This window comes from Peribacillus sp. AS_2, from assembly GCF_026891895.1.
Taxonomy (GTDB): domain Bacteria; phylum Bacillota; class Bacilli; order Bacillales; family DSM-1321; genus Peribacillus; species Peribacillus frigoritolerans.
Window position 1 is genome coordinate 57672 of the sequence record NZ_JAPTGA010000013.1, and the last position, 57671, is coordinate 115342.

49 protein-coding genes (2 of these 49 cut by a window edge) are annotated in these 57671 nt (G+C 37.3%); 9 read left to right on the forward strand and 40 right to left on the reverse strand.

Annotated elements, in window-relative coordinates; all coding sequences use genetic code 11:
- The 3 genes in view from OTG27_RS20595 to OTG27_RS20605 are tightly spaced (at most 18 nt apart) and all read right to left on the reverse strand, a layout consistent with a single transcriptional unit that may run on beyond the window.
- Positions 1-938: the 5' portion of a GntP family permease gene (locus tag OTG27_RS20595; protein ID WP_191930589.1), read on the reverse strand. Its footprint begins 409 nt before the window's first position; only the first 938 of its 1347 coding nucleotides appear in the window; it begins with the start codon at positions 936-938; its stop codon lies off the left edge, out of view.
- 18 nt (positions 939-956) lie between these two features.
- Positions 957-2501 (reverse strand): gluconokinase, encoded by a 1545-nt coding sequence (gene gntK, locus OTG27_RS20600; RefSeq protein ID WP_268937946.1) that lies wholly within the window; start codon positions 2499-2501, stop codon positions 957-959.
- Positions 2494-3225, reverse strand: coding sequence for a GntR family transcriptional regulator (locus OTG27_RS20605; RefSeq protein ID WP_048687535.1), 732 nt, complete (start codon positions 3223-3225; stop codon positions 2494-2496). Before OTG27_RS20605 ends, gntK begins: the two co-directional genes overlap by 8 nt.
- A 1328-nt stretch (positions 3226-4553) precedes the next feature.
- Between OTG27_RS20605 and OTG27_RS20610 the strand changes: the two genes are divergently transcribed.
- On the forward strand, positions 4554-5480 hold the full coding sequence (locus tag OTG27_RS20610) for a cation diffusion facilitator family transporter (protein ID WP_268937947.1): 927 nt from the start codon (positions 4554-4556) through the stop codon (positions 5478-5480).
- 635 nt (positions 5481-6115) lie between these two features.
- On the opposite strand, the gene OTG27_RS20615 is transcribed toward OTG27_RS20610, so the two are convergent.
- The 7 genes from OTG27_RS20615 to OTG27_RS20645 all read right to left on the reverse strand — a co-directional run bounded on the left by OTG27_RS20615 (position 6116) and on the right by OTG27_RS20645 (position 14765).
- Positions 6116-7348, reverse strand: coding sequence for an MFS transporter (locus tag OTG27_RS20615; RefSeq protein WP_268937948.1), 1233 nt, complete (start codon positions 7346-7348; stop codon positions 6116-6118).
- A gap of 394 nt (positions 7349-7742) precedes the next feature.
- Positions 7743-8762 (reverse strand): carbohydrate kinase family protein, encoded by a 1020-nt coding sequence (locus OTG27_RS20620; protein WP_268937949.1) that lies wholly within the window; start codon positions 8760-8762, stop codon positions 7743-7745.
- Between the two features lie 53 nt (positions 8763-8815).
- Positions 8816-10279, reverse strand: a complete 1464-nt coding sequence (locus OTG27_RS20625) for a glycoside hydrolase family 32 protein (protein WP_268937991.1) — start codon at positions 10277-10279, stop codon at positions 8816-8818.
- A gap of 21 nt (positions 10280-10300) precedes the next feature.
- Complete coding sequence (locus tag OTG27_RS20630) at positions 10301-11542, reverse strand: MFS transporter (RefSeq protein WP_268937950.1); 1242 nt, start codon at positions 11540-11542, stop codon at positions 10301-10303.
- 120 nt (positions 11543-11662) lie between these two features.
- On the reverse strand, positions 11663-12511 hold the full coding sequence (locus OTG27_RS20635) for a carbohydrate ABC transporter permease (RefSeq protein ID WP_034306216.1): 849 nt from the start codon (positions 12509-12511) through the stop codon (positions 11663-11665).
- Entirely contained in the window at positions 12511-13455 is a 945-nt protein-coding gene (locus tag OTG27_RS20640) for a carbohydrate ABC transporter permease (RefSeq protein ID WP_268937951.1), read from the reverse strand. The genes OTG27_RS20635 and OTG27_RS20640 overlap by 1 nt, the downstream gene beginning before the upstream one ends.
- 11 nt (positions 13456-13466) lie before the next feature.
- On the reverse strand, positions 13467-14765 hold the full coding sequence (locus OTG27_RS20645; RefSeq protein WP_268937952.1) for an ABC transporter substrate-binding protein: 1299 nt from the start codon (positions 14763-14765) through the stop codon (positions 13467-13469).
- A gap of 429 nt (positions 14766-15194) precedes the next feature.
- Between OTG27_RS20645 and OTG27_RS20650 the strand changes: the two genes are divergently transcribed.
- Positions 15195-16169 (forward strand): LacI family DNA-binding transcriptional regulator, encoded by a 975-nt coding sequence (locus OTG27_RS20650; RefSeq protein WP_268937953.1) that lies wholly within the window; start codon positions 15195-15197, stop codon positions 16167-16169.
- A gap of 335 nt (positions 16170-16504) precedes the next feature.
- Here OTG27_RS20650 and OTG27_RS20655 read toward each other — a convergent pair whose 3' ends face one another.
- From OTG27_RS20655 to OTG27_RS20675, 5 genes are all read right to left on the reverse strand, one after another.
- Positions 16505-18058, reverse strand: coding sequence for a YndJ family protein (locus OTG27_RS20655; protein ID WP_268937954.1), 1554 nt, complete (start codon positions 18056-18058; stop codon positions 16505-16507).
- Positions 18027-18638 (reverse strand): DUF4166 domain-containing protein, encoded by a 612-nt coding sequence (locus tag OTG27_RS20660; protein ID WP_268937955.1) that lies wholly within the window; start codon positions 18636-18638, stop codon positions 18027-18029. Before OTG27_RS20660 ends, OTG27_RS20655 begins: the two co-directional genes overlap by 32 nt.
- Positions 18638-19552, reverse strand: coding sequence for a DoxX-like family protein (locus OTG27_RS20665; RefSeq protein ID WP_268937992.1), 915 nt, complete (start codon positions 19550-19552; stop codon positions 18638-18640). The genes OTG27_RS20660 and OTG27_RS20665 overlap by 1 nt, the downstream gene beginning before the upstream one ends.
- Before the next feature lie 396 nt (positions 19553-19948).
- A complete protein-coding gene (locus OTG27_RS20670) occupies positions 19949-20074 on the reverse strand; it encodes a hypothetical protein (RefSeq protein ID WP_262983613.1) in 126 nt (41 codons plus the stop codon).
- On the reverse strand, positions 20074-20925 hold the full coding sequence (locus OTG27_RS20675) for an SDR family NAD(P)-dependent oxidoreductase (protein ID WP_268937956.1): 852 nt from the start codon (positions 20923-20925) through the stop codon (positions 20074-20076). The genes OTG27_RS20670 and OTG27_RS20675 overlap by 1 nt, the downstream gene beginning before the upstream one ends.
- A gap of 291 nt (positions 20926-21216) precedes the next feature.
- Between OTG27_RS20675 and OTG27_RS20680 the strand changes: the two genes are divergently transcribed.
- On the forward strand, positions 21217-21867 hold the full coding sequence (locus tag OTG27_RS20680; protein ID WP_268937957.1) for a TetR/AcrR family transcriptional regulator: 651 nt from the start codon (positions 21217-21219) through the stop codon (positions 21865-21867).
- 265 nt (positions 21868-22132) lie between these two features.
- Here OTG27_RS20680 and OTG27_RS20685 read toward each other — a convergent pair whose 3' ends face one another.
- From OTG27_RS20685 to OTG27_RS20705, 5 genes are all read right to left on the reverse strand, one after another.
- Positions 22133-22318, reverse strand: coding sequence for a hypothetical protein (locus OTG27_RS20685; protein ID WP_034306238.1), 186 nt, complete (start codon positions 22316-22318; stop codon positions 22133-22135).
- Positions 22319-22805: 487 nt separating this feature from the next.
- Positions 22806-23546, reverse strand: a complete 741-nt coding sequence (locus tag OTG27_RS20690) for an SDR family oxidoreductase (RefSeq protein WP_268937958.1) — start codon at positions 23544-23546, stop codon at positions 22806-22808.
- A 51-nt stretch (positions 23547-23597) separates the two neighbouring features.
- Positions 23598-24722, reverse strand: a complete 1125-nt coding sequence (locus OTG27_RS20695) for an NADH-dependent flavin oxidoreductase (protein WP_268937959.1) — start codon at positions 24720-24722, stop codon at positions 23598-23600.
- 236 nt (positions 24723-24958) lie between these two features.
- The gene (locus OTG27_RS20700; protein WP_268937960.1) at positions 24959-25333 is read right to left on the reverse strand and encodes a MerR family transcriptional regulator; all 375 of its coding nucleotides are present in this window, start codon (positions 25331-25333) and stop codon (positions 24959-24961) included.
- A 423-nt stretch (positions 25334-25756) separates the two neighbouring features.
- A complete protein-coding gene (locus tag OTG27_RS20705) occupies positions 25757-26206 on the reverse strand; it encodes a CBO0543 family protein (RefSeq protein WP_268937961.1) in 450 nt (149 codons plus the stop codon).
- Positions 26207-26713: 507 nt separating this feature from the next.
- On the opposite strand from OTG27_RS20705, the gene OTG27_RS20710 reads away from it, so the two are divergent.
- On the forward strand, positions 26714-28099 hold the full coding sequence (locus tag OTG27_RS20710; RefSeq protein ID WP_268937962.1) for a cytochrome P450: 1386 nt from the start codon (positions 26714-26716) through the stop codon (positions 28097-28099).
- 604 nt (positions 28100-28703) lie between these two features.
- Here OTG27_RS20710 and OTG27_RS20715 read toward each other — a convergent pair.
- Positions 28704-29138 carry an SRPBCC family protein gene (locus OTG27_RS20715; RefSeq protein ID WP_194719501.1) on the reverse strand — a complete coding sequence of 145 codons (435 nt, stop codon included), beginning with the start codon at positions 29136-29138 and terminating at the stop codon, positions 28704-28706.
- Between the two features lie 313 nt (positions 29139-29451).
- Positions 29452-29601, reverse strand: coding sequence for a hypothetical protein (locus tag OTG27_RS20720; protein ID WP_034306261.1), 150 nt, complete (start codon positions 29599-29601; stop codon positions 29452-29454).
- A gap of 565 nt (positions 29602-30166) precedes the next feature.
- Here OTG27_RS20720 and brnQ point away from each other — a divergent pair.
- Positions 30167-31531, forward strand: a complete 1365-nt coding sequence (gene brnQ, locus OTG27_RS20725) for a branched-chain amino acid transport system II carrier protein (RefSeq protein ID WP_268937963.1) — start codon at positions 30167-30169, stop codon at positions 31529-31531.
- Between the two features lie 761 nt (positions 31532-32292).
- On the opposite strand, the gene OTG27_RS20730 is transcribed toward brnQ, so the two are convergent.
- Together OTG27_RS20730 and OTG27_RS20735 are read right to left on the reverse strand one after the other, a co-directional pair.
- Entirely contained in the window at positions 32293-32904 is a 612-nt protein-coding gene (locus OTG27_RS20730; RefSeq protein ID WP_268937964.1) for a hypothetical protein, read from the reverse strand.
- A gap of 316 nt (positions 32905-33220) precedes the next feature.
- Positions 33221-33505 (reverse strand): hypothetical protein, encoded by a 285-nt coding sequence (locus tag OTG27_RS20735; protein WP_268937965.1) that lies wholly within the window; start codon positions 33503-33505, stop codon positions 33221-33223.
- Positions 33506-34216: 711 nt separating this feature from the next.
- On the opposite strand from OTG27_RS20735, the gene OTG27_RS20740 reads away from it, so the two are divergent.
- Positions 34217-34756 carry a VanZ family protein gene (locus OTG27_RS20740; RefSeq protein WP_063574459.1) on the forward strand — a complete coding sequence of 180 codons (540 nt, stop codon included), beginning with the start codon at positions 34217-34219 and terminating at the stop codon, positions 34754-34756.
- Positions 34757-34966: 210 nt separating this feature from the next.
- Here the strand turns inward: OTG27_RS20740 and OTG27_RS20745 are convergent, their stop codons facing one another.
- The 9 genes from OTG27_RS20745 to OTG27_RS20785 form a co-directional block, all read right to left on the reverse strand.
- On the reverse strand, positions 34967-35191 hold the full coding sequence (locus tag OTG27_RS20745; protein WP_057276524.1) for a helix-turn-helix domain-containing protein: 225 nt from the start codon (positions 35189-35191) through the stop codon (positions 34967-34969).
- Positions 35192-35201: 10 nt separating this feature from the next.
- Positions 35202-35693 (reverse strand): DUF2975 domain-containing protein, encoded by a 492-nt coding sequence (locus tag OTG27_RS20750; RefSeq protein ID WP_034306308.1) that lies wholly within the window; start codon positions 35691-35693, stop codon positions 35202-35204.
- Between the two features lie 343 nt (positions 35694-36036).
- Positions 36037-36858: a nickel import ATP-binding protein NikE gene (gene nikE / locus OTG27_RS20755; RefSeq protein ID WP_268937966.1), complete on the reverse strand. Its 822-nt coding sequence runs from the start codon at positions 36856-36858 to the stop codon at positions 36037-36039.
- 33 nt (positions 36859-36891) lie between these two features.
- Positions 36892-37719: a nickel import ATP-binding protein NikD gene (gene nikD, locus OTG27_RS20760; RefSeq protein ID WP_268937967.1), complete on the reverse strand. Its 828-nt coding sequence runs from the start codon at positions 37717-37719 to the stop codon at positions 36892-36894.
- A gap of 18 nt (positions 37720-37737) precedes the next feature.
- Positions 37738-38568 carry a nickel ABC transporter permease subunit NikC gene (nikC, locus tag OTG27_RS20765; RefSeq protein WP_057276528.1) on the reverse strand — a complete coding sequence of 277 codons (831 nt, stop codon included), beginning with the start codon at positions 38566-38568 and terminating at the stop codon, positions 37738-37740.
- The gene (gene nikB / locus OTG27_RS20770; protein WP_057276529.1) at positions 38565-39509 is read right to left on the reverse strand and encodes a nickel ABC transporter permease subunit NikB; all 945 of its coding nucleotides are present in this window, start codon (positions 39507-39509) and stop codon (positions 38565-38567) included. The genes nikC and nikB overlap by 4 nt, the downstream gene beginning before the upstream one ends.
- A 17-nt stretch (positions 39510-39526) precedes the next feature.
- Positions 39527-41152 (reverse strand): nickel ABC transporter substrate-binding protein, encoded by a 1626-nt coding sequence (gene nikA, locus OTG27_RS20775; RefSeq protein ID WP_268937968.1) that lies wholly within the window; start codon positions 41150-41152, stop codon positions 39527-39529.
- Between the two features lie 1164 nt (positions 41153-42316).
- Positions 42317-42511 (reverse strand): hypothetical protein, encoded by a 195-nt coding sequence (locus tag OTG27_RS20780; RefSeq protein ID WP_098865399.1) that lies wholly within the window; start codon positions 42509-42511, stop codon positions 42317-42319.
- On the reverse strand, positions 42511-42738 hold the full coding sequence (locus OTG27_RS20785; protein WP_162604539.1) for a DUF2642 domain-containing protein: 228 nt from the start codon (positions 42736-42738) through the stop codon (positions 42511-42513). Before OTG27_RS20785 ends, OTG27_RS20780 begins: the two co-directional genes overlap by 1 nt.
- 184 nt (positions 42739-42922) lie before the next feature.
- Between OTG27_RS20785 and OTG27_RS20790 the strand changes: the two genes are divergently transcribed.
- Genes OTG27_RS20790 through OTG27_RS20800 form a run of 3 tightly spaced genes read left to right on the forward strand, consistent with a single transcriptional unit; the run spans position 42923 to position 45815 of the window.
- Positions 42923-43624 (forward strand): glycosyltransferase family 2 protein, encoded by a 702-nt coding sequence (locus OTG27_RS20790; protein ID WP_268937969.1) that lies wholly within the window; start codon positions 42923-42925, stop codon positions 43622-43624.
- A complete protein-coding gene (locus tag OTG27_RS20795; protein ID WP_268937970.1) occupies positions 43621-44751 on the forward strand; it encodes a glycosyltransferase in 1131 nt (376 codons plus the stop codon). Before OTG27_RS20790 ends, OTG27_RS20795 begins: the two co-directional genes overlap by 4 nt.
- A 5-nt stretch (positions 44752-44756) precedes the next feature.
- The gene (locus tag OTG27_RS20800) at positions 44757-45815 is read left to right on the forward strand and encodes a polysaccharide pyruvyl transferase family protein (protein ID WP_268563549.1); all 1059 of its coding nucleotides are present in this window, start codon (positions 44757-44759) and stop codon (positions 45813-45815) included.
- A 3078-nt stretch (positions 45816-48893) separates the two neighbouring features.
- On the opposite strand, the gene OTG27_RS20805 is transcribed toward OTG27_RS20800, so the two are convergent.
- The 7 genes from OTG27_RS20805 to OTG27_RS20835 form a co-directional block, all read right to left on the reverse strand.
- Positions 48894-49583, reverse strand: coding sequence for an SH3 domain-containing protein (locus OTG27_RS20805; protein WP_222620051.1), 690 nt, complete (start codon positions 49581-49583; stop codon positions 48894-48896).
- Between the two features lie 758 nt (positions 49584-50341).
- Entirely contained in the window at positions 50342-51673 is a 1332-nt protein-coding gene (locus OTG27_RS20810; protein ID WP_098186332.1) for a peptide MFS transporter, read from the reverse strand.
- Positions 51674-52073: 400 nt separating this feature from the next.
- Positions 52074-52709 carry a response regulator gene (locus tag OTG27_RS20815; protein WP_268937971.1) on the reverse strand — a complete coding sequence of 212 codons (636 nt, stop codon included), beginning with the start codon at positions 52707-52709 and terminating at the stop codon, positions 52074-52076.
- The gene (locus tag OTG27_RS20820; RefSeq protein WP_268937972.1) at positions 52706-54046 is read right to left on the reverse strand and encodes a sensor histidine kinase; all 1341 of its coding nucleotides are present in this window, start codon (positions 54044-54046) and stop codon (positions 52706-52708) included. Before OTG27_RS20820 ends, OTG27_RS20815 begins: the two co-directional genes overlap by 4 nt.
- Before the next feature lie 498 nt (positions 54047-54544).
- On the reverse strand, positions 54545-55231 hold the full coding sequence (locus OTG27_RS20825; RefSeq protein WP_057276534.1) for a TetR/AcrR family transcriptional regulator: 687 nt from the start codon (positions 55229-55231) through the stop codon (positions 54545-54547).
- A 300-nt stretch (positions 55232-55531) separates the two neighbouring features.
- Positions 55532-56824: an MFS transporter gene (locus tag OTG27_RS20830; RefSeq protein ID WP_268937973.1), complete on the reverse strand. Its 1293-nt coding sequence runs from the start codon at positions 56822-56824 to the stop codon at positions 55532-55534.
- A gap of 26 nt (positions 56825-56850) precedes the next feature.
- Positions 56851-57671: the 3' portion of a CocE/NonD family hydrolase gene (locus OTG27_RS20835; RefSeq protein ID WP_268937974.1), read on the reverse strand. Its footprint extends 1225 nt past the window's final position; only the last 821 of its 2046 coding nucleotides appear in the window; its start codon lies beyond the right edge, outside the window — the gene reads right to left on this strand; it ends in the stop codon at positions 56851-56853.

A 57671-nucleotide genomic window follows, 5' to 3' on the forward strand; every position in this document is an offset into this window, starting at 1 on the left:
AGCATCATTCCGATATTCAGGATCGCTGATGTACAAGATTCCATAATATCCTTCATTGGAATCTTTCTTGCCACTCCCATTGAATAGACCGCAAATAATAAGGAAAGCAACATGGAAGTACCGGCTTCACCAATAAAACGGATAGCGGCCAGTAGACCATTATCTTCAAATCCCATCGTTTTTTGCATCAAAGTGATGATTGTAGCAATTGACATTAATATAACCGGAAGTAATGCAGTAAATACACTGATTCCAAATCCAGGTGTTTCATCAAGTTTAAAAGATTTTTGTTCCCCTAATGAGGCAATGCTGCCTGTTTTCGTAAATGATTCAGGTACTAATCTTTTCGCTATCTTAGTAAATATCGGTCCAGCTAAAATAACGGTTGGAACCGCAATGATGAAGCCGTAAAGTAAAACCTGACCAATGTCTGCGCCATATTCACCAGCGATGACGGTTGGTCCTGGGTGCGGCGGTAAGAAACCGTGTGTTACGGATAATGCCGCCACCATTGGAATGCCAAGATACAATATCGAAACTTTTAATTCTCTTGAAATCGCAAATACGATTGGAATCAATAATACTAATCCCACTTCAAAAAATAATGCGATACCGATAATGAATGATGCTGCCACGACTGCCCATTGAATATTCTTTTCACCGAATTTCTTAACAAGAGTCATGGCAATGCGCTGCGCTCCGCCCGAATCTGCGATCAACTTACCTAACATCGCCCCAAGTCCAAAGATTAACGCTAAGTGGCCGAGTGTTCCGCCTAATCCAGCTTCAATGGTTTTGACAATTCCGTCAAGCGGCATCCCAAGTGCTAAAGCAACTCCAAACGATACAATGATCAAGGAAATAAAGGTGTTTAATTTTAAGCCCATTATTAAAATTAATAAAGCGACAATTCCTAAAGCGACAATGACTAATGGCATTGTAATCCCCCCATGTCTTTACTTTGCAGCATTTATTAAGTTTCTTTGATAATTCGCAATCTGTGTATATTCGTTTTCCAATACCCTTGATAGGTTAATGAAAATCGGCAGCAGCTGCCTGTATTCATTTACAGAATCAGCTTTCGGTGTGTGCTTGTGGGTATTGCCTATCATTTCAGAAACCACTTCGAAGGAATTAATTTCCCCAGTTGCATATAACCCTAATATACAAGCACCAAGGCACGAACTTTCGTAGCTTTCTGGAACCACGACTTCCGATTCGAAGATATCGGACATCATTTGCCGCCAAACAGCCGACCTTGCGAAGCCTCCCGTAGCTTGAATTCGGGTCACGGGACCGTCCATGCATTCGGTTAAGGCCAAAAATACGGTGTATAAATTGTAAATGACTCCCTCTAGAGCCGCTCGAATCATATGTTCTTTCTTATGCGACAGCGTTAATCCGAAAAATGAACCCCTTACGTCCGGATTCCATAATGGTGCACGTTCACCTGCAAGATATGGATGGAATAACAATCCATCAGCGCCCGGTCTTACCCGTTCGGCAATCTTGGTCAAGACTTCATAAGCGTCGATTCCGAGTCTTTTAGCTGTTTCCACCTCGGAAGAAGCAAATTCATCGCGAATCCAGCGAAGGACCATCCCCCCATTGTTTACCGGCCCGCCAATCACCCAATGCTTTTCCGTTAAGGCATAGCAAAAGATTCTTCCTTTTTCGTCTGTTTTCGGTTCGTCAATAATTGTCCGAATCGCACCGCTTGTCCCGATCGTGACAGCGATTTCACCTTTCCGGATAGCGTTTACACCTAGATTTGAAAGGACACCATCACTTGCCCCAATGACAAATGGCGTTTTTGGGTCAATCCCGATCTGTTTGGCTAAATCCGCGTCACAGTTGTTAAAGGTCTTTGTTGTTGGTACGAGTTCAGATAATTGATCACGCGTTACTCCAGCAATTCTTAGGGCTTCCTCATCCCAATCCAAGTTTTTGAGATTCAACATGCCCATGGATGAAGCAAGGGAATAATCGACAACGTATTGATCAAAGAACTTTTTAAAGATATATTCTTTAATCCCGATATACTTTTTAACATTGGTTGCGATCTCCGGGTGATCATTCACGATCCAGGTAATCTTGGATAATGGTGACATCGGGTGAATCGGTGTTCCGGTTCGCTTGTAAACTTCATGCCCATCTAATTCATCCTTTATTTTATGGGCCCAAGCTTCACTTCGATTATCTGCCCAGGTGATGCAAGCGGTTAGCGGCTGGTCGTTTTCATCCATAGCTATAACACTATGCATCGCACTGCTAAATGAAATAAATGATGGTTTTTTATCTGGATGCTGCTTCGTTATATTTGAAAAGGCTTTCAGAACAGCCTGGAAAATCTCCTCAGGGTCTTGTTCCGCCGTTGTCATATCCGGTGTGTAAAGAGGATAGCCAATATTCTCTTGCTGGATGACATCGCCTTTTTTCGTGAATAATACAGCTTTTGTACTTGTTGTACCGATGTCTACTCCTAACATATAGCTAGTCATTTTCTTGTTCGACTCCTTTTGAAAGCATCTGTTGAGCCATCCATAAGTCTTCAACTTTTCCTTGAACATCATCAAAGTTTTCATGTAACGACTTAATCATGATGTCTCGATCTTTTGTTTTGATCGCATCAATATAAAGCTGATGATTATTTATGATCCGTGTAAAGTCTTCATACTTTTCTTTAAAACGGCTGCGCATGGATAGAAGAATCAAACTTTCCATTACAGGTTTTAAATTATCCCAGATCATCAGGATGTAGGAATGATCGATGGAGCGAATGATCGTTTCGTGGAATAGAACATCCTGATAGGAAAACTCATCCGCATCCAGGTATTTTATGGACACTTTCATCATTTCCAATATTTTACTAAGTTCCATTACTAATTCATTCGTGTTCATCCTCACTAGACGTTCAAATACAAACGTTTCAATGAGAATACGTACATCATAAATTTCTGCATACTTTTTTTCTGTTAAACCAATGACAACCGCACCCATTCTTTCTAATCGGATGATATTTTCAGAGGCCAGTATTTTTAACGCTTCACGAACGGGTGAGCGGCTTACACCGAAATCAGCAGCTAATTTATTTTCAGAAAGGATGGCACCGCTTTCAATCATCCCCGAAATAATACGCATTCTAAGCTCGGATGTAACGCGATCGCCAGCTGAAGCTTTTGAAAGCCATTTTACAGGATAAAGAAATTCCTTTGATTCAGCCATAAATTCACCTTCTTATAGAGTTCAAGTACACTTGTATACAAGTATTTTATAATAATAATAATAAATAATGCAAGCTTTTTGAATTCAACCGGATTTTCGCCAATATAATCAAAGTCGAACGTTTTAGAAGTATTTGACTTTAGCGAACGTTGAAAGAACTGAACTAAACAAGACAGAGATTAACCCCCTATTACAAAAAAAAACACCACTTTTCCTTAATAAGGTGGTGTACATTCTATTTTATCCTCTCAAAAACTTACACAAAGTATTTCTATTTTTATTTAAGGGTGACGTCAGGTAAATATCCTACATGATGTACCGCCAGCATTATACAGAACAACACCATTAATTATCTATATGGTCATTCTACTTTCTGATGGCCCCATGCCTGTCACCTCTTATTCCGATTAAAAGGTACGTTGTACATAGGAGAATAGAAAAATTAACATAGCCTTCCAACCGATAACGATAGCAAATAAAAAGAAAAATCTCCCTTGTACCACAGCATTAATCCAATTTAGCATTCATAACAATGCAGAATACACCGATCGCTTCAGCATTATCGTCAATATTGCCCAGGTAAATGTAACCTGATACTCAGAATATACTCTTTGCATCCACTCCCACATAATTATTCACAATGATTCAATCTCTTGTTCGAACCTGCCCCGTTATTGCCATATGAAAAAAAAGGCTGCATATGCAACCTCTGTTATTAATGTAGAGCACCGCTAATTTGAACAGTTATGAAGCTTTTTACTAAAGAATTAAGGACACACGCGCCTACTTAGTTTTAGTTAAATGTATTTTAATTTCATGCCAACTTCAAGATTGCAATCTTGACGATCCTTAAATGGAGTTTGAGTTAAATCAAACTCCATTCATGATACCTTAACTCCTTTTATTAATTCGTCTTTTAGTTTCATAGGCTCAGCTAATCCAATGCTCCAAGGAACTTTTTGCATACCATGTACCTTTTAGTCAACCAACTCTTCCACTCTATGTCCACTTATGTAATAATTTGTGTATGACAAATTGGAAATCACTGTTAAATCAATGATTGCACATCGTTTATCATATTCAAAGTAGTTTTAAGTTATCTCTGTTCGAGGGAAATTAGACTAATCGATTTTTATAAACCAAAAACCAGTCAAGAACACGAAAGTTTTAGGGTGTATAAACTCTGAACCTTAAGACAAAAATGATACTTGAAAGGTTGGGAGATTATATTAAAGAGCAGATAATGGTGATGTTTTCACTTTAAGTAGGCGTCCAGTAGAGGAAACGCTACTACGGCTATTCTGGCTGCAATCCTAGGGGGAAAAAAATTGAATACCGAACAAAGAATACTTCGAGTCTCCATTGGCGTTACCATCTTCGTTGCTTGCTTTGGGATCATTTTCGGCCTGCTATCAGGTTCGTTCTCTATCACCTTTGATGGGTTCTATTCTCTGACCGATGCAATCATGAGCGTCTTGGCGCTCATTGTCTCAAAGTTGATTACCTCGTCCACTGCACCGAATAGGCAGAATGGTAAATTGAGTGAACGCTTCACAATGGGATTTTGGCACTTGGAGCCAATCGTCCTTGGTCTCAACGGTGTCATGCTCATGGGGGCGGCCGTTTATGCATTGATTAATGCAATTGGTAGTCTTATGACGGGCGGCCGCAATCTCGAGTTCGGGTTCGCCATCGTCTATGCCGTTGTGACGATGATCGCATGCTGTTCCATGTCGATTTTCGAAACACGCTTAAACAAGACACTTAGCTCGGATTTTGTTGCCCTTGACGCTAAGGCCTGGATGATGACCGGTGGTATAACCGCTGCGCTCTTGATCGCGTTTTGCATCGGATACGCTTTTGAAGGAACGTATTTGGAATGGCTTACACCCTATATTGATCCGGCAGTACTTGTACTGATCTGTTTGGTAATTATTCCGCTGCCGATTTCAACGGTAAAGCGGGCCTTGGCGGATGTCCTGCTGATCACCCCTCAATCACTCAAGCAGCATGTGGACGAGGTCGCACAGGACTTTGTGAAGCGCTACGGCTTCGTTTCTTACCGAGCTTACGTCGCAAAGGTTGGCCGGGGAAAACAAATTGAACTATATTTTATTGTGCCTGGCGGGTGGCCGGCTAAATGCCTTGAAGAGTGGGACGCAATCCGTGATGAAATCGGTAATGCCATCGGCGAGGAAAGTACTGATCGATGGTTAACAATTGTGTTCACGACCGATGTTGAATGGGCGGACTAAAAATAGGGTAGTGTGCAGGCGACCAGGCCAAATCGCAGCGGCGAGCCTGGCGATTTGCTCGTACGGCGGCAGAATGTTTGTTTAAAGAGCCACCGACCTCATGTGGATTAGGGGTAACCACCAGCAAAATCGCGTCTTTTTTTCAACTTACTGCCCGGATAGTTGCATAAAAAATGCTGCCTTAAAGACTGCTTCAATCATCAGCCAACGCAATACAGAATCGCACCAAATACTTGAATAAACTTTTTACTTATCTTAGCTGTAACATGTTTAGTTTCTAATTCATACTCCATCTTTCTATTAATATAGGAATGTCAAAAAAACAAAAATAAAGGTAGAGCTAAAGATAATCCAACGGTAATATGAGATAAAAGACAAATCCATATTTATAAATACCAAGAAAACAGCACATGAGATTAAAAATCAACTGCAAAAAAGGCTGATATCGTGTTAGTGAATAATAATTCCATTAATAAACCTAAATCAAGTCCATTATCCTCTTTAAAAACCTAGCTATCTTCACATGAGTAGAATAGCTGGGTTTCTTTATTATATACGTCCAAGCAGTAAGCTATTTCGTGCAGCTTCTACTACTTCGGTGGTAATCGATGTAAGGTGATTGATTTCGAGGATGCTTAAAATGCTTTTGAGCTTTTATCTTTCCTCGTTAATAAATCATTCTTTGTCAGTAAGGTATTTAATTTTTCTGAACTTAGGAGCATTGCTGCAACAAAAACAGCAATACAAAATGGAAAGATTCCTATTGTTGAATGAGATGCAATGAAGCCAAGAAGAGGTGGTATGAAAGTACTACCTGTATAAGCAACAGCCATTTGATAACCCATAATTGTCTGGGAATGCTTCTTCCCAAAACGTGTTGGAGTTTCATGCAACATACACGGAAATATCGGTGCTAATCCCAGTCCAACCATAATAAAACCTACAAGCGAAAAAGTGGAAGGCAATGGTAGGAATAGAAGCGTGGCACCAGCTAATGCTATTATTTGTCCCATCCGAATGAGTGTACGGTTACTCATTTTAAAGGTAATGAAGCCTGTAATAAATCTACCCATTGTTATCCCTGCGTAATATAAGGAAACCCATTGTGCAGCAACCGATACGGGTAACTCCTTGACATTTACAAGAAAGCTACTTCCCCAAAGACCCACTGTTGATTCAACCCCACAATAAAACAAGAAGGAGATCAGAGCCAGTTTAACTCCTTTAATTTGTAAAGGTTTTACATGTTTAGCATCTTCTTTATAAAATACACCTTTTGAATCTTCCTGCTCTTCATTTATTGTTATATTGCTTTTCTTTTTCACTCTATTCCATAAGGGCAAAGTGAAGAGAAGGATTACAGTTAACGTGAACTGAAATCCAGAGATTGCAAGATATCCATTTCTCCAAGAATTTTGTTCTGAGATAAACTGAGCCATAATGATGGGACCAAAAGTAGCTCCGACTCCCCAAAAACAATGTAACCAACTCATATGGTGTGCCTTATACTGTGTAGCAACATAATCGTTTAATCCTGCATCAACAGATCCTGCACCTAATCCAAGTGGTATGGCACATACAATTAACCAAACAAGCGATGGAGCAAAATGAAATCCCAACAAAGCACCAGCAGTCAGTAAGCAACTGACAAATGTGACATTGCCAGTTCCAAACCGTTTAAGTACCATTCCGCTAGCTAAACTGGAAATAATTGTACCACCAGCTATCGTCATAAAAAGTAATCCAGCAGTCTCAAGCGGGGCTCCATAGTCCGATTGCATCACAGGCCACGCTACCCCCAACAATGAATCAGGTAAGCCTAAGCTAATAAAAGCCAAATAAATGATGACTAAAAGGAATGTTGTCATATTCAAACCTCGCCTTTAATTATTTGGTACTCAATTGCACTTTCCAATTTATTTTACTTGCTTGTTCCATTCATCATAGATCAGGTCCAAGACTTTGTAATCCATATAAACAATCCACACATTGAAGATGTTCTTACGGGAGATATTTTGAGCTACCTATAGCAATTTTGTCTAATATTCCTTTATCAACTTCATCGTTACAAAAAATGATGGGAATGCGGGTTAATGATCGCTACAAACGAGGCCACACCTGCTAATGCATCAATCTCATAATGCTCACAGATAGTTACTTTTTTAGGTCCACTCGATTTTCCGAAACTTTCATAAAGTTCCAATAATCATACTGGGACGTACCAAACCTTGTCCTTATAAATAATGATCACAGTAAGGGATTTTAAAACTCTTTACAAAATTTCTTTCTCCCCCTCTTTGTTGTTTCCCGTTGAGTAGAAATAAAATTTAATACATGGCGTTTTCCGGGTGCTTCCTGAATAGCCCCTTTTACGGAAGCAGTCAGTGCTCCACTTGCATTTGCAAAAGTAAGTAATCGTTGATGATTTTCACTCACTCTTTCACATAGATTTTCGTTAGTTACTTCAAGTGACACTAGTTCGGATAAGAAACCTCCGATAAATGCATCACCTGCCCCTGTTGTATCCGAAACAATTACTTTAAATCCTTTGTCTTCATATACCTCTCCATTTTTCAAATAGATATTTGCGCCATCGCTTCCTTTTGTATATACGACTACTTTCACGTTACCGACAAAAAGGGATTCAATCGCTTCTTTTTCCGTATGAATATTTGTTATAAAATATAATTCTTCATCAGATACTTTTACAATATCCGCCAGAGGCAAGAAGTTTAGTATGGTACTCCGACAGCTTTCTTCATCTGGCCATAAAGGAAGCCTGACATTAGGGTCAAAACTTACAATTCCACCTATTTTATTAAATCTGTCTATCACTTTTATATGGGTTTGTTTCATTGGACTTTCAACTAAATCCACTGAGCAAAAGTGAAGAAGGTCTCCTTGATTAAACCACTCTGACTTCACCTCATCTGGTGAAAGTAATAAATCAGCTGCATTCTTTCGGTAAAAATTAAAACTTCTTTCTCCGAAATTATCTACAGATACAAATGCTAATCCAGTTTCACCTTCATCACTTCGAATAATATAGGAAGTGTCTACATCATTTCCTCGAAGCACGCCCTCTAAATAATCACCAAAATTATCATTAGCTATCTTGGTCAGCATGACGGAATTCCCACCGTATTTTGCAATTGCAATCGCAACGTTCATAGGAGCTCCACCGGCAACACGTTCAAAACCAGTAACCTCTTTTAAAGATTTTTCTTTTTGAATCGGAATAAAATCGATTAATGTCTCACCAATACAAAAAACCTTTTTCAATGTTTTCACCCCTAAACAAGGAACAAGTGTGTAGACACTTGTTCCTTGTTATTTTATTTCCAGATATCTTGCAGGTTCCAATAGGTTAATTCCTTGACTTGTACATCACCCTTCTCAGCAAATAACTCAATTCCTAGTCTATCTTCATTCGGATAGATCCGACTTGTCATGGTCGTTTGTCCATCGTTCGCAAAGATTTCAATGGAAGATCGATCAATAAATACACGCAGGGAAAGCTCTTTATTTGTCTCAAGCATTGTGCTTCTAACACCATCTTCCACTTTTCCTGACTTGGAGCAATCAAGTGTTAGTTGTTGTTTATCTAAGTGATACGTTAATACTGTTTCTTCTTGGTTAACTCCACGAATCTTTAGACCTACAGATTGAGCGCTACAATTAATTAAATCAAACACTGCCTTCACTTCAAGTAAATCCTCTTTCGTTTCTATCAAATAGCCTTTTGAAATGGATTGATTTGTACACTCAATGTGTTCAGAATCCCGTAATAAGATTAATTCCTCAACAGGATTCATTAAAATCTTGTTATGATCCCCTAACGTTATTTCGCGTGGCAATGTTAAGGCTCCACACCATCCATCTGCTTTAGTTGGCATGTTTGACTCCCACATATCCATCCAACCAATCGCAATTCGACGCCCCTTATCATCTAACAGTGTTTGAACTGCATAAAAATCATGTCCATTATCCAGTTCAGTAAATGATCCATGAACAAACTCGTTTGTTTCGTAATTATAATCTCCAACCAAATAACCTGTTTGGAATAGATTATTATATAAATCTCCATTTGATTTAATGCCTTGAGGAGAGATCATTAAAATATATTTTCCATCTAATTCAAAGAAGTCCGGGCATTCCCACATATATCCAAGGGATCCATCACTTTGTGCAAGAACGCCAATGTATTCCCAATTCAGTAGATCTGAAGAACGGTATAAAATAACTCTTCCGACATTATCCTTCGTCGAATTTCCTAAAACCATGTACCAGGTATCATTGTGCCTCCACACCTTTGGATCACGGAAGTGATGTGCACTATCCACTGGTGGTTTAGCAATAACCGGATTTTCCCCAACCTTCTCAAATGATATTCCATCCGTACTGACCGCAATATTTTGATTTTGATAGAAGTGGTCTTTTTCCTTGTCTGTATAGTTATGTCCTGTATAGATCAGGGTTAGTTCACCATCATTATCAACGGCACTTCCTGAGAAACATCCATCTGTATCACAAGCATCCCCGGGGGCTAAAGCAACAGGAAAATGCTCCCAATGAACGAGATCTTTACTTTTTACATGGCCCCAATGCATAGGTCCCCAATTTGCATCATATGGATGGCATTGATAAAATGCATGATATTCCCCTTTATACTGCACGAAACCGTTCGGGTCATTCATCCAGTTAGCTGGAGCCATGATATGATAACCTAATCGATAACGATCATTTATTTTTTTCTTGGCATTCTTCAGTGCCTCTTCAGCCTGTTTAATTCTATTAATTGTTAACATCGTAACATCCTCCTATATTATCTTTCGTAACCTTTCCAGATTGCCATTTAAGCCTTTTCTTTTTTTAGAACCTTTTAAAGTAAAGATTGAAATAATGGTAAAACAAAACACCATGATTCCCATGATGAGATAGGTATTACGAAATCCTACACTGTCATATAATCCACCTGCAAGTGGTGAAAGAATGGATGCACCAACCTGAGATGCAAATTGGAAACCAACTAGATAAAGCACAGAAGATAGACGGGTATCGAAATTCGCTGCTAAATATTTAAAAATAGCAATTAGCATAATAGGCAATTCAAGGGCATGAATTAATTTCATCGAAGAAATTCCGATTGGTCCAACAAAAATTCCAGAACCGATGATTCGGAAGGCCATTAAAAATCCTGCTAGAATTAAACTATTCTTTACACCAAACTTATTTACGATAAACGGAGCAAGAAACATCATTCCAGCCTCTAAAAATACTTGGAACGAGTTTAGATATCCGAATACTTGATTGCCTAACGATTCAGTCGGAAATAATGAGGCGTAATAAAGAGGGAATTGCTGATCATAAACACTGTAGACGCATGTCACCCCAATAATGTACATCATGAAAAACCAGAAATCTTTTAATAAAAAAAGTTGTCCAACGTCTCTTAATTTAATAGAATCGGCTCTATTCATCTCTTGATCCGTCATTTCTATTTTCACAGACATAATAATGGCCACTAATACGATCGCTGAAACAGATGCAACCCAGAAATTGATATTTGGATTAATATTAAACAGCTGTCCTGCAAAAAATGTAGCTGCCGCCCACCCTAGAGATCCCCACATTCTCGATTTTCCATATTCGAAATCATATTTACGGCTAATCTTCTCAATATATGATTCAATCGCTCCAATACCAGCTAGAAAAGCTACGGCTAAATAGATTCCTCCAACAATAGCGCCCCAAAAGACATTGTGTTTTAATAATGGTCCATAGATGAAAATATAAAATGGTCCTACAAATACGAGTAGCAAACTAATGAAAGATAATATTTTTTTCTTTAAACCTATTTTGTCAGATATATAACCATATAGTGGCTGCATACATAAGGCGAAGATAGCGTTTACAGAAAAGATAATACCTGTAGCTGCCCCACTTAGATTTATTTCTTGTCCTAACCAAATGGAAAATAAAGAGTAACTTGAAGACCAAGTAAAAAAGAAAAAGAAAAAATACGCACTTAACTTCCAATACAGAATTTTTGAAACTTCCAATTTAATTGCTCCTTTTACTAGACATGTGAAAAGAAATGAATCACTAGTTAACGATATGAAAAAGAAGAATCAGAAATGTGAATTTAAGTCCATACATGGTTGTTAATGATGATACACTCTCTATTTAATGCCTGTACCTGAACCACCAATCCCCTCTAAAATATAACGTTGAGCCACAATATAGATAATAATCAATGGAACGGTGGATATCGTCAGAACAGCCATGACTTGGTTAGTATAAACCGGGTCTGTACTATTAATTGCTGTAATCGCTACTTGGATCGGAAATTTCGATTTGTCTGTCAAGACCATCAGAGGCCAGATGTAGTCATTCCAACTTCCGATAAAAGCCAATGTCCCAACAGTGGCAACGGCCGGTTTGGACATCGGCAGCATGATCCGCCAGAACACTTGCCATGTATTTGCCCCATCCAATTTAGCCGATTCAATAATCTCTTTTGGAATAGCCATAAAAAAGTTCCGGAACAAATAGATATTGAATGCCCCTGCCAACGCTGGCAAAATAACCGCAAGACGTGTATCCACTAATCCAATGCTATGAATAATGGTAAATTGAGAGATTAAGATGGTTTCAAATGGCACGATCAAAATAGCCAATAAAAGTCCAAACAGCACTTTTTTTCCACTAAAATTAAGTTTAGCAAATGCATAGCCCGCCATCCCATTGATAATTATGGAACCAACTGCTACACACAAACCATAAAACAAACTGTTGCCTATATAACCTAGTAAATGGAACCGTAAGAGAACTTGCTTATAGGATACAAACCAGTCTGATGGATGAAATGATGGCAGAAAAGCCTTAATGTTACTCATATCGTTATAAATTTCCGCTTCTGGTTTCATCGAGGATGCGACCATCCAAAACAGCGGAAAAATAAATAGCACCGCGAGCAAAACCAGGCATATGTATTCTAAAATTGTTAGAGGCCCGAATTTCCGTCTCATCAATCTTCATCCTCCTTCACCAGTTTACGCTGCGTAATCGTAACCAATCCGATAATCGTCCCAAACAAGAGAGCAATTGAACTGGCATAACCAACCATACGGTCCGTAAAACCAGTTTGATAAATATAATAGACAACCGTCATGGTGGAATTCACTGGTCCGCCTTGCGTCATAACCATTGGTTGAACCAATAGCTTGAATGCGCCAATTAATGTGGTAATAAATATAAAAATTGAAGTTGGTTTCAACAAAGGTAACGTAATGTACATGAAACGTTGCCATTTATTTATTCCGTCTAACTGTGCCGCCTCATAAACATCACCGGGGATATTCTGCAGTCCTGCTAGAAAAATCAGCATCTGAAAGCCAGCTCCTTGCCAAGCTGAAACCACGACAATTGTAAATATCGCCTGCTTGGGACTTGTCAAAAACGGTTGCGCTGAAATACCGAAGTATGTGAGTACGTTATTAATAATCCCTTCATTTGGATTCAACAAATACAACCATAGAACAGAGATAACGACAAGTGACATGACAACTGGACTAAAGTAAGCTACTTTAAAAAACGTGTTTGCTTTACGTTGTTTATTTAACAGGAGGGCAAGCCCAAGAGCTGCCCCTATCTGTAACGGAATCACCCAAACGACAAATTCCAGTGTGTTCACCAAGCTTTTCAGAAAAATTGGGTCTTGGAATAGTTTGATGAAATTGTCCAATCCGACAAATTTACGCATATCTGGTGTCAATAAATAGTAATCCGTAAACGAATAATAGACTGACATAATAGACGGAATAACAAGGAACATCGATAAAAGTAACAACGCCGGTCCCAAAAACGTATATGCTACTACATTTTCTTTCCACCGAGTTTTATTCTTGGTTCTTTCCTCTGGTCTCAGAAATGTATAGACACTCCTATTTTCTTTCCATCCAATTTTACTCATGGCTCCTCCTTCTAATTGGCCTTATCGATAGCTGATTGCATTTCTTTCGCATGTATATCCAATACTTTTTGGATATCTTTATTCTGATCATAGAAGCTGATGTCATCGATTGTTTGTTGGAAAGCACGCGTTACTTGCGGATAAGCCGGTGTAACGGGTCGTGCGTGTCCTGTTTCTTTCAATTGTTTCAAGAAGACATTCATTTGATCTGAGAACTCTTTTGCCATCACTTTTTCAGAAGAGTATCGGACTGGCAGTGCTGCAATCGTACGGCTCAGTTCCACATTCGAATCTTTGTTTGTCATCCAATCGACTAATTTTGCAGCCCATTCTTTATTTTCGGACGTTTGTGTCATCGCAAATTGCCAACTACCTGAAGGAGAAACTAGTTTCTTTGTTTTTGGTGATACAGGATATGGGATAACGCCATAATCTACCTTTTGGTAGTTTGTTTTCATATCAGTTACAGTCCATACTCCACTAAACTTCATTGGATATTTTTCCGTTTCAAATGCTTGTTTGACTGGTGTTCGTGTCGTATAACCTTCTTTCAACATAGTTTGAATAAATGTCAACGCTTCAACAGTAGGTTTATTATTGAAGACACCTTCTGCCTTCTTTCCATCTTTCGAGATGATATCCCCATCAGCTGACCAGACAAACGGCGTTAGCGCATACGTCAACATTTCGTCTTTAGACTGTAATTGCATATCAATAGCTGGTTTGTCGTATTTATCTTTCAACGTTTTACAAAGAGCAAGGAATTGGTCCCATGTCCATGGATTATCAACTGTTGGCAGCGTATTCAAATCGACGCCCGCTTCTTGTAACATCCTTTTATTGTAATAAATCCCAACAGATGATTCACTAACACCAATTGCATACAGCTTGTCTTTATAAGTTCCTTGTTGCTTAATACTTGGCAGCAAATCCTCTTGATCTTTTACATACTCATCCAATGGTGCAATGACACCAGATTTCGCGTAAGCAGCTGTATTGGGACCATCCAAAGTAATAACATCCGGTAACGTGCTGGTTGTAAGGGCCGCGTTTACTTTGTCTTCATAACCACCGCCATTTCCGCTACGTGGAATAAATTCAATTTTAGCTTTGATATTGTCAGGAGCATAATTCTTATTGAAGGCTTCTACCCGTTTTTTATACACTTTTCCTTCTTCATTTTCATCAGATATGTGCACCCACATCGTAATCGTCTTTTTACCATCACTATTTACGCTTTCGCTTTTGCTGCAGCCCACCGCAGCAAACATCAGTAATAAAGATATACTTACAAGTAGCCATTTCTTCATACCTTTCACTCCCTCCTCATATCTTTTAAAAAAATATAAAAGCGCTTTCAACAGTAGTTTATGTCAACCGGTTACATATGTCAACCGGTTGACAGTCATTTTTTTGAAAAATCAGACATTAAATTCATATAAGTCTCTAACTCTTGCACCTAGTAGTGCTTTTCTCTAAAATAGGTGCGTGATCAGACTAATCTGAAATTATTTTATTATAGGGTTTTCCTAGTAGGTGACAGTTTATGATATGCTATTAAACAGTTAATTATGGATTTTCATTTTTATAACCTTCGCTCTTTATAAAATATTGATGCCAATGTTTAATAACTCTGTGAACCAACTCAAAAAGTCTCAGTTTCCAGTCAATGGACAAAAACATGAAAACTTCATTTTAAATAATAATGGATGTTTCTTAATGAGGTAGGAGGACATGTAATGAAGCCTAGCATTCACGATGTGGCAAAAATAGCAGGTGTTTCATCAACAACAGTTTCCCGTGTATTAAATAACCGCGGTTACATAAGTGAAAAAACAAAAGAAAAAGTTTATAAAGCGATGGAAGAGATTAATTATTTTCCAAACGATTTAGCCCGTTCTTTATTTAATAAACGAACTAATTTAATAGGACTAATTATCCCAAACTCAAGTAACCCATTTTACGGTGAACTTACCTTTCATATTGAAAGTATCTGTGCTTCATTAGGCTATAAATTGTTACTTTGTAACAGCTTAAACCGCATAGATAAAGAAGAAAAATATTTAGAGATGCTCATACGTAATCAAGTAGATGGAGTAGTCGTTGTGACATATAACCGAGGTATACTAAATTATGAGAAGCAGAATCTTTCTGTAGTGGCAATTGACCACTACTTATCGAAAAACATCCCTGTTGTTGGCTCTGACAATTATAGCGGAGGGAAAAAAGCTACAGAATTATTAATATTGAAAGGCTGTCAGTATATCGTTCATATAAATGGACCAATTGAGCTGCAAACACCAGCAAACTTAAGAAGAAAAGCGTATGAGGATGTTATGAAGGAACAGGGTAGACTTCCAATTACATATGAAGTTTCACCTCTTCAAAGTCATAAAGAAGTAATCTCTAAGCTTTTTGATGAACATCCAGAAGTAGATGGGATCTTTGCAAGTGATGATTTAATCGCGGCATCTGTTATAGCTGAATCTAAAAAACGCGGAAAAGAGATACCAACGCAATTAAAAGTTGTCGGCTATGATGGGACAGAAGCAGTTCAAGTTTTACTGCCAGAATTGACAACCATACAACAACCAATTGATTTAATTGCCAAGTCAGCAATTGATATTTTATTAAAACAAATTGAAGGTGAATTTAACAAATTTCCGTTAGAGACATATCTGCCTGTTAAACTTTTAGAAGGTGGAACGACTTAATTTATTGTATTTATATGATGGGTTTTAAGGTGTCTCCGATTTTGTTGCAAATGCAAAGACGAATAGAAAATTATTGTAGATTCGCTCTAAATAGAGGGGTATATAAAATAAACTGTTTTAATTGGGGAGTCAGTTCACGTACTTTGTCTGAAAATGTGTACTTTTAAAAAATATATGTAAAACCCCTTAGGTCTCAAGGGGCGATCCCTATTAAAGAATCGCTCCCTATAATGGAATAAGTCGTATCAATGATTGTATAAATAATTAGAAAAACTATTATCCTCCAATTATTGAATTTCAGGTCTTTAAATCCCCCAAATAAGCATTAAACACCATCATTTTTGATTTATGGTGTAATCAATATGTAAGAAAGGCATGCCAAAGATTCGCATTTTGTGATGGGCTGTGAGTATTCCCGCAATTGTTTCATTAATTAAAAAGTGCTCGGATAATGGAAGCTTGAAAAGCGCTTTGCCAGCTGCTAAATAAATACCAGAGTCACTTTCTCCCTCGCTCGAAAGAATAAGAGAGCCATCGATAGCGTCAAGCTGTAAAATACCAATCATTGACGAATAAGGAAGAGGAAGTGCTATATTCATATACGTCCTGCCCTCCGTTTTATGCTGAGAATAAATGGCCACAAATACGGTATTCTCCTTCACCTGGCGAATCCATGCGCGTGGATTTTCCCTCCCATCTAGCGTTTGATCAACAGCACGTATTTTATATGTCATTTCAGTACGTTTACTTGAGATGGGCAGGTTCAACTGCTGTAGTTTTGTACTTATCAATTTATAGCACACCGCAAACGGTATAAACCAAGTTGCCCATTTTACAGAAGCAAATAACCGATACTGATCTGTATTCTCATAAAAATGGACGATTGTTTTTGGTAAAGTTTTGATATCAACAAAATCACTTAGTTCATCCACTAGTCCTGGGTGTTGCTTGCCTGCTCCTTTTAACGCACCTCGAATTCGGCTCACTGGGAAATTCCAGACATCCTGCTTCGTTTTAGGAGGCACAAGCACCCAACCGAGTACGCCTAACATGCCAAAAATTAAACAGTTAAATAAGCCATGAAATTTCAGCATAAAATCAATACTAACAAACCAAAGTCCAAACGAATTATTTGTCGCATAAAGCAATGAAAATAAGATTGTGATGCCTAGTGCACTGAATGATAGCCGTATTAATATCGTCTGCAAGTGTGAAAGGAAGCGTGTTCGGTATGCAAGTATGATTAAGGTGTAAATGGCAAATATGTAAAGCAACACAGAGATGAATTCCAGTAACGGCGAAAATGAAATGCCAATGGCGACGAGTATGGGACCCGATAAAATAATTGGCACAATTAATCGATACCATGTTGAATCGTGTAAGCGCCCAAAAAGCCCAAGAGATATGGGCAATAAGAAGGCAGAGTAATGAAAATGAATAGCTGTTAACCAAGTGATTAGTGGACTAAAACCTGTATCAATTCCCGCAATATAAGCAAAGAACCATAGTCCGCCTACAAATAAATACATCATCCCGATATCAATCGATATTTCTGACCAGTTTGTAAAACCACGCTGAAAAAACCGTTTTAGCCCATGACATGCCACAAAAAAGGTTAAAATCATATAAATGAAAGCGAGTACCATCTGTCCTGTACTTGATGGGATAATTTGCAATAAAAAGATGGAGAGCATAGCAATCCAATTGAAAATGATATGTTTCCTCTTTGTTTCTAATAGTAGCTGGAGCATAAGTGGCACGAAAATCAACTGTGCAGCTGTCAGCATTAACAAATAGGGTTCAGATGTCAAAATGCTGCTTGCTATGAAAAAGAACACACCTGCAATGGTGATTGAACTAAACAGTCTGCTCCTTAAATTCGCCTTCATAAGCCATCAACCTTCCTACGATTCGGTTTCGTATATCGACTTGAATCGTAAATACTTCTCGGGCATCATCATACCCTTCCTCAACGTTCACAACTCCTTCTAATAACCGAAGAATTGGAAACTCTAGGTTACCTATAACGATACGTTGAGGCCCAGAGCGAATGTTTATGCGCCCTTCAGGTGTCACCGTAAACTTTAAATCCGAATAAAATAAGCTCGGCTCCCCTAAATAATCCCTCACAACACCACGCTTTGTATCAACCGTCATAAACGCATTAAAATGCCGAGTAATCTCTTCAAAATAAAAAGTACGCTCCCAATATATTTCTGCCTCACCAGTCGGCAATGATCTACAGGTATTTTTGATTGAAAACGGTATATCCTTCCCGTTTTCGGGAAAAAGAAATTTCCAGCGTGTTGCTAATTTAAAAAAGGGTTTTAGCCAGAAAGCCCCCGTTTCAATTTTTGACATCATTCCGACCCCATTAAACGGTTTATCAATTGGTAGGGCATAACGCTCTTGCAGCTTAGGATGAAGTCTTTGAAAATCCTCACCTAAGAGGTCTTGGTAGATTGTCATTATGATTCACCCTTTCTCGTACGCTTGCAACTTGTTGCCGATGGCAAATCAGTTGCGAGTAAGAAGCTAATAATGGAAAGAACCCACAGACTAGCATTAAATGTAATAGGGTTAAACGGGTGTAATGAGAATGAAGGACTAGCGATCAAGGCACTAATGGTCAATACTGGAAAAGCAATCATCTGCAGAACAAGTAAATGTCTTTTCTTACGATAAAGAAGCCATACCACTGCAAATAAAATCTCGAGAACGCCTATTATCCCTACACCCTTTACAGCAGCAGTCCCCTCCAAGGAAGTTAAACTAGATAGCATCGATACTTCCTCAGGATTTTTGGCAATCATCTTTGGTATTAGCCCATGATAAAGCCAAACAAAGAAAAAGAGCAATGTTACTATAGTGTTAATAATGAAACGTACATACTGTGATCGTGGCGATTCCCCCTTTTCGATCCAGCGTTTTAGCACATCAAAGCTTAGAGCTGTTGCCCACCCCATGATTGGCCGAAAAAAGATGTCTAAAAGCCGTCCAAATAAACCATAACGTACATTATAGTCATATTGGGTGAGAAATGTGGTTCCGTTATCTGTCGGAATATACTGCCAATATCCTTTACCTTCACAAATTGGCGAAATTTTTTGATCGGTACCAAAGTGAAGAGAAGATGTCTTTGAACCATCCTTCTTATTATGCGTACCGATACTTTTACCCCAGCCAGCGACTTTTACCCAACATCCCAATTTCGTTTCATATAAAAAGGATTGCGGATCATCTTCTGATTTTTTCGGTAAATAGGTAATAGAAGAAAAACGCAAATCCCATTGTTCATGTAGTTCAGGCTTTTGAGTCATACGCCATACTTCGTCTATAGTTGCCTGAATTGGAATTTCCACATAGATCGGTTTGTTTTTAATAAATGTCACCTCCATTAATAAAGTAACATAAGTTTCATTACACAATGTTAGAATTTATGAAATCGCTGTAAGAGTGATAGAGTTTGAAAGACAATCTAATAACTTATTTTATTGCTCAATTTTCTGACCCAATTGTTGAACAGAGGTTAAACAGCACTCTCTAACTATCCTGCCCCGTTCGTACAATTGGTTACTCGATGTACTTCCACCTCTTTATCCTACTAGTAATTCAATCAAACTCCACCCTCTTTCGAGGTGTAGCTTTTAAATAAAGTTTAATCAAAGATATCTCGCAAACCCACATTTTACGATAAATAAAAAGAATCTATTTTGAAAAAAGATTGATCAAAATAGATTACTATTCAGATTATTCCAGTTCAATTTTCATAAAGTATTTTAATCAATTTCAGTGTATCTAAAGTTTATTCTGCCTTCTCGAATTGAATGTGCCAGCTTTCCATGACTTTCCCGGATGGGTTGATGGACAGAAGCATTAGCGGAAATATTTGCCGATTTAGCCATCAATGCACCTCCTCGATCATCCATCCTGCAAGATCGGACGGACCGGCCGACTTCTTATTGCTGGCGGAGCCGTCGCGTGGACGAAGCATGCCGCCAACGAGACGAAGTCCCTGTTTCCTCGTCATGAATCGTCCGATCTGCGTACCTATATAATTCTGTGTACCCGGAACGGCATACAGTTTCCCGTCCTTCAATGCCCGAAGCGCAACTTCCACTACCCGCTCCGGTGTGTCTTTCTTACCGACGGCGGCTTCTTCCGCGCCTACGACGTTGAAGAAGCCGGTGTCCGTCGCTCCGGGACAAAGCGTGAAAAATTGGACGCCACTGTTGCGGTTTTCCCACCACAAGGCTTGGGTAAACGACAAGACGAAGGCTTTCGTTGCTCCGTATACGGCCATATAGGGAAGGGGCTGAAATCCGGCGGTCGATGCGACATTGATAACGGCCCCGGAGTTTCTACACAACATATCCGGCAAGAACAAGTGCGTCATATCTACAACAGCGGCAACATTGAGCATGACTTCCTCATGCTGGCGCACGCCTGACACTTGTTCAAACAAACCGTGCGTGGCAAAGCCGGCGTTGTTGACCAGCAATTCGATCTCTAAATTCAGAAGTTGACATTGCCGATATAACTCGCCTGGCGCACCCTCTTTGCCAAGATCGGTAGGAATCACCTCGACCTTGACGCCGTATTTCTTTCTAAGCTCCGATGCCAGGTTCTCCAGCTTGTTTTTCGATCGGGCTACGAGTACAAGGTCGCCACCCTCTTTGGCCAATTGTCGGGCGAATTGCTCTCCGATGCCGGATGAAGCTCCCGTGACAAGCGCCCAATTTCCTTTTATGTTCATTGCGCAACTCCCCTATCCACTTTTTTACAATTAGGAAACGGTGTTACTTTTCCCTTAAAAATAATTCCTGACTCTCTTAAGAGTCAAGAATTATGATACCTTCCGGTAACACTGTTTCTAATTGAAATCATTGTAACTAAGCTTTTTAAGAAAGTCAACATCGTTTTTTGAATCGTTGGTTTTTGGCATCCCTTGCAACATTGACAACGCTCCGACAATTATATTAAAATTCCTGTTAAGAGCTGGAAACATTGTTTCTTATTAAAAATGTATTAATTGAGGGTGATAGCGATGACAGACCAAAATAATTCCTTCGATGCAAATACGAAAAAGTTGGAAACGTATCAGGAGGCTCGCTTGAAAAATATTGAAAATCTTCGAAAGCTCGTCGTCGATGCTGCGGCAACGATTTTGTACGATGAGGGTCCTGAAGCTGTGACGGTGCGTAAAGTTGCGCAGAAGATGAATTGCTCAACCAAAATCATATACAACCTGTTTGTCAATAAAGATGGACTGGCTCAGCAGCTTTATCTCGACGGCTGCAAGCTTCTCGCCAACGAATTCGAGAGAACGCCGCGCGCTGACGATCCGATGCAGCAGCTGTTTAATTTAGGTGAAACTTTCTGGCAATTCGGACAGCGATACTCCGGTTATTACAAGCTGATGTTCGGAGGAGCCTTCGCGGATTTCAAACCAGACGAGGAGAGCATACACGGCACCGTAACAGCCATGCGGCAATTGTTGACGGTAATTGGTAATGCGCAAGAGCAGGGACTGATTACCTGTCCGTATGACACGGAAACCGTCGTCCGTATCTTCTGGGCTTCGCTTCACGGTGTTATCCATCTTTACATGTGCGGACATTTTGGTGATGTGCAGACCGCACATGCCGTTTACGAGCAAACGTTGTCTTTGGTTGTCGGTTCGTTATTTTCGAGTTGAGGCTTCTAGAGAGGGAAAAAGCACCTTAGGGTGTCTTTTCTTTATTTTTTAACACGTCGCAACTTTATTTCAAAACGACACGAGGGTATTTTTTTAATACAAGCAACCTTGATAAATAAATGAATAAATAGAAAGGGCATGTTTTGAAAAAGATTAATCAAAACATGCCCTTATACTATTTAATTGGATTCTTCTTTTATAAAAAAGATTGAACATTTTTATGTTCCTTATTCGCTGGTGTATAACTCCAAGATTTTACCGATTTTCATTTAGTACGCTCACGGGAAAACCAATACTTTGTTTTGATATTTCGATAAGTCCCGATGTCTTTGATCAGCTCGGCAATAAGATCATAACCGCAATATGTGTGCCTCAGCGTGCTAAATTCATCCAATGTGACATAATCATCACTCTTTAATTCAACGTGACACTCTCCACAACAAATCCCCATATCCAACACCTCCAAAAAGTATATTAATATATTCGTCGAAACTTGGTGGCCATCCTTCTTTCGTACAAAAAACAGGTCTATTGACGGTCCTTTAATGTTTGTTAGTTTTTCAAAATTATCTAGACCTAATTATAAAAAACCTTAATAAATAAAAGAGAGTACATATTAGCCATGTCTAATATGTACTCTCCTTTTTTCTTTTAGTGAACTAACGCAACCGTTAGTTTAAGTACAATGCTTCACAAACTTAAAATTTAATCTATTTTTTAATTTTATTAATGAATTAATTTCCATTTAAACATTAAACGTTCAAATAAAAGTATATTGTTCAGAGGAAGCATGTTATCTAATCACGTACAATGGGAATAAGTCCTATTGCAAATGTATCTGAATATAGCATTTTCTCAACCTTTCATTATTTGCAAACTATAAGGTAATAAACAAGCAGCCCAAAAAAAGTGGGGCTGCCTCATTACAAAAGTTTCTTTTAGAGTTCTTGAATGGTTGGACGAACAATCATCTCATTAATCGCTACATCTGATGGTTGTTCGATTGCAAATCCAATGGCACGAGCAATGCTTGCAGGTTCGATTCCAATTTTAGTATCTTCCATAATGGCAGATTTCAATTCTGGATCTGAAATAGTTTCAAGCAATTCAGTAGTAATAGTTCCAGGCGAAATAATCGTTGTACGAATATTGTTGCTAGCCTCTTCTATACGGAGACCTTCAGTGATAGCACGTACAGCAAACTTTGTACCGCTATAAACTGAGCTCGCAGGGAAGACTAAATGACCAGCGATAGAGGAAACGTTAATAATATGCCCTTCTTTTCTTTCTCTCATTGACGGAAGCACAGCAGCAATACCATAAAGTACACCCTTTATGTTCACATCAATCATCGTATTCCATTCATTGATTTTTTTCTGATGAACAGGTGATAGAGGCATTACACCAGCATTATTGATTATTACATCAATTTTCCCAAACTCTTTAAGAGCAAATTCAGCTAACTCTTCCATTTGTTCATGTGAAGCAACGTCAGTCACCTTAAAAATAACTTGACCGCCATTCTGATGAATTTCTTCTTGTAATTTCTTTAAACGTTCTTGTCGACGAGCTGCCAGAACCAGCTTCGCTCCTTTAGATGCAAGTTCTCTAGCAGTAGCTTCTCCAATTCCACTAGAGGCACCCGTTATAATGACAACCTTATCTTGGATATTTGACATATAATTAATTCCTTCTATACGTAATAAAGACAGTAACTTTTCTTTTCGATTTTAATCTTCGATATTAAACCATGGACCTGAAGCTTGAATTATGCCCCAAAGTTTTTCTGGAAGCATAAGATCGTCCACTTGTGAAGTCTTAATGGTTGTCTTAATTTCAGTTTCTTTTCCATTCTGAACCTTTTCTACCCAGTCTGGATTCATGATTAACGTATGACCAACTGCTGCTAGAGATAGACCCTTATCTAATGCAGATGCAACTTCATCAGCAGTTACCATCGAGCCTGCGGCCATTACAGGAACTCTGCCGTTTACATGTTCAACAATTAATTCAAGTCGTGTTTTTCCATCTTCAATACCTCGTGGTTTTGAAGATACATCATCAAGCGAAGCATGAATATAATCCAAATCCTGTTCAACCAGACGGTCAATTAATTCATACGTATCTTCCATTCCATAACCACCTTGTTCTTCAGGTGATATTCTGTAACCAAAAATAAACGGGCTTTTTGCATGATTCTTAATCACATTTTTCATTTCCTGAATGACTGCCAATGGGAAACGTAAACGATTTTCTAAAGTTCCACCCCATTCATCCTCACGTCTATTGAAGAAAGAAGAGAAGAAGTTTTGAAGTAAAAATCCGTGTGCGCCATGAATTTCAACACCATCAAATCCAGCTTCAATGGCTCGCCTTGTTGTTTCTCCAAATGCATAAATCACTTCCATTATTTCTTCATGTGAAAGTTCTCTAGGTAATACGGAAGGAGCAAATGCAGTTGCTTCAGTCTCTACAGCACTGGAACTTACCACTTCACCATCTGGAGTTAGAGTAGGAAGTGCTTTGTTTCCTGCATGGAAAATTTGGAGTATTGCAGGAGCTCCTCCGCTTTTGGCAGCATCCGCCAATTTCCGAAGACTTGGAATGAATTTATCGTCATAAGCTGCGAATTCATGAGTGAAACCAATACCGTTTGGTTGCACATGAGTACATCCAGATATAACAAGTCCTACTCCATTAACTCTTCTTTTATAATATTCTACTTCTTCATCTGAAATGGTGTAATCATCATTACTGGACCAAGTTGTCATTGGTGCCATAACTACTCTATTATTAAGGGTAATGCCATTTTTAAAAGTGAAAGACGCCAATAAGTTGGTGTATTTAGTATTCATTTTTATCACCTCTATATACATATTTAGAAATATTTTTCTAGTTATTTCTTGCACCAATCTTATAAAAGGATAATTACATCCTTTTTATACTTAATGTTGCAAAAATAGCTTACTCCTTTGAGTACACTCAAAGGCAAGCATTTTTTATTTTAATTTTCCCCAGTAATATAAAACGATAATAGAAGTAGTATTCTAAAGAAGATTAAAGATATGCAAAACAAAGAACAACTGGCTAGTTATTTTTGCTCGAAACAGTCACCTAATTCATTTTCATAAAACTGTATTTTATTATCCAAATGCTCTAAACTATGATGAAGATTCTCCAATTCTTCCATTACTTTTTTACGATGATTTTTAAGTAGGTCTAACCTATCTCCCATTGTTTCTTCCCCAAGGTGGCCCCACATGGCAAATTTTTTCATATCTTTCAGAGACATTCCCGTATTTTTTAAGTGGAGCAAAGATTCCATCCATGCTTTATTTTCATCTGAGTATATTCTTACGTTGTTAACGTCTCTATTAACCTTAATTAGCCCTTCTCTTTCATAAAACCTCAATGTATGTGCACTTACTCCAGTGATTTCAGAAAATTCACTAACAGAATATGTCATTTTATTTGCCTCCAATTACTGATCACCGTTTCTTCTAATTTAGTTTGAAACACAAGGAAAGTTTAATACTTAGAGTATGCTCTAAGTCAAGAAGTTTTAATTCTTCTGCATATGATGATTAACGATCTTTTAGATTTATTTCGTTAGAAAAATTTTAAAAAGGAGACATAAAGAGTAGAATAAAAAAAGTCACTTATTTGGCTTCGTTATTTTCAAAATAAAAAAGCAAACTCGCCGCAGTTTTGGCGAGTTTGCTTTTTTATAGCTATCACGTTCCTTATGCAACTAGACTGCCCCTTTAGTGCCATAAGAAAAAGGCTGCCTCAGCAACCTTCCTTAATGAAGTGAAGCACCCGTTAGTGTTCAACAAGGGTATTTTTTTCTAAAGTAGGATAATGCTTTTATGTAGAATTAAAGGACCTTTTATTTAAATAAAATCAATTTTCTGACTAATTTGTAATAACCATAAAGTATTAAATATGCCATCAGATAACTGACCGAAGACCAATATATATTCCATTCATTCCGGTATTCTAATTTACCTAATAATACAATTAAACTTTCCAAAAAGCTTGTACCTAAGGTAAAGACTAAAAAAGTAATTAGAGTAGACATTTTTTTATAATGAATACTACAAATAAATAAACAGCACAGTATAGGATAAAGACCTAGATTATAGGGAATTGAGGGTAACGATAAATCTTTAAAATTTTTATCCATCTCCCAAAAATAGTTAAATCCAATATCATTTATTAAAGTGGCTACAGCCACACCAATAGGAAAAAAAGTAATAAAAAGCCTTGTCTGATTTCTAAACAAATAAACCCCTAGGGCCCAAGGAAGTATAAAACCAACAATAATATGAAAAAGCATGTTTTACCCCTTTTAAATCTTTATATAATTATCTTGTCCATTTAGTTGCAGATGAAAACAACACAATCACTAATTAGAGAGGGGCTTATTTAGTGGAAATTTATGAAGATCGCATAACAAATAGTAATTCTTTAACTTCGGATTCAAATCCTTCCACAACTAACCTGCCCGTAGTTGCATAAGAAAATGGAGCTGTTTCCAACCCCATATTTGTTAGTTCAACAAGATAATAACTTTTGTAAGGCAGTTCCATACATACCTGCTTTCATTAGTAAATGAAAGTGACAACCAGGGATGGGTGCCTTTACAATTTCATAAACACTTTGATTTCGTTTATTAATAGTATTCCTTTATACACACTTATAATTTCATTCAAATTGATTAACTATCTTTTTAAAAAAATATTGTATTTGTTAGTCCTTCTTATTAACAACTTGTCCAAACCAATCAATACTTTCCTCATAGAATGAATACAAGTAATTATACCGAAATGGAGGAAACAAACCAATGAGTGACACAAATTTTTCAAATGATTCTCCAGGCCCAAAAGGAAAATTAATTACTGGCCATTCAAAGGAGTTTATTTCAGATACACTTGGCTTTCTTACCCGTTTAGCAAAAGAATATGGAGAAGTTGCTAAAATTCGTTTTGGACCTTTCCATAATGTTTACCTTATTTCAAATTCAGATTTAATTAAGCAGGTACTTGTAACAAAACAAAAATCCTTCTTGAAATCAAAGGACTTCTCAGCTTTAAAACCAGTACTCGGAGAAGGTCTTCTTACAAGTGAAAAAGAATATCACATGCGCCAAAGAAGGCTTATTCAGCCCTCTTTCAAAAAGTCTCATATTAGCAATTATGGTCAGGATATGATTGATATAACAATGGACTATATTTCCACTTGGAAAAACAGAGAAGAAAGGATAATTACGGAGGATATGATGAGCCTTGCACTGGGTATTATCAGCAAGACCATGTTCAGCATGAACCTCAAAGAAGGATATGGCATGCTCGGAGAACCTATAGAAGCCTTCATGAGAATTGCCGTTAAAAGAATGCGAACACTTCAAATGCCACTATGGGTTCCAACTAAAAACAACCGTGAATATAACATTGCGAATCAGAGACTTGATAAGGTGATTTATAGCTTTATTGAAAAACGTAGAACAGAGGCAGAGAGACATGAGGATATGCTTGGGATTCTAATGGATGCTCGAGATGATGAGGATGGCTTAGCTATGACAGACAAACAGTTACGTGATGAGTTAATGACCATTTTCCTTGCCGGTCACGAAACAACAGCAAATGTGCTTTCATGGACCTTATACTTGCTTTCCCAACACCCTGATGTGGAAACTAAACTTTTCAATGAAATAGATAGCGTAATCGGTAATCGTAAACTAACAACTGGCGATTTTATGAAATTAACATTCACACAAAATGTTATCTATGAATCAATGCGCATATACCCGCCTGCCTATATCATACAACGGGAAGTGGCGGAGGATGTGGTAATTGGAGGGTATCTTTTTAAAAAAGGCGATATGATCCTGTTGAGTCAGTATGTGATGCACCACAAGCCTGAGTATTTTGATAATCCAGATTCCTTTAAACCTGAGCGATTTGAAAACAACTTTATGAAAACCCTACCTCCGTTCGCTTACTTTCCATTTGGCGGAGGTCCGAGAGTTTGTATCGGTAATCATTTTGCAGTGATGGAAGCTGTGCTCGTCCTAGCATGCATTGCTCAACGATATCGGATAAGGCTGGCGCCTGACCATCATGAAGTAAAGCCACTTCCGTCTATTACACTCAGACCGAAGCGTGGATTGCGCATGGTAGTCGAAGATAGAAATATAGGAGGTTTCCAACCAGAAGCTTCTGAAATTTAAATGAATATAAGTTGTATTAATGAACAAAATTGTCACTCTACACCTAAGGTAGATCCCCCCTTTAGTTCCATAAAAAAGACTGCAGCATCAACCCTATTTTTTGAAGTAAACCAGCTAACAGGATGTCAATATCTTTCTCTGAAATTTCCATTTCCCTTATGATATACTATTTCTGGCCATGCCAAATCCCCCTCCAAAACCCTTTGGAAGGATTTTTCTCTGCTTCAGTATCAAAGGTCCGGTAAGTAATAAAACCCAATAACAAAGATACGATAGGAATAATTATATACTGTGGCCCAAAAATAAAGGATGCTAGACCTAATAATAGAGTTAGCATCCCATAACATCACCATACCCTCTTACAACTTCCCTTATATTAAGAAGCCGGTTTTCGCCCTGTAATTCAACTAACGCACCTGTTGGTTCATTAAGAAAAGTGATTCTGGAATATTGAAAAAAGGAGGCTATCCTTTTGGACAGCCCCATTTCCGCTAATTATAAAATTTCTAGTAGAGCGCATCATTATATTGGTTACTTCAGAATGTTACCATCTATACGTCAGAGAAGGTATCTCCAAAATGAATTGGCTTTCAATCTTTGAAAACTATGAGAATACTGCAATTTTACGTGCGATAGATTCTGTTAAACGAGATGCTACTTTTGGAACAGCCCATTTAATAATTGGTGTTAACACCGCACCGGATAATCCGCCTGCATGGATTTCCACCGTACAAGTCATTATTGTTTTACCATTAACATCTTCTGCAGTAAAGTGACCGCTTCCTTTAAAATTATCTGATAAACCTTTTAGTTCAAACTTAATGTTTGAAGGTTCATTCCATTCGGTAATATCTACCTGCGCTTGTATTGTTTTTTTAATACCTTTCACACTACCTTCAAATGTCCAAATAGATTGCTTGTCATTTATGATTTCATGTTCTTTATAGGCTGGTACTGTCGTTGCCCATTTTTCGAGATCACTGACATAATCCCAAACTGCTTGTACATCCACTGGAACTACTACAGTATGCGTTCCCATTGCCACTAAGATCCCCACCTTCACTATGTATGAATTGTAACTTTCATTTCCACAAAATAATTATTACATAAAAAAGCATAAACTTACATCTCTAATTATCATAGCTTTCCTTCTTCTAATCCTCCAATCCTGGTGTATCCAAGATAACGGCTGCTCTATTGAATTTTCAGTGAAGAAATGATATCTGATGACGAGTTTTTTTAACCGAATCTGAAATTTATGGAATAATAATAAACTGTGTCATCAATTGAAAAAAGAACTTCGAATAAAAAAAACATAGGGAGATTTTAGTCTTCCTATGTTTTAAATCATATTATTTATCTGTTTGTTTTTGCTTCTTTTTCAAATACTCCGCACGGATTTTTTCAAGTTGTTGCTTTTTATCAAATTTGGCAGGCATATGTTTTTCATGAAACTTTGTCACAGCTACCTTACCTTTGGTATCCAATTGATATTTTCCCACTTTGTTCACCTACTTTTCTTGTCTTTAAAGAGAATCTATTCAACCAATATAATATACCTTATTTTACTGAAATAAACCTTATTACTTTTTTAGTGTACCGCTAACTTTGCATATATCAGTAAAAACATTAAAAACTTAGTAAAATAATTCATCGCCAAATGGTATTCATTTCATTGTTATAATTAAAATAAAATGCTTTGAGATTTTGCATAAGCCTCAATAATTCTATTTCTTGTTTTTTCTTCCTTTTTATCCTTTAAAGAGTAAGCAGTATATATTACAATATATTAATATCAATAAAATGGTATTTAAGTTAATAATTGAACATCACTAATAGGGAGCTAAGGGGAATTCCCTGTAATTCACACCGATTTTCATTTAATCGTTATCATGGTAGTAATAGTTCTGTTTGTCGTTAATATTTTAAAGAACCTTTTGCATTAAATAAGGCCACCCAAAAGGAGAAACTTAAAATTTATATTGAAATTAATTTTATCTAGTCATAATACGATAAAATCTTATGTATTTAGTAAGTGAAATTTAGTTATTTCATGGAGGGTTTAATTTGCCTACTAAAGTACCATTTTCATTTATAGTTGTTATTGGTTTAATGTTATTTGCTCTATTTTTTGGGGCAGGAAATTTAATTTTTCCACCAATGCTTGGTCAATCAGCAGGAATGAATATCTGGTCAGCAAATGCAGGGTTTTTAATAACAGGAGTCGGCCTACCGTTACTTGGTGTGTTAGCACTTGGTTTTTCGGGGAAAGATGATTTACAGTCGTTAGCAAGTCGGGTACATCCTGTGTTTGGTATTGTATTCACAACCGTTCTTTATTTAGCCATTGGTCCTTTATTTGCTTTGCCTAGATCAGGAAACGTTTCTTTTGAAATCGGTGTAAAACCTTTTTTGTCCGAAAATTCAGGCTCTACACCTTTACTTATTTTTACACTCATCTTTTTTAGCATTACGTGCCTTTTTTCGATCAATCCCGCGAGAGTTGTCGGAATTGTCGGGAAAATATTAACACCAATCAAGATAACGTTCATTGGAATCCTAGTAGTAGTTGCTTTTAAACATCCAATCGGAGATTTTCAAGCACCTATTAAAAATTATTCAGTTCAACCATTTTTTAATGGGTTTAGAGAAGGTTATTTAACAATGGATACGCTTGCATCTTTTGTTTTTGGCATCATCATCATTAATGCCATTAAAGAAAAAGGTGCAAAAACAAAAAAACAAATTATGGTTGTTTGTGCAAAAGCAACTGGAATTGCTGCCTTTTTCCTAGCAACCATGTATTCAGCTCTTTCTTATATGGGTGCTTCAAGTGTAGAAAAACTTGGACACCTGGAAAATGGAGGTACCATCTTAGCAAAAGTCTCGGATTATTATTTTGGAGCATATGGCGGAATATTATTAGGGTTAATGATTACAGTAGCTTGTTTAACAACAAGCGTAGGACTTGTTACATCTTGTTCTTCATTCTTCCATAAACTATTTCCAAAGGTATCTTACAAAACAATTGCTATTAGTTTATCTATTTTTAGTGCAATAGTTGCCAATATTGGGCTAACACATTTAATTGCAGTTTCAATTCCTCTCCTAACAGCTATTTATCCATTAGCTATTGTATTAATTTTCTTAACATTTTTTCATTCTTTATTTAAAGGGAAAGCTGAAGTGTATCAAGGAAGCTTACTTTTAACATTTATCATTAGTTTATTTGATGGATTAAACCGAGCTGGTATACGCTTTTCATCCATTAATAATTTCTTTCATGAAATTCTTCCTCTGTATGATGTAGGACTAGGGTGGATCATCCCAGCAATTGTTGGAGGATTTATAGGGTTTAGCAGTAGCATAATACGAGTGAAATTCGGTCTTAATCATCCAACTAGATTAGTTAAAAGAAAAAAAATTTCTTAAAAATGTCAACCCTTTTTTCTATTTGTTGACATTTTAATCGAACGGCACCTGTTCGTTCTATAAGGGGTAGCGTCAGGAAAATGCAGATTTACAATGTTAAGGAAATTTCGATATTAAAAAGCCCAATTTCTCAGCATTAAAATTGAGTAATTGGGCTTTTTTCGTTATTCAACTAACCTGCCCCGTTAGTGCCATTAGAAAAAAGCTGCCTAATTTTTTTAAGTAACTTTATTAATTTCAAAGTGGATAATAGTTGATTTGCATACGTTAAGATAGTTTCATAGAGGATCTAATTGATACTTTGATTTTGGAAAACCTATTAGTACTGATATTAGCCTGGATTGAGTTTAAATGCATCAGTACTATAAACGAACGTTTTTGATAAGTAGCAACAACCCACTGATCTATTCGAGGCGTTTTAGACTGTACCGAAACCGTGCTAAAGCAATGGAAAACAAATAGACCCCCTTAAAATGGGAGTCTAGTAGAAGCTTGAAATTCGATCATTTGTAAGTGGCTTCATTCTTTTCTTTAAATCGTTTAACAAAAAAGCTAAATAAAATGCTCGTAAATAAATAATATAACCCTAAAATTGATAAAGAATCAGTTAAAACCAACCATAGATCATTACCTTGAATAACAAATCTCCATAAAAAAATGCTAATCATAAAAATTATTGGGATTAATAGATAATACCCCAAAAAGTATAAGATTTCCTTTGCCATTGTAATCACCCTTTTCAGCCCTATAATATCTTATGGTCAAACTATACTATAAAGTTCTTTATTTAAAATTGAATCATTCATTTCAACCGTATTAATAGCCCAAGGGCCTACACCCTCTAGACATCTAGTTCCATACCAAGTAAGAGTAGCAGCTAAACCAATTGCATTTCCACCTATACCAATTTTAATTAATAGCTTGGCTGCTTCTTTATACGCCTTTTTCTGTAAATAAGCCCATAAGCCTCCAGTCATAGCTACTTCAATAAGGGCTACTCCAAAATGGTCTTTTAAAGAAGCTACCATACAACTTTTCCAACTTTTCTTAGCAGCTAATGGCTGTATAGGATTAGTCACTGTAGTTTCTACAAGCTCACAACTTGAAGACTCAATCTCTTGTTGGAGAATTTTAAGTTCGTCTATTTCACCAAATTCAGCTTCTAATTTATCAAAATGAAAGCCTACTACATTATTTTCCGAATCATAGATAGCAGCTTCCTCCATTAGAAATTTAAGATCTTTCTCTAACTTAGCTACTTCTTCACTTTCATTTGTAGACATTGATTCTGCACTCACTGAGGGCCCTACAGATAAAAAAACTAACATCAAAGCTATTAATGATAACAGTCCAGTTTCAAACTTTTTTTTCATTTGTTTTCTCCATTTCCAATTAAATGTAAAGTATAACATAGCATAGATTAGGAAATTATCAACTTAATATGCCTAAAGTTATAATTTTACTATTCAGGTAATTATTAGTTCCCTTTAACAAAGGTTAATGAACTACCCCTTTTATATCAACATTAATATCTTTAACGACATTTTTGCCAAAATGTTGTCTGGACCCCTTATAGAACTATCCTGCCCCGATAGTTCCATAAGAAAAAGCTGCCTTAAAGACAGCTCCGATCTTGAGCTAACGAACCTGTTAGTTCCATAAAAAATGTTCCGAACCACCATATAAATGCTATATCAAAAATACTACGAACCAAATAAACGCAATACCAAAATTCAATAACATCTGCCTCTTATTTTCCTTTTTTAAAAAACTTTCAAATCCATCTATTATTGAACCAATTCCTAATAAAAGATATATATTTTTCATGAAATTAAAATTAAAATCATTAATTATACATAATATTAAAATTAAGCTCATTACTATTATCATTAAATATCTAATCAGTATAAATGGTTTAGTGCTTTCTCTTTCTTCAAAAAACAATCCCATTACATATTTCAACTTATTTGTCACTAAATTCCCCCCATAAACTACAAACTGAATTTAATAAACTATACCATAAAGCAAATGGGTCTTCTTCAGCTAACGTCCCTGTTCGTTCATTAATAAAAGCGATTCTTATCGGAACAACTTCATCGACGTGAATTTCTCTGGCCGGTATGTCAAAATCCATCAATTATTGGTGTTGGTCTTGAATAAAGTTTGATTAATAGTTTTCTGTCCCCCCAAGCTATGGCTAATAAAAGAAATCAAAATGGTTTCCTTTCCTTTTAAATGGACTCTCCATTGTATAAAAAAGTTTAATCAAAACTCATTTAGAAATCTTTAATTGAAAAGATAAAGTATCACAACTTTATACAAAACCTCGCATCTATCTTCAAACATCGCAATTTTATTTTAAAGACACAATTATCAATGGCGGATTCCTAAGAATATTAACAATAAATTCCAAGCGAAAATTTAAGAAAAATTTAATATTTACCCCACTTTTTATTTTAGATGTTTTTCCTATCCTATATAAAAGTTACTTTATGGAGGAGAATAAAAATGAAAAAGTGGGGATTTTATTGGTTTTTGCATTAGCTTTTATTCTTAAGATATACCGGTATCCCAAGATAAAGTAGAAGATTAAATCTAGAAAATTTTCGGAGATGATAGCATAGTGTAAAGTAGGTTAAAGCATAGGTTATTAATTTGAAAATGAATTAGGAATTGAGGATTTATATGGAAAAATCAAAAAAACAATCAAAAAAAATAACTGCTGGCTTGTTGGCCGTATATTTATTTGCATTAACATGGGTTATAATCTTTAAAATGCAATTTTCATTCCAAGGCTTGCCGGATTTTAGGGAAATCAACTTAATCCCTTTTGCTGGTTCAGCTAATGTTAATAACCAAATAGATTTTAATGAAATAATCTATAATGTACTTGCATTTATCCCATTTGGAATTTATATCAGTATGCTAAAATCAAATTGGTCTTTCTTGAAAAGGATTACAGTAATAGCAGGAGTTAGTTTGCTATTTGAAGGATTGCAATTCATCTTTGCTATAGGAGCTAGCGATATAACTGACTTTATGGGAAATACATTAGGTGGAATTATTGGAGTTGGAGTTTATATTGTATTTTGTAAGCTGTTCAGTACTAAAGCTACTAAAATCCTTAATGTTTTAGCTTCAATCGGAACGATATGCATTGTTGCATTATTGCTGTTATTAATATATCTCAGGATTAGTGGTGTTATTATTTATAAAGTTTCCTAAGTAATTGGAGAATTGCCGTTTCATGAAAATTAACAGAGGGTTTACAGCAGATTCTTTATTTATAAAACAAGAATGACAAATATCACAAGCCACCTATTTTGAGGATGGCTTTTTTAAATTCTATTTCTCTAAAAACAGAAAAAAAAATCTGGCCCAATAGTTGAAGAAAGAGCACTATTCAAGGCTGCCGCAGCAGCCTACCTAAATGACCTATTCTCCTTGAGTTCCCTCTTCACTTTTGTATTCCAAAAGATCTCCCGGCTGACAGTCCAAAGCCTTACAAATCGCTTCTAACGTGGATAGTCGAATCGCTTTTGCTTTTCCATTTTTCAATATAGAAAGGTTAGCCATCGTTATTCCAACCCTTTCCGAAAGTTCCGTTACGCTCATTTTCCTTTTAGCCAGCATCACATCAATATTGATTATTATTGCCATGTTATTCACCTCAGACTATTAAGTCATTCTCTGATTTTATATCGATGGCTTCTTGTAAAAGTCTTTGAAGGACAGCCGCAAAGACAGCAATCACCATGGGGGCAAAAATCATGACCATTCCGATTAGTCCGAGACCCGGTGCGTCATCCACTTCCGCTAGGATAAAGACGAATGGCAGGGCCACCACATACAAGCCACTGATTGTGATGGCACATTTTTTGATTTTCTTTAGCGCTCTTACAGATAATTCCGAGAAAGCTTGATTCTTGTCAATATAGCTTAATAGGTTAAACGATTGATACAAAGCGAAGTAAAATGGGATTGCCGACACATACATAACCATTAATAGGCCATATACCACATAAGCCAAATCTGAACCTCTTTCTGCTGCTTCATTTGCTTCATTCGCTATCTGAGGCAACAAAAATAGACACAAAGCAAGAACCGGAATGCCGATAAAAATGACAGCTACCTTTAAGAAGAGTGTTGAACTTCGTTTCATGAAAAGCACCTCATTTATTTAAATGTTAATTTGAATTTAACATGTTTTTTATTGTTTCAAAATAAAATATTATTGAATTTAATTACATTATTATTGTTTATACATTTATAAGACAAAAATAAAAAGCATTCCCCATTACAGAGAAATGCTCGATAGCTTGTGAAACCAACTTCCCCATTGATGGCGGCCGGATATTCAACGTTAGTCATAATAACGAAACGCCCACATCGCTAAATCGTAAAAAACGAATAACCAGTATAAAGTATGCTATTGCAACTCCTCAAATATGAGATAAACAAGGGCCTCGATTTTCAAACGGAAACCGGCAAAGATATATTCTAAACTAGGACTTGTTAATCCTCATTGGAAGAGAACGAAAACGCGGATGCTCAGCGAGTATAGAACTTCTCATCTGTTTAATGACAGGATGTTCTGACGAAAAAAACTGATCTTTTGAATTGTAATGCTCGATTAATTCCCCTTTTTCCAGTACACCCAAAGTATCAGAGATTGAATAAGCCGCTTTAATATCATGTGTAATAAAAAGATAAGATAAGCCGAAGTCTTTTTTCAACTCACTTAATAATTCTAAAATCAGTGTTTGATTAACCATATCCAGACTGCTTACGGATTCATCCAAGACGATTAACAGTGGCTTAAGAGAAATTGCTCTAGCAATATTAATTCTTTGCAATTGTCCACCGCTAAATTGGTGTGGGTATTTTTTTAAATCCTTTTCACTTAGGCCCACTCTTTCCAATAACTCAATAACCGTTCTTTTTTGTTCGGTTACGGTTAATTTTTCATAGTTTTCTAATGGCTCGCCTACAATACTTTCGGCGGTCATTCGTGGATTGACAGCTGAATATGAATCCTGAAAGACGACCTGTAGATCTCGGCGTATCTTTTGTCGAGTAAGCTTATCAGCAGTATAGATATCATGCCCTTGAAACAGAACCTGTCCTTGCTGTGGACGTTCTAAGCCAAGGATTACTTTTCCTAATGTACTTTTTCCAGCTCCACTCGTACCAAGCAGCCCTAAACATGTTCCTTCGTCAATGGAGAGGGAAATGTTAGTGAGTACTTTTTTAGAAGGCTCTTTCCATTTTAAAAACGTATGAGCATTATAGCTATGAGTTACTGCTTTTACTTGTAATAAACTCATTTGTTCACCCCTCAATAAAATGCAGTCCATATATCACAACATATGGGTGATAGGCTCTTCATGTTTAATGCTAAGGCGGGCATTTAGCAGTTTCTTTGTATATTCATGCTGCGGATTATCAAATAGTTCATACACATTTGCTGTTTCTACAATTCTGCCATGTTGCATAACGACTACATCATCTGCCATTTCAGAAATGACGCCAAGATCATGGGAAATGAGTAAAATGGATGTTCCATATTCAGAACGGATTTTATCCAAGTGGCGAAGTACCTGTAATTGGTTATGTACGTCGAGTGCAGTCGTCGGCTCATCAGCAATAATAACGGATGGCTGTAAACATGCAGCCATCGCAATCATCACGCGTTGAAGCATACCTCCACTCAGTTGAAAAGGATAGCTTTTTAATAGTTTCGCGGGATTTGGCAGGTTTACATTTTGCATCGCTTCGATGGCAAGCTCTTTTGCTTGTTTTTTATTCAATGCGGTATGAGACCTAATCGTTTCGACAAATTGATTGCCAATTGTAAAAACAGGCGTAAATGAATTCATCGGATTTTGCATAATAAAGGCAATATCCTTGCCGCGAATTCCACGAATTTCTTTATCGTTCAAACCATTTAATTCTCGTCCTTGAAGGGTAATGCTCCCTTCAATTGTAGTTGTTTTCCGATCAAGAAGCTGTAGAATGGACATACTCGTAACGGTTTTGCCACTTCCGCTTTCCCCAACAAGGCCCAATACCTTCCCTTTTTCCAGTTCGAAATTAATGTCCTGAACGAGGGTGGATGCACCTTCCATTGTTTGTACTTTTACATGTAGATCGCTCACTGTTAATACATTCGACCGTTCTGTTCTCAATCTTCTCATTCCTTTTTATTAACGACGTTTGACTCCAAAACGTTCTGATAGCGCTTCGCCTAATAAATTGAAGGTGACGACAACAAGCATAATCATCAAACCTGGATATAGCATTAATTCTGGATTCGTCCGAATATAGGATTTCCCTTCATGAATCATTGCTCCCCATTCTGGTGTAGGAGGTTGCACGCCCAAACCTAGAAACGACATGGCCGATATATCCATGATGGCCCAACCCATTTCTAATGTACCCATAACAGCGAGCGGTGGAAGAACATTTGGAATAATATGTTTCTTTATTATCTTCCATTGAGAAGAACCGCTTATTTTAGCTGCCGCTATATAGTTTTGTTCTTTTAGACTAAGTACCATTCCTCGGAAAATTCTCGCATAATACACCCATTGCACAAGCATCAATGCTATGATGACCTGTTTAAGGCCAGGTCCCAATATACCAACAAGTCCAAGAATGAGCAAAAGGTTCGGAAATGCCATAACACCATCACACAGTCTCATTAGCACCTGGTCCACCCATCCGCCTTTATAACCAGCAATGGTTCCGACAATCAAACCGATGCCTAAAGATGAAATAAAGATTAATGTAGCAAATCCTAACGAAATGCGAGCTCCATATAAGATGCGTGATAACGTACATCTTCCTAAATGATCCGTTCCCAATGGATACTCAAAGGAAGATGGCTGTAGTTTATTAGCTAAATTGACAGCAATAGGATCATTAGGTGCAATCCAAGGAGCCAAGATGGTGATGATAAATAGGAAGCTTAATATTATTGAACAAAGGACAATCACTTTCTGACTTCTCATCATAATACGAAGACTTGTTATCATTGACGTTGCCCTCCTTTTCTGGAGATGCGTGGGTCGATACACATTTGGATTAGGTCAACAATCAAGTTGCTAAAAATGAATAGTCCCGCAGCTAAAAGCACATAGCATTGAATGACAGGAACATCCCGGTTAAAAATAGCTTCAATGAAATAACGACCGAATCCTGGCCAGGAAAAGACCGCTTCGACGATAATGGTTCCAGTCAGCAGCTTTCCTAAATTCATCCCCAGTCCAGTAATCATGGGGGATATGGCTATTCTCAATACATGTTTTCCCATAATGACTTTTTCATGAATCCCTCTTGTGCGAGCAAAAAGGACATAAGGTTCCTGTAAATTTTCAAGAACGCTAGCACGTAATAGTCGAGTATACAAAGCTATTAATGGCAAAGCTAAAGTAACGGAAGGAAGAACCAGATGTTGCCAAGTCCCGATTCCTTCGACAGGAAATAGGTCGAGTTTAACAGAAAAGAAAAAAATCAATAAATAACCAAGCCAAAAAGAAGGGATGGACGCCCCGAAAAAAGAGAGAAGGCGACTAAAATGGTCAATACCACTGTTTTTCTTTATGCCTGCCAAAAATCCAAGAGGGACACTGACCAGGATAGCTAATATGATGCTACCTAAAGCTAACTGAATGGTCGCTGGCATTCGATAGGTTACCTCTTCCCAAACAGGTTTATTCGAAAGATAAGATATGCCAAAATCAAATTGGCATATCTTAATAATAGAATTTACATATTGAACATGGAGGGGTTGATCTAAGCCAAACTCATGTCTTTTCTGAGCCAATATCTCATCTGTAGATTGGATATGTGCTGCAGATAAATATGCCTCAGCTGGGTCCACTGGTGAAAGGTGAATCATTCCAAACGTAAGAAGAGTGGCCAAGAGAAAGATGGGAATAATGGCCATAATTCGTTTCAAGATATAAGTGCCCATGAAAACCCTCCTGTAACTTACTTCTCGATGCTAATTCCTGTGAATGGATGTTCATCCCGGTTAGCAGGGAATGTAAAATTAGATACATCTTTTTGGTAAACAGCTATTTTCTTAATATAAGAAATGGGCACAATCGCTCCTTGGTCTTGCAGTGATCCCAAAATAGTTGAGTAAAGTTCTTGACGTTCTTTTTCATCTGTTGTTCCAGGAACTTCTGCAATTTGTTTTAACAACTCATCTCTGTTCGGATAAGATGAAATGGCTTCGTTAAAACCAAATCCTTTTGAACCAACGACATTTACGAAAGTATGTGGATCATATGGAGCGCCATAGTTACTAAAGAAATTCAATTCAAAATCATTAGCTTTGAATCTTTCAATTTGTACCGTAAGCTCAACTCCAACGATATTCAATTTAACACCTAGTGCCGCCCACTCAGATTGTAATGTTTCGGCCATTGCTTTTTGAATCGATTCTGCAGAGTCGTACATTAACTCGATTTCAAGCGGCTTTCCGTCTTTCTCACGAACGTTTTTTCCTTTTGGAAGCTTCCATCCCGCTTCATCTAATAAAGCTTTTGCTTTTTCGACATTATAATCAATCGGTGTTACATCAATGTCTGAAGTATACGGGAAGTTTGTCGGTAAAATGAAATCTGCCTTCTCTTCCAAACCTGAAGTAACTCCGTCAACCATTGCTTTTTTATTAAATCCATATTGTAACGCTTGACGAACACGTAAATCTGAAAGTTGTTCTTTCTTCGTATTCATAACTAGTTGTCTTGTCGCAACCGGATCAGAAATACTAGTCTCATAGTTACCTGTTGTTTCTAATTGTTTGAAAGCATCCAGACTGATAGCACCTTCACCATAAATTAGGTCCAGGTCACCTTTTTCAAAAGCAAGAACACGGGTTTCCGCATCAGGAATGACCTTGACTTTGATTTTCTTAACTTTTGGGAGTTCACCCCAATAATTTTCATTGCGTTTGAAAATAGCATATTCATCTGCTTTATATTCTTCCAAAACCCATGGACCTGTACCGACTGGTTTTGTAACACCTTTAGAAGTGTCACCATCTTTAGGGAATCCAGCCTCACCTAAGAATCGGACTGGACGAACAACGGCTAACTCTTGAATAGTAGGATAATATGGCTCCTTTAATGTTAGTTTAAATGTGTTTTGGTCAATTACTTCCGTTTGATCCACTTTCGTAATAAAGCCCAACCAACTATGTAAATCAACATTTTTCAATATAGTATCAAAGTTCTTTTTCACAATTTCAGCATTAAAACTTGTACCGTCAGAAAATTTCACATCTTGACGGAGGTGGAACGTATATTCCTTCCCATCCTTGGAAATTTCCCAAGATTCAGCTAAATGCGGTTTTAGCTTACCTCCATCTTGGTAGCTGACCAAAGGTTCATATATCATTGATGTAGCAAATAATTGAGAAGGATTATAGACATGCGGATTCATTTCACCTATATCCCTCGGCCAAGCCATAGTAAGCATGTCTTTACTGTCTTTGTTTGAAGTTGAATTTTCTTTTGATTCATTTGTACATCCAAGTAAAAGCGTTGATAGAATTAAAACGATTGCCGATATAAATAACACTTTTTTGCTGTTTCTTCGTTTTGACATAACCATTGGTGCCCCCTGTACCATATTGAGAATTATTTTCAATTGTAATGAGTAACTATATTATTGTCAATATAATGTCGAAACTCTCGAAAAATATAAATATGTTTATAAGAAAATCATATGTAGATACGTAGACCCCCAATATCCTTTTCAGCCATGAATGATGATGCTACTCCGAATATTTACACGTTCGCCCCCTTTTAAAACCGGTATTGTTCGTGAAAAGTTAGGAACCTGACCAAAATGAATTACATTCCGTCGTGAAGAAATAATTATCATTCACCTGTTTTTTGATAACACAATCATCAGTTGCAATCCTCTTAACCTTTTAAGAGGATAAAACCAATAATACTATTCTGATATAATTATTTATACGTAGAAGACATCGGAAGGCGGACATTTAATCGTTGTATAGATTTGTGAATGTCCCAACGCTCTTGCTGAGAACGCCGAAACATATATGTGTTATATGGGTTTTTTCCTTTAAATTCTTGAATGATTATTACGATACTCCATCGCGTCCCTGGACTTCGCCAGCGGTTTAATAAAAACAAAGTTATGACCCTGATTATCTTCATCAATAAATCATTAATTCCTGGGAACCGTCCATATTCCTTTTCTCTGTTTTCCAGCTGTTTTAGATATGTAAATTAGAAATTAGGTCCATAAAGTATTACGTTTGAACAAAAAATATCGAAGAAAAGGCCTCCCAAAAGTTCAGTGAACTTACGAAAGGTCTCCTCCATGGTGAAATAGGATTGATTCAAAAACTGAAAGGTAGCATTTCACTAATCTCCACCCTACAGACCCCTATATTACGGGTTCAATCGATGATTACCTCATGGCGCACATTCAATTGATAATTTAAAAGGAAGAAATGGAAAACGGAGTGCAGCTGCAAACAGTCCACACTCCCCCTCGTCTGGATCGCCAAATCAACAATGGCGATATACAAAAAAACGAGAAAATGTCAGAGACACATTCCCAGTCCTTCATCACCTTCCTTTTCACAATCAAATTCCCCTTCGGTTTCATCTGAAAAATGCAAGGTGAATCTTATATGAAACCCACCACTAGTAAAGTTAGGACCAGGTTTTTATCTTATATACACATTGAGGTTTATGTGAGAAAGTAGGAAAGCTTATAGAAGGCATATCTTTTATTCTAAGCTTCAACTCTCACAAAATTAATGGAAACTATCGGTATAATGACAAGCCTTGTTTGATTTTCATACCCTGTTATCGATTCAACGATTTCTATCAAACCAGATTGGCTCTTCACCAATAGACCTTCCACTAAAGTAGTGTCTGTCGCCACTTGTATATTATGAGTGATTAGATTGTTCAGCACTTCATACATTATATTTCTTCCTCCTCAACGAGTGTTACCAGTTCTATACTTCTAATCGGGATGTATACTAAGCTATTGCCCGTTTCCCGCAATACGGCATAGTCATCCTTTACTTTAATCAATTGTCCTGTTACTCCCGAGAAATGTGTTGTGATGATAATATTTCTATTGACCAAACCTTTAAGGGCCTCTTTTAATGACCGAAAATGCCCTAAGATTAAATCTGTATATAGCACGCTTTTCATCCTTTCCATGTTCTAAAACTTTTCTTGCACTCTAAAGGATATGCAGTAGACAAGTTATTGACACAACTAAATAGAATATTTTGAAGAAAGGTAGAACTACCAATTTAATTATTTTGCTTGATAAGTTTCACCTTTGATACCAATTTCACATATAGTATGTCCGAGGTGATGAAAAATGTTATACGAAAGATTTCCCGGGTTAGTAAGTGTGGTCATGACTTGTCATAATGTAGCCCCATATGTTGATGACTGTTTAAATAGTATACTTAACCAAACTTATAAGAATATAGAACTTATTATAGTAAATGATTATTCTACTGATCACACTGCTGAAATGATTGATAACTGGATCAAAAAAAACAATCCTTCATTCCCAGTTGTAGTGGTGGACCTGCCCAGGAATGTTGGTTTTTCAGGGGCATTGAATACTGGTTATTATTTATCTTCTGGTGAGTATATTGCTGTACAGGATGCTGATGACCTATCTCATCCAAACCGGTTTGAACAACAAGTGAACTTCTTAAAAATGAATCCAGACCATGTGTTGATTGGGACAAACTATAAAGTCTTTGCAGATGGTGAATTTGAAAACCAGAATAATGTACACTGGCTTAAGTACGGTCAGGATATAAAGGAAGTGTATTGGAATGGAGGGCATTGTATTTGTCATGGAACGATTTTATTCCGCGGTGTGATTTTTGATGAGTTAGGTGGCCCGACCAGAAGGATAAAGGGTGCTGAAGACTATGAATTTATTGCAAAATGTCTGAACTCCAATTACCAGATCGAAAATTTAAAAGAAGCACTCTATTATTATCGTCTCCATCCTATGCAGCGTTCCCGCGAATTTTTTGGGGAAGGCAGTAAAGAGATATGAGTGAATCTACCATGCGTGTTCTTATGACACTTGATGGAATTGATGTGGGCGGTACCGAGACACATGTTTTAAGTCTGGCTGAGGAAATGATAAATAAAGGCATAGGGATTGTCATCATAAGCAGGGGTGGTTCATTATTACAATCCTTCAGTCGATTACAATGTCCCATTTACCAAGTCCCATTCCCCTACTCTCTTCCAATTCCAGCGGATTTACAGGAGAAGTTATGTAAAGAAATCAAACAAATTATCATGACTGAAAAAATAACACTTATTCATAGCCATCAAACCCCTTCAGCTTTCTTAACCTTCCAAGCAGCAAAAGAGCTTGGTATTCCTTCAATATTTACAGTGCATGGAACTTATTATCCAAAATCCGAACTATTGCGGGTACTGCCCCTGGCAAATAAAATCATCTGTGTAAGCCCGCCAATCCAGCAATTCATACAGAAGCTTACAGATCAACCGACGATTGTCATCCCTAACGGAATAGATACCACTCGATATTCCCCATCAGACTCCTCCGATCTAAAAGTCCAGCTTGGGATCCCAAAGGATTCATTTGTTCTTTTATACAGCAGTCGAATAGCATGGACAAAGGCAAACATCTGCATGATTTTTCTGAGAGCCTGTAAAGACTTAAAGCTTTCGGACATTCCCACTTTATATGTTGTAGTTGTTGGTGATGGCCCTCGATTTAAAGAAATAAAAGACATAACGGATACAATACATCGCTCATCAACAGATAACTTCATCAATTTAGTGGGTGAAAGACTTGATTTACAGCATTATTACTCATTGGCTGACTGTGTGGTTGGAACGGGCAGGGTCGCCCTGGAGGCTATGGCCTGCGGCAAACCTGTTATCGCGGCTGGAAGCCATGGATATTTCGGTCTAGTGGAAGAACATAATTTTGAAGATGCTTGGCATTGTTATTTTGGGGACCATGGCTCTCTTAAACCCTGCAGCCGCTTTACAATGGCAAATGACATTCGGTCTTCACTATCTCCACCTGACCGTCTATTAAAGGCAGGGTCGGCTTCGCGTGAATGGATGTTAAAAAAGTTTAATATTAAATTCAGTGTAGCCAATCTGCTCGAGTGTTATAAAACTCTAATTAAGGGATGAGTGTATTGAAGAAAGTATTATATATTGGCTGGATTGGTTTTGGCAACTTGGGGGACGAGTTATTATGGAACGTGTTTAAAGAGTTAAACAAGCACTATAATTACTCTACCAAGATTGAGATTGTTCCTTCCCTGCCTGGCGTGGATATCAATCATACGGAAGAATATGACACAGTTATCTTAGGTGGCGGTTCCCTATTACTCCCCGGTTATATGGCAGCACTAAAACAGGCAATAGACCTTGGAAAAGACGTTTTTATATGGGGTAGCGGCCTTGACTGGATAACTAAAGAACAGCTGGACATTATAAACTCAGGACAATCACTATCATTAGAAAAGACTTTTACAGAAAAAGATATAATCTTGTTTCGTGAGACCCTTGAAAAAGCAGCATTTGTTGGGGTAAGGGGGCCCATTACCAAGAAGGTTCTAGAGACATTTGGAATCAACAGTGACAAAATTAAACTGATTGGAGATCCCGGGATCTTGCTTAACCCGCCCGCAGTGATTAGGAAAAAGGAAAAAATAGCAGCAATAAACTGGGGTACAACATTCAACCGATTGTACGGCCAGGATGAAGCTGCTATTGAAAATGCGCTTCTTCAAGTATCCAAAAAATTAATAAAGTCGGGTTATAAAATTTTATTGTACGTTGTCTGGGGCAGTGACCGGGAGGCCTCCAAACGACTTTACGATAAATTGAATGACCCGTTGAATGTGACTTATGATCCATCACTATACTCAGAGGAAGAGCTTATTGAAAAACTCTCTGTCTGCAGTTTGAGTATTAACTTTAAACTTCACGCTAATATCCTTTCCTTAGCAGGAAATGTCCCCTGTATCGCCCTCGGATACAGATTTAAAGTATTTGATTTGTTTCAGTCCCTTGGGCTGGAGAATTTAGTCGTTTCAACCGATTCCGATACACTAGCTCTCGATATTATGGAAGGGATCCGGGAAATTGAACTAAATAATGAAAAGATAATCGAACAATACAAAAATAGAAAGGAACAATTCAGTCCCTTAATAATTGAACCTATAAAAAATAATTTCAAAGTAGACTAAGTTTTAGATTTCAATACCAAAATTCCAAATAGTTTCAAATATATTTTCTAAATCCTTAAAATTCACCTCCAGACACAAGTTTCGGGGGTGAGTTTTTTTCTGCGGTTAACTCTAACTGTTTTGGAATAATGTAAATAACAAATAAGAGGACAAACCCGAGGACAAGGAAAACAATTAAGTTATTGCTGTCCACTTCGAAAAAGCTTCAAAATTGGGCAATTGTTTCTTTTACTTTGACCCAACAAGGTTTAGATGGCTTTAGTATGTAGATTTTAGAAAATTACCAGATAATTATCACTCTGAAATTGCATAACAAGAAGGCACTCCTTTTAAAAGGAGCGTTTATTAAGTATGCAAATAAAAAAGCACCTGTTTAAGGTGCTATGCTTGTAACGTTTTTATATAGTTGATTTTCTAAACCAATTAGAGATTGCATAGTACTTGTCAACTATCATAGGTTGCTACTCGCGGGGATCTAGCTTCCTTTATTTTAGTTTGATGGCTCCCATTTAACTATAAAAAACGCTATCATTGTTTACCTGCTTTGGCTTGGCTTCGCTACGAGACATTTGTATCCCTTGCCTTGGGACCTCCTTTTGTCTTCGGCATTAGCCTTGTTCTCTTTGACTTGCTTTTAGGTCTTTTTGTGGTGTTTGAGCTAGCACAGGTTGCTACTCGCGGCAATTTAGCTGCCTTCAATACTATCGTAGGTTGTCCCTATTCACCCCTTTATATTTCTTTAATCCTGAAAGGTGTGTTCTTCCCAAGCACATACGCTTTCATTCAAAAAAGAAATAATTCGTCTACTTCTCCATACTCAATACCACATAAACGTTTTCAATCAGTTTTTAACTCAATCAACCAAGCTTCCTATCTGATTTCCTTGTTAAAAAAATTCAATTAGTCATAATTTCCACCAATGATTCACTACAGCTTTTAGAACCTTCTAATTTTGTCGATATTTACTCAGAATTTGTAGTTATTTCTCGGGAAATTGTTGAAATTTGAAAATAGTGATTCTAAATAGTTAGAACAAAAGAATTTCTACTATTGAATTGAGTGCCTCGGTTTAAATTGGTATTAACACCTCAATATCGTAAAAGACTCTAAAAAAAACATTAAGAAACCTTTTTCTTATTTTGAAGTAATGTTTCTTAATGGTTTTTTTGTTCAGTTTTAAGTTATGACATATCGTTTGTCAGTTAAATGTTCACCTCACGCTTAGCTGCGAGTGTATTGGTTGAAAATTTCTTTAATCCTGAAAGGTATGTTCTTCTAAAGACACATACGCTTTCATTCAAAAGAGAAATAATTCGTCTACTTCTCCATACTCAACTCAATACCCATAAACGTTTCCAATCAAGTTTTTAACTCAATTGGTCATAATTTTCACCAATGTTTTACTACATCTTTTAGAACCTTCTAATTTTGTCGATATCTACTCAGAATTTGTAGTTATTTCTCGGGAAATTGTTGAAATTTGAAAATAGTGATTCTGAATAGTTGGAACAAAGGAATTTCTACTATTGATTTGATTGCCTCGATTTAAACTGTTATTTAACATCTCAATATAGTCAAAGAGACTAAAAAAAGTAATGAAACCTTTTTCTTATTGAAGTAATGTTTCTTAATGGTTTTTTGTTGTTCAGGTTTAAGCTATGACATATCGTTTGTCAGTTAAATGTTCATTTCACCCGTAGGTGCGAGTTTATTGGTTAAAAATTCAGCTTTCTTTTAATTGAATGAGAGCATGGGTTAAATTGTCATATGTATCGGGTATCGCTATCTCTGTTTCATTGGTTCCTTCTAATCTTTCTTTTTCTTGAAACAAGGGGGCCTTTAGCTCTATCGTTTAGGGAGTTCCCCGTATAGCGTATCGCTTTAGCTTTAAGCGTTTCGATGTCGGATTGAAAGAAGGTGTGTAAATTCCCACATTTTAATAATGGTTATTCATTTCGTTCTAAGTTTTAGACATACTTTCGAGCATTGATTTTGCCTTTCCACTTCCTTTGAAGAGGATGCTCATTCAGAAGTAAATCCTGTTTCATATCGGACTTCCCTTTCTATTTAAAGATGCAGAATCTGTGGACTTATTTTCATGTTATATCGCACACCGATACGAAACATAAAAAAGAACCGATAAGCCCCTTTCTTGAGGAACACTATTGAGGCAATGGATCTTGCTGGAGCTGGGAAACCGTTGTTTTAAGCTGAGCCATATCTTTGTCAGTGGATTGTTCATTTCAAGCGTAGCTGCGAGTTGTTCATTGGTTAAAACATTTAAAATCTCATTTATTTGTTTGGAATTATGGGTTAAGTTGTCTTTATACCGGGTATCGCTATCTCTGTTTCATCGGTTACTTCTAATCTACCTTTTTATAGATACATAAGATCTTTAGCTGTATCCTCCAGGGACACGCCCTTATCACGTATCGTATAACGCTATGTGCGCTTCGATGTCAGATTGAATAAAGATAGGTAACCACCATCTTAAACTCATATCCGTTTCGTTCTAAGTTTTGACCATACTTCTGAACAGTGGGTGTGCATCCCCACTTCTTCTGCCACTTCCTTAGAAAAGAATACAAAGAATACTCGTTCATTCGGATGTATATCATGTTTGCATCAAACGTCACTTTTCTATTAAACCTAAAGATTCGAATTTATTTGCAAGTTATATCGCCCAGCGATACGCAACACACAAAAAAGAGCCGATCAATCCCTGTCTGAAGCACCTCTATTAAGGATGACTCTTGTTTTTGAATGCAAGTTCTCAACTGTCTCAACTCTCATTTCATTAAACTGCCTTTTTTTGCTTGCTTCAAATTGTGCATTTTGTTTTGGATGCATATCGCTTAAACAAATCTCCAATGAAATTTCAATTGAGCCTTCGCTTGCCTTTGGTAGAACGTCCGATACATTGGTATCGCCGAGCTTTTACAAAACAGGTGCCAAACCTGTAAAGTTGAAATATTCTCTCTTCATTCTGTTTTTCAGCTACGCGAATCATATATGGCACTATGAATTTTTTTAAAGTTTTTTGGATTCGCATAGGCAAAAAACCTTAACAGTCATCCCTTATTTTCTGAATATGGAGAAAAGTCCCCGCCATTTTTCGGAACGTTTTTGTATAGTCTCTTCTAAACGTTTATTAAATTCATTTTGTGAACTCCATTCTTTTTTCTGTTCATCCCGCATATTTTGTATTTCTTTTTGTAAGAGTTCACTTTTTTGTTTTTCTTGTTCCAGCAATGTTTCGTAATGGGTATTTTGTTGCTCAGTTAATTGTTCAATTTTAGTATTAGTTCTTTGCGCTGAATTTCCAATACTAGAACTTATAACATGATGATCTTGCTGGAGCCTGGAAACCTTTGTTTTAAGCTGTGACATATCGTTTGTCAGTTGGGCATTCATTTCACGTGTGGCTGCGAGTTCATTGACTAAAAACATTAAGACCTCGTTTAATTGATTGGGGTCGTGGGGTGAATTTTCATATGTATCGGGTATCGCTATGTGTGTTTCATTGGCTCCTTCTAATCTTTCTTTTTGTTGATACACAAGGTCTTTAGCTGTATCGTCTAGGGGCTTGTCCGTATCGCGTAGCGCTATAAGCGCTCCGATGTCAGATTTAACAAAGATACGCCGATCTCCATCTTTCAAAAACTCATATCCATTCCGCTCTAAGATTTGACCATACTTTCGAACAGTGGGAGTTGCAATCCCCACTTCTTCTGCCACTTCCTTGGAAGAGAAAGCTCGTTCATTCATTTGTATATCGCGTCGCATATCGGACCTCTTTTCTATAACTAGTTGTATCTGTAGTCTACCCGACCTTAAATTTTCTGTCTAGATAAGTATAGCCTATCCAGAAGTCGTTAGGGATAGCGATAAGATTCCCTTTTCCTTTCTTCTGTTTCCATATTGGATTAGATCACCTATTCACTTACCTTCCTTCTCTTGCATAGCCTCCATCTCCCCTTATAATTGCGGATGTTACATCTGGTTGGGCCTGGCGCCTGGTCCCGTGCCTTTGGAAAACTGGCCAGCCTTATCCACAAGATTCCCCTTTTTTTGTTGCAAGTTACCACTCGGACAAATTTCATATAATCACTTAAGTGGAGTGAATTACATCCTAATTCATAGGCTCTTTTACATAACCAGCTCTGAGTGCTTTTCTACTAAAAGTGGCTGGTCGATTATTGAAACCAAGTTTATTAATCTACCTAAGTGTTTATTATTGTTTCTCATCTAATATAGCTTTGACTTGTTTTATAAGAACTTCCCATTGATTTGCTTTTGTTTACTTATGTTCCGTACCATTCAAATTGATGAAAGACTCGTGAAAATGCTGAAACACAATAAGATTAAGCAAACAGAAATAAAACTTCAAAGAATCGTTCCTTTCTGGTATGGGTCATTGTGGAGACCCCGCTACACCAGTTTGGACCGATTCTATTATTTTCCCACTAAAAAAAGCTCGACCCAAATGGCACATTATATGCCTTTTGGGTCAGCTCATTTTTTCATTATTTCATCAGCTTTGCGACTGGCTTCGAAAGGAACAACAATACAATACCCAAACCAATTGTTACAAAACCAATTACACTGAAGATTTCCAGGTAACCTAAAGACTGCGTATATGCAGCTAATTGTCCGGCTACCATATTGGCCACCGCGGAACTTGCCAGCCATACTCCCATTAGAAGTGAGGCAAGCTTGATTGGAGCAATTTTACTTACCATTGATAAGCCGACTGGTGAAATCATTAATTCGGCTAATGTATGAAGGAAATACGTTACAATCATGAACAGGATGTTCACTTTCAGCGCTGTATCGTTTCCTGTGTACATAACGGCAGGAAGCAGTACTAAGAAACCTAAACCAACAGTGACTAAACCGAGAGCCATCTTCGTTGGGGTTTTTAAGTCACCGCGTTTTGAGCTGCCAAGCTTGTACCATAAAGCAGACATAATTGGCGCTAAAATCACGATGAATAATGGGTTCAATGATTGGAACCAGGCAGTTGGAACCTCAAAGCCAAATACATTCCGGTCAATTTGGTCATTAGCATACAATGTCAATGAACTTCCTGCCTGCTCGAAAGCGGCCCAGAACGCAATGACGAAGACTGCCAGAATCACGATAGCCGTTGTACGTTTTTGTTCTCTTTTCGTTAACGGTGCAGCTGATTTTTTACCAGCTGTAACATCCGGTTTGCCAGTAGGTTCTTTACCGATATCACCTAAATAGCGATTGCCTAATAAGTTGAAAACTAACTGTCCTACAATCATGCCAATTGCTGCTGTCAAGAACCCATATTTATAGCTCATAAGCCCGACTACTAATGGGGCGAAGAAAGCCCCAACGTTAATACCCATATAGAAGATGGTGAAAGCCCCATCACGACGCGGATCATTGTCTTCATAAAGATCACCAACAATTGTCGAGATGTTTGGCTTGAAGAAACCATTACCGATGATCAATAAACCAAGACCAATGTAAAGCGCTGTTAAACTCTGACTTGCGAATAGCGAAAAGTTACCCAGCGCCATTAAAATACCGCCAATCGTGATCGCCAATCTTCTGCCTATGAAACGGTCAGTCAAGTATCCGCCAATCATTGGCGTAATATAAACGGCACCAGTAAAGAATCCGTATATGCCCATAGCCGCAGATTTGTCGACTCCAAGCCCGCCGTTTACAACCGTTGCCGTTAAGTAAAGAACAAGGATTGCCCTCATTCCGTAATAGCTGAAGCGCTCCCATGCCTCAGTAGCGAACAGCATATACAGTCCTGGAGGATGCTTTTTCCTGGACTGGTTTGGCTGCTGAACTTCTTCTTTTAATAGTGCTTGCATAATAAAGTCCTCCTCAAAATGGTTAACCACCAATCGTTACATTCATAATTGCATGGTCTTTATTTTAATAGACAATTGATTGGTACGATGATGGCCACTCACTCCATCAAACTCACCCTCAGTAAGCGTTTTCATTTTTTAATCTTCGCTCTGGTGCAAAAAGAATCTGATAGCAAAATCTTCATGAGCATTAACTTATAAATTCATTCATTTAACTTGAAGACAACCAATGTAGTTATTTATATTTTAAAGAATCTTTAGTGTTGTAAAATAATTTTATATTATCAGAAAATATAAAAATACAGAAAAAAAAGAAAAAAAGTCTTGTTGCATTAATGGTTGTGCAGCAACGGAGCCCCCCCATCATAATAAAAAAACTGCCTTGTATTAAGGCAGTTTCTTAGTCAACAATCCATTGATATAAATTTTTGGGTCTTCCTATTTTTTGATAACTCACAATAGTTTCCACTTTTCCTTCATCAAGTAAATGCATAATATAGCGATAGACGGTCGGATAAGCCAATCCAACTTCTTTAGAAATTGTATCAACGGAAAAAGGCTCACGATTAGAATGTAGAAAATCACTAACGTGACGAAGTGTTCTCTTACTAATTCCCTTTGTTACAAATATATCCTTCTCTTCACTGGATTTTTGCTGCGGAGCTGATTGGGTTAATTTTGCTAGGCGGGCATGCAATTGAATTCTTGAAATCAAATCAGGCGCTTTTACAGGCTTTAACGCAAAATCCGTTGCGCCTGCTTCAAGAAAGCGATCAGCAATTTCCTGTCGTTCATCGACTGTTAATACAAGAATCGGAACATCAGCATTAAGTTTACGAAGCTCACCCACTGTTTTTATTCCGTCCATTTCCGGCATATGATAATCAACTAAAACAACATCCGCTCCTTTTTCTGCAAACACATTCAACCCTTCGTTTCCATTGTTCGCCGTTTCTGCATTCCAGCCGGCAAATTCACAAATTTCACTTAGCATGTATTGAATTGATGCATCATCATCTATGACTAAAATGTTCATCTTGACACACTCCCCTCAGCTAGTTTAATCCAAATTATTGTCCCGTGCCCAAGCTTGCTGTCAATTTCCACCGATGCACCATGTCCTTCAGCAACTTGTCGTACGAAAGCTAATCCCATCCCTGGATGCGATTTCGTACTGAACCCAGCTTTCCATACTTCCACCTGCTCTTTAGGTGAAATCCCTTTCCCGTTATCTGATACGCCCAACCAAAGTTCATTTTCATAGGTTTTTACCTTAAGCAAAATCTTTCCATCTCCCACTCCATTCACTGCATCATAAGCATTGTCAATTAAATTCACCAATGCCCTTGTCATTCGGATTTTATTAATTAAAATTTTAATTTCAGGATCTGTTTGAAAGTCTACCTTCAGATTAAGATTTGTCCCGCTCAGTCTGCTTGCTTCGACATATTCAACTAAATCTTTTATACGGCACCAATGTTTTTTATCATCATATAAAATCTCAGAAATCATGTCGCTAACGGAATGAATCGATGCTGAAATCCTTTGACAATATTCCTTAATTTTAGAATCGTCCACTTTCAAACTAATTAAAGAATTTAGCCCCTCAATTGCTGTGAGAGGCGTTTTTAAATCATGGACCAGATATAGTGCTTCTCGTCCTGATCTTGACTGCATTGCTTCTAACTGCGCGTAATGAAGCTCTTGCTTTATCCGCCATCTTTGTTCGGATAAAGAAAAATACACAGCTAAAATAACAGCATTAATAACAAAAATTAAGCACAAAGTTAAACTGTACAATGTTAAAGATTGCTCAAATCCAATTTGAACCGCTATATCTTTTAATTCCTTTGAAATCGATCCTTGGCCAAATCCATATTGGGATAAAGAAGGAATCTCATTCAGCCATTCAATCCCAAAGATTAATTGAGAACAAATAATCGTTTTAATAATGGGCTTTAGTCTATCCTTTTCAAAGGCTTGCAATAATAAGATGGCTAACAACAATAACAACGCATATGCGCTAAATGAGTATGTTAAAGAATAATAAGCATTTATCACGATATAATCGAGAGGAATAACAATAAGAGGAATGACGATTTTTAACCATGGACGGTTTAAACGAGCACCGATTTCGTCTCCCAACAGCAGTGCACCAATATAATGAAACAAAGCTAAAACTGTATTTAAAGAAATTAACAAAAAAACGGCAAGCATTAGCTTATTTCCCGTTTCTTCACCTTCTCTTAAAGAAATAAGCAAATCAGTAAGGCCAATTTCGTCAGGACCCAACCACGACAGTAAGAATACCCCGAATAAAATTACTCCAATTTTTATCCATATTGTCCAAGACCTCATAAGACTAGCTATCATAATCATTTCACCTTTAATCGATTATTTGCTTCTAGAATAGAATGATGACCATTCTTTCATTTCGTATTGATTTAAATGTATGTATACCCTTCCATTCTCATTATACGCAATTCATCATTATTATGAAAATTATAAAAAAATGGATTCTAATGCTCGAAAATCTTGCAAATAAACTCTAAATCTTGAACAAAGATTATGTACTTGAACTGTTTTGTAACGTCATTTTTAACTGAGGTTTTATATCATTCACGGATGGCTAATATTCTATAGGTATGTCCCGTTTCAACGACCTAAGTTTTTCAAGGAAAGGGTGCGCTTCTGGGGCAAGAAATGCGCTCTAAGAGCCGGTGCCTTTGATTAGGAAGATTATTGAAGGTAAACAAGAAATAATAAAATAAATATCCTTATCCCAAGCATTATCGACCAATAGATTAAGGCTTTTTCGATGTCGCTAGGAAAACAAATATGTAAATTTTATTTGTCAAATGGTAGAGAACGCTACTGCCGATTTGCATGATCTTTTTTAAAATGAAAGAGATTTGCGTTGTGTACAATCTCTGTTATATAGTTCATGGTGATTTTTGCAGCCGTTTGAAAATCATAGCTTTTGCGATTATTTAAAACATTCGTAAACATTCCCTGCCATACTAAAATGGTCAATTCATTAATCGCATCAACGTTTTCCTCTTTAATGTAGCCCTCTCTTAGTGCAATTTCTAAAAAGGATCGCCCTCTTTTTGACACATTACGTTCGAAAAGGATAGTCTTTAATTCTTCAGGGATGTTAATCAAATCAGATGGATAGATTTTGTAATAGTCTTCAAGCAACTTTTCAGGTTGATCAGCTAGGTCCATAATAAAAACCGCATGGAAGATTTGTGGTTGCTGAAAAGAGTGATTACAAAAACATTCCCATGCTAATAAGTACTTTTCAATTGGATCTTTTCCTTTTTCAATATAAACAGCCACCTCATCTGTGTAGCATTTCAAGAATTTCATTGAAGCGAAAAAAATCAAATGGGAGACCTCAGAAAAATAGTTATAAATGGTTGCGCTATTATAGCCCGCTTTATCCGCAACTTTCCTTATTGTTACATTCTCTAAACCTTCTTCTTCGATAATTTCAGCTGTTGCGTCCACAAAGTATTTCCACATGCGGCCCATTTGTATTTCTTTTTTTTTCATATCTATTCCCCTCACATTTTTAAAAAGATATAGGTCCATTTCAATCACTGAACCCTATAAAACAAAGCTTTCTGTATTCTTATCTATATTTTATAGTGGCATGCTAATCAATAAAGTGCTGATGGATAAATTATACCAAACTATGGCATGGAAGCCGAAAGAACATTAGCCCACAATAGAAACGTATAAAAATAAAAAGCTGGCAAAAAACAAAACGTTTATCGCCAGCCTCTTTACATTTTTGGGGATCTTTAAGAAGACCTCATTAATTCTATCACTTGGGTACCCTCTTGCCTTTTGCTAACTTGCTTTCATTTCTCTCTTCAGGAGCGAAATCTCTTTTCGTTTTTCTTTCGTTACTCTTTGCCAAATTATAGCCGTAATCAACCCAACAATCGTCAAGCCTAATAAAATTGTAAATAATACCTTATAACCGTCTGTACCACTCCAGTGGTCCAAACAAGCACCTGCAACAATTGGCATAAAGATTTCTCCGCTATACCCAATAATCATCAAGGGCATGGCAACTGTTCCTGTTGTTTCGACAGGATAGTCTCCTTCCACCAAAATAGCGAAGTGCGTTGCCTGTAATGCATACATTGATATATAAATAATCGCTATAAAAACTAACAGTAATAAGATGAAAGAAGGCTTTCCGGGTAATACGATGAGAGCAGCTAAACCGATTGCCAGAACACAATAGCCAATTATGACCATATTCGAAATACCAATTCGATCCCCGATAATGCCAGAGCCGAAACTTCCGATTGGGCGGCAATATTGTGAAAAGTAACCCAATGCAGCGGCAATTATTGTTGAAGCACCAAAGGCGGCCGTTGCATAAGGCGTAATATAATAGAAACTATTAATCATCGCATAAGACGTTAATATAAGAATGGCTGCCAACCAGGTTGTTGGCATTTTGAGAATCCTCAAAAGTATTGCCCAATCAAATTTTTTATCCTCCTTTTCTTTTATTTCACCACTACTGTTGTTACCATCTGGTTCCTTATAAAGTAACATAATCATGAACCCTAAAAGAATGCACATCACGGAATAGAAAATAATCACAGAAGACAATGCCAGCTTGTCACTCAGTTGCTTTGCTAAAATGGCGAATAGTCCTAATACCAAAGCAGATTCGATAACTTTGGCAGCACCGCGTCCGCCTTCAAAAAAGCCGAATGCTTTTCCTTGTTCATTTTCAGATGCTAACGAACGGACAGCCTTTATTAATGCTACCCAAAAGGTCATGATGGATGTTATTCCCCAAGCTGCATAGATTAGCAGCAACACAGGGTAAGGGGGATACAATAGTAAAGCAAAGCCTAGAAAACCTGTCGTAAATAAAGATATGGACAACAAGTGCTTCGTTCTCCATCTATCTGCCACATACCCTCCAAAGATATAGGAAATCAAACAGCAAACTCCATAAGCGCTGCCAAGCGTACCCATTTGTGTATTGGTTAAGTGAAAGGCATTTAAGAATACATCATAATAATAGTTTCGAAAATAAGGCAATGTATAAATCATTTCACCTGCAATGATTAATATGACTAGAGTAGGTATATTTTTCCTTAGTTTACCTTTCATCACTTTTCTCTCCAATCCCTGGCTTTTTAAAGTCCTGAACGCTCAATCTTTTGATCCCAATTCTTATGGAATGCCGGTCGGCTGTTTTCTTTAACATCCATTTCCCCAACAATCATAAAGCTTTCTTCATCAGAAGTTTGCGTAACCGTAATGTCAGCTTCAATCCACCAACCCTCACGCCCAATTCTCATTTTTTGACAAATGGTATATTTCGCCGAAAGAGGATTAGCATTACTTAATGTCAACTCTCGTCTCAAATTGTGTTCAACCGTAACATCGATGTCATCAAAGCGATAGACCCCTTCACCAAATACCCCCCCTACACCATCGGTTATGCAAGTCCATGTATCCGTTAAAATATCGTATGAAATGGAACGATCGACTTTTCCCTCTGAAAGTATAGTTGTTGGAGTTAATGGCGCGCTTTGAGGACTCATATTCGGTCCAGATACCTGGCTTCCTTTAAAGATCGGTAATGAAAACTTTGCGGTTTCAAGATTCAGAGTAAGTGTTGCATCCTCAGGCATTGGCCAAAACATTGGCCAAAAAGTTGTTGCAATAGACAAACGTATCCGGTGCCCGGCTTTAAATTTATGCCCGCAACAGTCTAAATTAACAAATGCATTTACCTTTTCACCAGGGGTTAACAAGTCTACTTGATCATGTCCATTTAAATGGGTTAAATTCATTACTCCATAAGAAACACGGGTAACGGCTCCATCTGGTGCAACATCTGATAGTTGTGCAAAGAGCATTGCCTTTGGTTTGTCACTTGTCATTTGTACTTCAAATCTTGGATAACCGACTATTTCCAACGGGCTTTCTAAGACATCCCCTTCAAATACCA

Bases quoted from the DNA above. Each gene is read 5' to 3' on its own strand.
- gntK (WP_268937946.1), bottom strand. From the start codon at position 2,501: ATGACTAGCTATATGTTAGGAGTAGACATCGGTACAACAAGTACAAAA.
- OTG27_RS20605 (WP_048687535.1), bottom strand. From the start codon at position 3,225: ATGGCTGAATCAAAGGAATTTCTTTATCCTGTAAAATGGCTTTCAAAA.
- OTG27_RS20615 (WP_268937948.1), bottom strand. From the start codon at position 7,348: ATGACAACATTCCTTTTAGTCATCATTTATTTGGCTTTTATTAGCTTA.
- OTG27_RS20635 (WP_034306216.1), bottom strand. From the start codon at position 12,511: ATGAGACGGAAATTCGGGCCTCTAACAATTTTAGAATACATATGCCTG.
- OTG27_RS20640 (WP_268937951.1), bottom strand. From the start codon at position 13,455: ATGAGTAAAATTGGATGGAAAGAAAATAGGAGTGTCTATACATTTCTG.
- OTG27_RS20645 (WP_268937952.1), bottom strand. From the start codon at position 14,765: ATGAAGAAATGGCTACTTGTAAGTATATCTTTATTACTGATGTTTGCT.
- OTG27_RS20650 (WP_268937953.1), top strand. From the start codon at position 15,195: ATGAAGCCTAGCATTCACGATGTGGCAAAAATAGCAGGTGTTTCATCA.
- OTG27_RS20655 (WP_268937954.1), bottom strand. From the start codon at position 18,058: ATGAAGGCGAATTTAAGGAGCAGACTGTTTAGTTCAATCACCATTGCA.
- OTG27_RS20660 (WP_268937955.1), bottom strand. From the start codon at position 18,638: ATGACAATCTACCAAGACCTCTTAGGTGAGGATTTTCAAAGACTTCAT.
- OTG27_RS20670 (WP_262983613.1), bottom strand. From the start codon at position 20,074: ATGGCTAAATCGGCAAATATTTCCGCTAATGCTTCTGTCCATCAACCC.
- OTG27_RS20675 (WP_268937956.1), bottom strand. From the start codon at position 20,925: ATGAACATAAAAGGAAATTGGGCGCTTGTCACGGGAGCTTCATCCGGC.
- OTG27_RS20680 (WP_268937957.1), top strand. From the start codon at position 21,217: ATGACAGACCAAAATAATTCCTTCGATGCAAATACGAAAAAGTTGGAA.
- OTG27_RS20685 (WP_034306238.1), bottom strand. From the start codon at position 22,318: ATGGGGATTTGTTGTGGAGAGTGTCACGTTGAATTAAAGAGTGATGAT.
- OTG27_RS20690 (WP_268937958.1), bottom strand. From the start codon at position 23,546: ATGTCAAATATCCAAGATAAGGTTGTCATTATAACGGGTGCCTCTAGT.
- OTG27_RS20695 (WP_268937959.1), bottom strand. From the start codon at position 24,722: ATGAATACTAAATACACCAACTTATTGGCGTCTTTCACTTTTAAAAAT.
- OTG27_RS20700 (WP_268937960.1), bottom strand. From the start codon at position 25,333: ATGACATATTCTGTTAGTGAATTTTCTGAAATCACTGGAGTAAGTGCA.
- OTG27_RS20705 (WP_268937961.1), bottom strand. From the start codon at position 26,206: ATGCTTTTTCATATTATTGTTGGTTTTATACTTCCTTGGGCCCTAGGG.
- OTG27_RS20710 (WP_268937962.1), top strand. From the start codon at position 26,714: ATGAGTGACACAAATTTTTCAAATGATTCTCCAGGCCCAAAAGGAAAA.
- OTG27_RS20715 (WP_194719501.1), bottom strand. From the start codon at position 29,138: ATGGGAACGCATACTGTAGTAGTTCCAGTGGATGTACAAGCAGTTTGG.
- OTG27_RS20730 (WP_268937964.1), bottom strand. From the start codon at position 32,904: ATGAAAAAAAAGTTTGAAACTGGACTGTTATCATTAATAGCTTTGATG.
- OTG27_RS20740 (WP_063574459.1), top strand. From the start codon at position 34,217: ATGGAAAAATCAAAAAAACAATCAAAAAAAATAACTGCTGGCTTGTTG.
- OTG27_RS20745 (WP_057276524.1), bottom strand. From the start codon at position 35,191: ATGGCAATAATAATCAATATTGATGTGATGCTGGCTAAAAGGAAAATG.
- OTG27_RS20750 (WP_034306308.1), bottom strand. From the start codon at position 35,693: ATGAAACGAAGTTCAACACTCTTCTTAAAGGTAGCTGTCATTTTTATC.
- nikE (WP_268937966.1), bottom strand. From the start codon at position 36,858: ATGAGTTTATTACAAGTAAAAGCAGTAACTCATAGCTATAATGCTCAT.
- nikC (WP_057276528.1), bottom strand. From the start codon at position 38,568: ATGATAACAAGTCTTCGTATTATGATGAGAAGTCAGAAAGTGATTGTC.
- nikB (WP_057276529.1), bottom strand. From the start codon at position 39,509: ATGGGCACTTATATCTTGAAACGAATTATGGCCATTATTCCCATCTTT.
- nikA (WP_268937968.1), bottom strand. From the start codon at position 41,152: ATGTCAAAACGAAGAAACAGCAAAAAAGTGTTATTTATATCGGCAATC.
- OTG27_RS20780 (WP_098865399.1), bottom strand. From the start codon at position 42,511: ATGTATGAAGTGCTGAACAATCTAATCACTCATAATATACAAGTGGCG.
- OTG27_RS20790 (WP_268937969.1), top strand. From the start codon at position 42,923: ATGTTATACGAAAGATTTCCCGGGTTAGTAAGTGTGGTCATGACTTGT.
- OTG27_RS20795 (WP_268937970.1), top strand. From the start codon at position 43,621: ATGAGTGAATCTACCATGCGTGTTCTTATGACACTTGATGGAATTGAT.
- OTG27_RS20805 (WP_222620051.1), bottom strand. From the start codon at position 49,583: ATGAATGAACGAGCTTTCTCTTCCAAGGAAGTGGCAGAAGAAGTGGGG.
- OTG27_RS20810 (WP_098186332.1), bottom strand. From the start codon at position 51,673: ATGCAAGCACTATTAAAAGAAGAAGTTCAGCAGCCAAACCAGTCCAGG.
- OTG27_RS20815 (WP_268937971.1), bottom strand. From the start codon at position 52,709: ATGAACATTTTAGTCATAGATGATGATGCATCAATTCAATACATGCTA.
- OTG27_RS20820 (WP_268937972.1), bottom strand. From the start codon at position 54,046: ATGATAGCTAGTCTTATGAGGTCTTGGACAATATGGATAAAAATTGGA.
- OTG27_RS20825 (WP_057276534.1), bottom strand. From the start codon at position 55,231: ATGAAAAAAAAAGAAATACAAATGGGCCGCATGTGGAAATACTTTGTG.
- OTG27_RS20830 (WP_268937973.1), bottom strand. From the start codon at position 56,824: ATGAAAGGTAAACTAAGGAAAAATATACCTACTCTAGTCATATTAATC.